General features: G+C 65.6%; 41 protein-coding genes and 2 pseudogenes (2 of these 43 running past the window's edge). 21 read left to right on the top strand and 22 right to left on the bottom strand.

What is annotated here, in order from left to right:
- From BMY06_RS05780 to BMY06_RS05760, 5 genes and pseudogenes are all read right to left on the bottom strand, one after another.
- Positions 1-343, bottom strand: partial view of an SMI1/KNR4 family protein gene (locus BMY06_RS05780; protein WP_074981980.1) — the 5' portion only. Its footprint begins 71 nt before the window's first position; the window shows 343 of its 414 coding nt (coding positions 1-343); the start codon lies at positions 341-343; the stop codon falls past the left edge of the window.
- A gap of 2 nt (positions 344-345) precedes the next feature.
- Positions 346-2,118, bottom strand: a pseudogene (locus BMY06_RS05775) (HNH endonuclease signature motif containing protein); the annotation flags it as partial.
- A 297-nt stretch (positions 2,119-2,415) separates the two neighbouring features.
- Entirely contained in the window at positions 2,416-3,426 is a 1,011-nt protein-coding gene (locus tag BMY06_RS05770) for a PoNe immunity protein domain-containing protein (protein ID WP_074981978.1), read from the bottom strand.
- Positions 3,427-3,449: 23 nt separating this feature from the next.
- Positions 3,450-5,012 (bottom strand): hypothetical protein, encoded by a 1,563-nt coding sequence (locus BMY06_RS05765; protein WP_074981977.1) that lies wholly within the window; start codon positions 5,010-5,012, stop codon positions 3,450-3,452.
- A complete protein-coding gene (locus BMY06_RS05760; RefSeq protein WP_074981976.1) occupies positions 5,009-7,861 on the bottom strand; it encodes a type VI secretion system Vgr family protein in 2,853 nt (950 codons plus the stop codon). Before BMY06_RS05760 ends, BMY06_RS05765 begins: the two co-directional genes overlap by 4 nt.
- 240 nt (positions 7,862-8,101) lie before the next feature.
- Between BMY06_RS05760 and BMY06_RS05755 the strand changes: the two genes are divergently transcribed.
- A complete protein-coding gene (locus BMY06_RS05755) occupies positions 8,102-8,842 on the top strand; it encodes a transporter substrate-binding domain-containing protein (protein ID WP_074981975.1) in 741 nt (246 codons plus the stop codon).
- Between the two features lie 21 nt (positions 8,843-8,863).
- Here BMY06_RS05755 and BMY06_RS05750 read toward each other — a convergent pair whose 3' ends face one another.
- Positions 8,864-9,592, bottom strand: coding sequence for a FadR/GntR family transcriptional regulator (locus tag BMY06_RS05750; RefSeq protein WP_065060883.1), 729 nt, complete (start codon positions 9,590-9,592; stop codon positions 8,864-8,866).
- Positions 9,593-9,826: 234 nt separating this feature from the next.
- Between BMY06_RS05750 and uxuA the strand changes: the two genes are divergently transcribed.
- Together uxuA and BMY06_RS05740 are read left to right on the top strand one after the other, a co-directional pair.
- Positions 9,827-10,867 (top strand): mannonate dehydratase, encoded by a 1,041-nt coding sequence (uxuA, locus tag BMY06_RS05745; RefSeq protein WP_173816913.1) that lies wholly within the window; start codon positions 9,827-9,829, stop codon positions 10,865-10,867.
- 73 nt (positions 10,868-10,940) lie between these two features.
- Positions 10,941-12,260 carry an MFS transporter gene (locus tag BMY06_RS05740; RefSeq protein WP_074981972.1) on the top strand — a complete coding sequence of 440 codons (1,320 nt, stop codon included), beginning with the start codon at positions 10,941-10,943 and terminating at the stop codon, positions 12,258-12,260.
- Between the two features lie 138 nt (positions 12,261-12,398).
- Here BMY06_RS05740 and BMY06_RS39510 read toward each other — a convergent pair whose 3' ends face one another.
- Entirely contained in the window at positions 12,399-12,569 is a 171-nt protein-coding gene (locus BMY06_RS39510) for a hypothetical protein (protein ID WP_156773776.1), read from the bottom strand.
- A 16-nt stretch (positions 12,570-12,585) separates the two neighbouring features.
- Here BMY06_RS39510 and BMY06_RS05735 point away from each other — a divergent pair, with 16 nt between their 5' ends.
- Both BMY06_RS05735 and BMY06_RS05730 read left to right on the top strand, forming a co-directional pair.
- Positions 12,586-12,834: a hypothetical protein gene (locus tag BMY06_RS05735; RefSeq protein ID WP_124263111.1), complete on the top strand. Its 249-nt coding sequence runs from the start codon at positions 12,586-12,588 to the stop codon at positions 12,832-12,834.
- Between the two features lie 104 nt (positions 12,835-12,938).
- Positions 12,939-15,296, top strand: a complete 2,358-nt coding sequence (locus BMY06_RS05730; RefSeq protein ID WP_074981969.1) for a diguanylate cyclase domain-containing protein — start codon at positions 12,939-12,941, stop codon at positions 15,294-15,296.
- Positions 15,297-15,381: 85 nt separating this feature from the next.
- Here the strand turns inward: BMY06_RS05730 and BMY06_RS05725 are convergent, their stop codons facing one another.
- The 7 genes from BMY06_RS05725 to bcsD form a co-directional block, all read right to left on the bottom strand.
- Complete coding sequence (locus BMY06_RS05725) at positions 15,382-20,106, bottom strand: cellulose biosynthesis protein BcsC (protein ID WP_074981967.1); 4,725 nt, start codon at positions 20,104-20,106, stop codon at positions 15,382-15,384.
- Between the two features lie 59 nt (positions 20,107-20,165).
- Positions 20,166-21,371 (bottom strand): cellulose synthase complex periplasmic endoglucanase BcsZ, encoded by a 1,206-nt coding sequence (bcsZ, locus tag BMY06_RS05720; RefSeq protein WP_080180788.1) that lies wholly within the window; start codon positions 21,369-21,371, stop codon positions 20,166-20,168.
- 1 nt (position 21,372) lies between these two features.
- Entirely contained in the window at positions 21,373-23,922 is a 2,550-nt protein-coding gene (gene bcsB, locus BMY06_RS05715) for a cellulose biosynthesis cyclic di-GMP-binding regulatory protein BcsB (RefSeq protein ID WP_074982200.1), read from the bottom strand.
- 116 nt (positions 23,923-24,038) lie between these two features.
- A complete protein-coding gene (gene bcsA / locus BMY06_RS05710; RefSeq protein WP_065060889.1) occupies positions 24,039-26,255 on the bottom strand; it encodes a UDP-forming cellulose synthase catalytic subunit in 2,217 nt (738 codons plus the stop codon).
- A complete protein-coding gene (gene bcsQ, locus BMY06_RS05705; protein WP_065060890.1) occupies positions 26,252-27,043 on the bottom strand; it encodes a cellulose biosynthesis protein BcsQ in 792 nt (263 codons plus the stop codon). The genes bcsA and bcsQ overlap by 4 nt, the downstream gene beginning before the upstream one ends.
- Positions 27,040-28,086 (bottom strand): cellulose biosynthesis protein BcsP, encoded by a 1,047-nt coding sequence (gene bcsP / locus BMY06_RS05700; RefSeq protein ID WP_074981966.1) that lies wholly within the window; start codon positions 28,084-28,086, stop codon positions 27,040-27,042. Before bcsP ends, bcsQ begins: the two co-directional genes overlap by 4 nt.
- A 191-nt stretch (positions 28,087-28,277) precedes the next feature.
- Positions 28,278-28,733 carry a cellulose biosynthesis protein BcsD gene (bcsD, locus tag BMY06_RS05695; RefSeq protein WP_065060892.1) on the bottom strand — a complete coding sequence of 152 codons (456 nt, stop codon included), beginning with the start codon at positions 28,731-28,733 and terminating at the stop codon, positions 28,278-28,280.
- 919 nt (positions 28,734-29,652) lie between these two features.
- Between bcsD and BMY06_RS05690 the strand changes: the two genes are divergently transcribed.
- On the top strand, positions 29,653-30,099 hold the full coding sequence (locus BMY06_RS05690) for a cupin domain-containing protein (protein WP_074981964.1): 447 nt from the start codon (positions 29,653-29,655) through the stop codon (positions 30,097-30,099).
- 36 nt (positions 30,100-30,135) lie between these two features.
- Here the strand turns inward: BMY06_RS05690 and BMY06_RS05685 are convergent, their stop codons facing one another.
- Positions 30,136-31,512, bottom strand: a complete 1,377-nt coding sequence (locus tag BMY06_RS05685) for a polyhydroxyalkanoate depolymerase (RefSeq protein ID WP_065061029.1) — start codon at positions 31,510-31,512, stop codon at positions 30,136-30,138.
- 396 nt (positions 31,513-31,908) lie between these two features.
- Between BMY06_RS05685 and BMY06_RS05680 the strand changes: the two genes are divergently transcribed.
- Together BMY06_RS05680 and BMY06_RS05675 are read left to right on the top strand one after the other, a co-directional pair.
- On the top strand, positions 31,909-32,580 hold the full coding sequence (locus BMY06_RS05680; protein WP_065060894.1) for a glutathione S-transferase family protein: 672 nt from the start codon (positions 31,909-31,911) through the stop codon (positions 32,578-32,580).
- Positions 32,581-32,704: 124 nt separating this feature from the next.
- Positions 32,705-34,177, top strand: coding sequence for a circularly permuted type 2 ATP-grasp protein (locus tag BMY06_RS05675; RefSeq protein ID WP_065060895.1), 1,473 nt, complete (start codon positions 32,705-32,707; stop codon positions 34,175-34,177).
- 59 nt (positions 34,178-34,236) lie between these two features.
- On the opposite strand, the gene BMY06_RS05670 is transcribed toward BMY06_RS05675, so the two are convergent.
- A complete protein-coding gene (locus BMY06_RS05670; protein WP_080180848.1) occupies positions 34,237-35,349 on the bottom strand; it encodes a zinc-binding metallopeptidase family protein in 1,113 nt (370 codons plus the stop codon).
- Between the two features lie 176 nt (positions 35,350-35,525).
- Between BMY06_RS05670 and BMY06_RS05665 the strand changes: the two genes are divergently transcribed.
- The 3 genes from BMY06_RS05665 to BMY06_RS05655 all read left to right on the top strand — a co-directional run bounded on the left by BMY06_RS05665 (position 35,526) and on the right by BMY06_RS05655 (position 42,771).
- Positions 35,526-39,056: a transglutaminase family protein gene (locus tag BMY06_RS05665; RefSeq protein ID WP_074981962.1), complete on the top strand. Its 3,531-nt coding sequence runs from the start codon at positions 35,526-35,528 to the stop codon at positions 39,054-39,056.
- Between the two features lie 110 nt (positions 39,057-39,166).
- Entirely contained in the window at positions 39,167-41,878 is a 2,712-nt protein-coding gene (locus BMY06_RS05660; RefSeq protein WP_065060897.1) for a circularly permuted type 2 ATP-grasp protein, read from the top strand.
- Entirely contained in the window at positions 41,875-42,771 is an 897-nt protein-coding gene (locus BMY06_RS05655; protein ID WP_065060898.1) for a transglutaminase family protein, read from the top strand. Before BMY06_RS05660 ends, BMY06_RS05655 begins: the two co-directional genes overlap by 4 nt.
- A gap of 43 nt (positions 42,772-42,814) precedes the next feature.
- On the opposite strand, the gene BMY06_RS05650 is transcribed toward BMY06_RS05655, so the two are convergent.
- Positions 42,815-43,102, bottom strand: a complete 288-nt coding sequence (locus tag BMY06_RS05650; RefSeq protein ID WP_065060899.1) for a PAAR domain-containing protein — start codon at positions 43,100-43,102, stop codon at positions 42,815-42,817.
- 937 nt (positions 43,103-44,039) lie between these two features.
- Between BMY06_RS05650 and BMY06_RS05645 the strand changes: the two genes are divergently transcribed.
- Genes BMY06_RS05645 through BMY06_RS05630 form a run of 4 tightly spaced genes read left to right on the top strand, consistent with a single transcriptional unit; the run spans position 44,040 to position 46,119 of the window.
- Complete coding sequence (locus tag BMY06_RS05645; protein WP_065060900.1) at positions 44,040-44,222, top strand: hypothetical protein; 183 nt, start codon at positions 44,040-44,042, stop codon at positions 44,220-44,222.
- The gene (locus BMY06_RS05640; RefSeq protein WP_065060901.1) at positions 44,219-44,464 is read left to right on the top strand and encodes a DUF6726 family protein; all 246 of its coding nucleotides are present in this window, start codon (positions 44,219-44,221) and stop codon (positions 44,462-44,464) included. The genes BMY06_RS05645 and BMY06_RS05640 overlap by 4 nt, the downstream gene beginning before the upstream one ends.
- Positions 44,465-44,478: 14 nt before the next feature.
- The gene (locus tag BMY06_RS39505; RefSeq protein WP_074981960.1) at positions 44,479-45,339 is read left to right on the top strand and encodes a hypothetical protein; all 861 of its coding nucleotides are present in this window, start codon (positions 44,479-44,481) and stop codon (positions 45,337-45,339) included.
- A 54-nt stretch (positions 45,340-45,393) separates the two neighbouring features.
- On the top strand, positions 45,394-46,119 hold the full coding sequence (locus BMY06_RS05630; RefSeq protein ID WP_080180786.1) for a flagellar basal body L-ring protein FlgH: 726 nt from the start codon (positions 45,394-45,396) through the stop codon (positions 46,117-46,119).
- Between the two features lie 143 nt (positions 46,120-46,262).
- Here BMY06_RS05630 and BMY06_RS05625 read toward each other — a convergent pair whose 3' ends face one another.
- Complete coding sequence (locus tag BMY06_RS05625) at positions 46,263-47,033, bottom strand: response regulator (protein ID WP_065060903.1); 771 nt, start codon at positions 47,031-47,033, stop codon at positions 46,263-46,265.
- A gap of 81 nt (positions 47,034-47,114) precedes the next feature.
- Positions 47,115-47,702: a hypothetical protein gene (locus BMY06_RS05620; RefSeq protein ID WP_244144270.1), complete on the bottom strand. Its 588-nt coding sequence runs from the start codon at positions 47,700-47,702 to the stop codon at positions 47,115-47,117.
- Between the two features lie 393 nt (positions 47,703-48,095).
- Between BMY06_RS05620 and BMY06_RS05615 the strand changes: the two genes are divergently transcribed.
- From BMY06_RS05615 to BMY06_RS05605, 3 genes are all read left to right on the top strand, one after another.
- Positions 48,096-48,995, top strand: coding sequence for a lysozyme inhibitor LprI family protein (locus tag BMY06_RS05615; protein WP_074981958.1), 900 nt, complete (start codon positions 48,096-48,098; stop codon positions 48,993-48,995).
- Positions 48,996-49,123: 128 nt separating this feature from the next.
- Positions 49,124-49,891, top strand: coding sequence for a response regulator (locus BMY06_RS05610; protein ID WP_074981955.1), 768 nt, complete (start codon positions 49,124-49,126; stop codon positions 49,889-49,891).
- A 12-nt stretch (positions 49,892-49,903) separates the two neighbouring features.
- Positions 49,904-51,166 (top strand): ATP-binding protein, encoded by a 1,263-nt coding sequence (locus BMY06_RS05605; RefSeq protein ID WP_065060907.1) that lies wholly within the window; start codon positions 49,904-49,906, stop codon positions 51,164-51,166.
- Between the two features lie 73 nt (positions 51,167-51,239).
- On the opposite strand, the gene BMY06_RS05600 is transcribed toward BMY06_RS05605, so the two are convergent.
- On the bottom strand, positions 51,240-52,172 hold the full coding sequence (locus BMY06_RS05600; RefSeq protein ID WP_080180785.1) for a tyrosine-protein phosphatase: 933 nt from the start codon (positions 52,170-52,172) through the stop codon (positions 51,240-51,242).
- 478 nt (positions 52,173-52,650) lie between these two features.
- Here BMY06_RS05600 and flhC point away from each other — a divergent pair.
- Positions 52,651-53,217 (top strand): annotated as a pseudogene (gene flhC / locus BMY06_RS05595) (flagellar transcriptional regulator FlhC); the annotation flags it as partial.
- 276 nt (positions 53,218-53,493) lie between these two features.
- On the opposite strand, the gene BMY06_RS05590 reads toward flhC, so the two are convergent.
- Positions 53,494-53,847, bottom strand: coding sequence for a phiTE_015 family protein (locus BMY06_RS05590; RefSeq protein ID WP_124263106.1), 354 nt, complete (start codon positions 53,845-53,847; stop codon positions 53,494-53,496).
- A gap of 162 nt (positions 53,848-54,009) precedes the next feature.
- Between BMY06_RS05590 and BMY06_RS05585 the strand changes: the two genes are divergently transcribed.
- Complete coding sequence (locus BMY06_RS05585; protein WP_065060910.1) at positions 54,010-54,543, top strand: hypothetical protein; 534 nt, start codon at positions 54,010-54,012, stop codon at positions 54,541-54,543.
- 159 nt (positions 54,544-54,702) lie between these two features.
- Positions 54,703-55,833: a hybrid sensor histidine kinase/response regulator gene (locus BMY06_RS05580; protein ID WP_065060911.1), complete on the top strand. Its 1,131-nt coding sequence runs from the start codon at positions 54,703-54,705 to the stop codon at positions 55,831-55,833.
- Positions 55,834-55,879: 46 nt separating this feature from the next.
- On the opposite strand, the gene BMY06_RS05575 is transcribed toward BMY06_RS05580, so the two are convergent.
- Positions 55,880-57,671, bottom strand: the 3' portion of a protein-coding gene (locus BMY06_RS05575; protein ID WP_074981951.1) for an ATP-binding response regulator. 866 nt of this gene lie beyond the right edge of the window; 1,792 of the gene's 2,658 nt are visible here — the last part of the coding sequence; its start codon lies beyond the right edge, outside the window — the gene reads right to left on this strand; its stop codon occupies positions 55,880-55,882.

Genomic DNA, 57,671 nt, shown 5'->3' with positions numbered 1-57,671 from the left:
CAGTAATTTGAAGCACTGCACCGCAATCATTACACGTCGTCGCGATATAAAAAATATTACTCCCTTGATCATATGCAAACGGGATAGCATCCGACAATCCGAAATCTTCGGCCAAATCCTTTTTCATCATTTCGATCGTCAGCGCACCATATTTCAGCGGAAAGAAGCCGTGAAATGGGAATACATGATCCAGACCAACGACCCTCTCCACATCTACCGGGTATCCGCCATTATGGCCAAGATAATGACGCTTGAACGCTTCCGGCAAACGAATTTTGGTGACGTGTTCGAAAGCGTCGAGGTCGTTTGCCGACAAACTCTGTTCTGTGTCTTCGTAGCGCATTCTTATCTCCTGCACGGGTGTGAGTATTTTTGACCGGTCGCGGCTTGGTACTGGCTAACCCCTCCCACATGAGGAATGCCATTATGCGCCTCTTGCTTTACGAGTTGCATTGTCCCAGTGTTGTCCTCAGGGTTGTAGTCGTCAACGTGATGCCACACGTAACCACGTGGGGTCGTTTTTTGCCCCAACGCAGCCATCGACGCATTTTGAAAATCAGTCTCGTAATCGCCGGTGTACGTGATAGCCAGGATCGGATTCGCACCATTTTTATTGTACAGCGCGTTGCTATTGGAATAGTCAAGGCCGCCGTTTTCGTTCCGCGACACGCCACTGAATCCGCGATCTGCAAGCTTCTGGAGGGGGCAAGTCGCGAGCCCCAACGGATCAATCCACTGCACCGCATTCGGCGCATACTGATAGACGTTGATTCCACCCGCCAACCCAATCGGATCCTTGCTAACAAACCGCCCAGTGGCCGGATCATAATACCGATACCGATTGTAATGCAGCCCCGTCTCTTCATCGACGAACTGCCCCTGGAACCTCAGCGGATTCTTCACTGCCTCGCCGCCGCTCACAGCAGACGCACGCTCGATCACTTCCGGCGCTTCGCCCCAGGCCTTATACGTCGCTTCCCACACCACCTCGCCGGCTTCATCCGTCATCATCAACGGCGTGCCAATCTGATCGCAGTGATAGAACATCATGCGCGCATCGACATTCGCTACCGGCACACGCTGTAACGGATCATCCTCCGGCGTATACCGATCGCCCGCACGACGCACCGGCGTCTCGATCCCGGCAACCGGCGCGGCCACATACTGCGCCATCGGCACGAAACTCCGCGCCTCGTAGACATAATGCGTGCTTCGCTCGTCGGTTGATTCGTATGCCAGCGCTTCGCCGTCCCAACCGAACACCGTCTCCACGCCGTCCACGACTTTCGCAATACGTCGCCCAAACGGATCGTAGAAATAACTCGACACGCTATGCCGCGACGGCGCATCGACACTCGCGCCACTCAAGCGGTCATACGCATCCCACTCGAACCGCCGCGTGCCAGCCGACGAACGCTTCTGCACAAGATTGCCCTGCGCGTCGTAATCGAAGTGCGTGCCCGCATATTCCCTGAGCAGATTGCCCAACACCTTCGGCACCGAAGCCGGCAGCGTGCTTTCGCTGCGCGCGGCAAACGAATAGCCGGGTGCACGATCAGGCTGCACAGGATCGACGATATTGCTCGCAGGATCGAACGCAAAGCGCTCCTTGCCGCCCGGCCCGATCGCTTCCAGCAAACGCCCCACCGGATCGTAACGATAATCCGTCACGCCCTTGCGGCTGTCCTCGATCTGCGTGAGTTCTCCCGCCGTGTCATAGCGATAGCGCCGCGCGCTCAACGGCGCAGGCGCTTTCTCGCGTTGCACCGTCTGCCTTTCGATACGTCCCGCCGGGTCATAAAGCGTGCTCTGACCAATACGGCTCGACAGCGTACGGCGAATCTCGCGATGCAAGTCGTCGCGCTCGATTTCCAGGCGCTCTTCGCCATCCACGAGCAGTCCGTGCACGTGTCCCGAGCCATACATCAGCCAGTCGATCGCATGACCATCCGGGCGCACCGTGCGCGTGCGATTCCCCAGTTCGTCATAGCTGTGATGCCAGACGTAACTGCGCGACACGCCGAACACGTCGTACGCGTGATGCTCGCGCACGAGATTGCCCACCGGATCGAAGAAACGTTGAATGCGGCTATAGCGATTGCTCGCGTCGATCAAGCGGCGCGCCAAACAGGAGCGCCTTCAGGCTGCTTACGCAAATAGCCGCATACTGAAAACTGACTTGATATATCGGTAGGCCAGGAAAGAACTTCGACAAGAAATGCCGCTGAGAAAATTGATTCCGATTTCGTATTAATTGACGGTCGATCGCCCTCCGAAGGCCCGAACATGAGGCCCGTCGGCGGATGCATGGTCGGCGAGCCAACGGGCATTGCCGTCTGACTATGTTTTCGGCAGACTCCGCTTGAGCCGGCCGCCGCTACCTTGCTCAGTGACCGCCGGGCCAACCGTTCGACGTCATGCCTTGCGCTCGAATTCCCAGACCGCTGGCTGCGGACGATGTGCGCCGCTGCGGTCTGGACCGAACACCTCGGGCATACGATCGCCTTCACGCATCATCACCCCTGGCACATTGTGCCCCTTCGCTTTCCAGATGCCGGTTTCAGGGCAGAGTTGCCCCGTGCGCACCGTCTTGGGTCCAATGTCATCAAGGGGTTGCGCGTTGCCATTCGATTCGTCAAAATCCCGCGCGAAGTCAGCGAGGTCTTTTGGATATAACGGATGATCCCGGAACGCGCTATCGTCCATCTGCAGCAAAAGTGCCACAGCGGCGGCTTCAATGGCCCAGTAGCCGACATAGGTACCCTTGCCCCCCCTTCGGGCGTCAAGATGACCATCATGCCAGGAAGCGTCCACCATTCCTGGATACCACGCGTCGAGATACTCCTGCAGATCGTTGACGGGCTCGTGGCTGGTCTCACGATACAAGCTAAAGACGAGTGGCCGATAGGGTACATCGTGATACCAGTTGTCGACGTTGATCCGTCCTTCCAGCTCATAGGCCAGCAGATCCTCATACAAGGTATCCCTGCCCCGATAGGAAGGATCGAACATGGCGACTAGCCGAGGAAGCAAATCACGCCTGTGCAGCAGATAGCAAAAGCCAATCAACTGCATCACTGTTTCATACTCGCCAATTTCTTCGAATATCAGTGGCGGCTCGGTCGCGTCATGCAAGCTCAAGCGTTGGGCAATCGCGTAGCTTTCATACGCATCCACAACCAGATCGAGCCCGCCCCGTAACACTGAAATATCCGCGCCCCCCGTGTACATGAGCAGGAAGCGCCGATATACATCGGCGGCGTAATAACGCTGAGTGATCGCTTTTCGCTCCGCCTCATCGCTACCCGTCGGAGCCGTATTTTCCGACCAGTACGCGATGCTGTCATTCAACAGACCCAAACGCCAATTGAAATAGTCCTCGTCAAGAAAGCGTTGCCGCCGCTTCGAATCGAAGTCTTCGCTCATATCAGTAATCTCATAGCACTACACTATTTTATCCGGCTCGCCTTGAGTTTAACCGCCTGGTCAACCTCGCCCTCTTTGTAGTGGTGAGTGACGGGGAGATCGTGATCCGTATGTTCATGTTCAGCGCCGGTGGCCAGGGCTTCGACGTGCTGGATAGCCGATGGAAGATAGAACGGGACATACAACAGATGTCGCGCGTATCCCGACCTGAGTATGCTTTCCACCAGACTCTGGTTCGGCACCGCAGCAGGGAGTCTTCCTTCAATCCACTGGTGACTCATCTGGACCCGAGCAATTTTCGCGCTGCCAGGTCCGGATGACGCTCCCCCGCCCTTCGCGCTCGCTCCGGTTGCCGATTGGTCGCCACTGGTTTGCTGCTTCCTCTGCGGACCACTGACGTACCCGCCTGGCTCGCGCTTTCCACTACCCATCGAAGGTTTGCCTCCTCCTGGCTTCCCTCCCCCTGCGGCCGACGGCGTCGGCACCGCGTTTTCCGCAGGTTCGAGCAGGTCTTGGGCTGGAGGACGGACCGCCTCCTTGATCGTGCCGAGCTTGCTCGCAACGCCTGGCTTGGCATTCGGGTCCTTGAGCTTCCGGGTCGTCGTTGATGACTTGATCTCAACGATAGCAAAGTCCTTGAGCTGATTGTTGGACGGCGCGGCACGCCAGACCCCATCGAGACCGTGGCCACGCGCCTTGAGGTCGAACAGCTTGTTCAGCTTGCCATAATCGTTGAGTTTCCCCATGACGCGAAGGCCCGGTTTCTCAGTCCATTTGCCGGCCAGCCCCTTGTCATGCCCCTTCCAGCCGTTACCCCAATTGAGCTTTTCATAGCAATAGTAATCACCGATGTGTTCGCCCAGGATACCGGTGATACTCGTCGTGATATCGGTGACAGCAAGCCTGGCATTCACCACTCCGCGCGAAGGCGTCGAGACCGGCCGCTCGTGTCCTGCTTTAGCCTCTTCGCCCTTTGCGCCAGGCTTCGCAGTGGTCCGGTGATCTTCCAAAGTGCTCATTGCAGACGAGTTTGGCTGCTTCCTGCGCCAATGCAGCAACTTGCGTTGAACGAACTGCGCGAGCCAATAAGGCAGGTTTGTTTCCACGAAGGCCAGCGCCTGCATGAAAGTGACCTGAACGCCGGACGGCATCTCACGATACAACCACGACTTCTGAATATGCACTCGCGCATCAATCAGATACTTCTTTACGCCGGTTGCGTCGAACAGTTTGTCGATTAGCGTTTCCGGGCTGGTCTGAATGTGCGCCTGCTGGAGAACGAGACGCAGAATATCGAAAAGTAACGGACCATATATTTCCGACCTGTGATTGACGAGGCGGAACGTGCGCTTGACGCCCGCTCCGACCACCGGAACCCAGCCAACGACCGAAAATACAAGGTCAATACCGGCCTCGATTTTCGTCATCTCGTCTGTGCTCGCTCGCGCATTCCACACAGTCCAGACGCTCTCGGTCGTGTCGTAAACGTTCTGTGCAACATAGAACAACGGCACGGCGTTCGTTGCCATAGACAAGCTGATTTCTTTGACGGCATCCTCTATTGCCTGTTGGTCGTTTTTGTTCATGACACGTCCGGACGACCAGAGAATTTGTTGAAGAGGCTATATAGGTTTTCGTCCGTAATGCCGTGGTGTCCAGCTTGATGCAGTTCCTTGAGAACGTCAGACTGCGCAATCTCCTGAGCTGCGGGAACGGACTGGGGCGTAAAAGACCGAACATCTTCACCAAAAAACACCTTCGCCGCGCCGTCCGGCACGTCCCGCAGGACGGCGTGGCCGCTTCCGTCGAGTTTGCCAGCCAAGGTCGTTCCGTCCTCGAACACCACTTTGTAGGGAGCCTGCGGTACAGGCTTGAGATTGCCGTCCGTGAGATTGAGCTCAAGCTTGTTGTGGAGATCGCCCTTCGCGAGCACGGGCAGGTCATACGGACTGCTGGTGGGGCCGTCAAGTGCGTGCTGCGCGCCCTTGATGTCGATGTCCCGCGGTGCGTGAATCTCGATGTTGCCGTCCTTTATACGAATATACGCACCGCCACAGGTCAGCAGAATTTCCTGATTCGCCGCTACCTCGATGCGCTCCGAAGCCGAAATCAGCCGTAGCGTCTTCTGCGCCGTCACCTCGATATTGTCCGACTGCGCCTGAATCTCGAACTTGCCTTTGCCCGCGAACAGTTTCATGCCCGCCGTTTGCGCAAAGAGACTCAGCTTTTCGCCGATACTCGCGAGCAGCGACTTACCCGCCGCCACATGCGTGCTTTGCTTGCTGACGAACGTGACCTGCTCTTTAGCAGCGACATGCGCCGAATCCTGCGTAGAAAGCGCAATCCCCGACGGACTCGCCATCAGCATCACCGGCTCGGTGAACGCATTCGCGCTGCCCGTTCCGCCGCCCGCGGTATTGCCGCCCGATGCGCTGCCGCTCGCGCCTTGTTGCGTCGATTGTGTCGATTGCGTCGCGCTCGCAAACGTCTTGAGCGCCTGCGTGCCGTCCTGCAGCGATTCGGCCTGATGCTTCTCGCTCGCCTGCGACTGCGCGTCGATGGTTTCCTGCGCGCTTTCCAACTGCGTTTTCGCTTCGCTCACGTCGAGCTGCTGACTCGTCGCGCTCTTCGCATAGGTGCTCACATAGAGCCCTTGCCCCGCATTCACCGCGCCGAACGCATCCGATTTCAGATCGAAGCCGCTGCCCAGATACGCGCCGCGCGAATTGGCGCTCTGTGCAATCAGATGGCCGAGCTGCAATTGCGAATTCGCGCTCGTGCTGTAAAGCTGCGCGCGATTCTGGCCCGTTGCATCGTCCATCACCATCTGGTTGTAGCCGCTGCCGCCGAATTCCTTCGACTTGTAGCCAGAGAGAATGCCGTTCGAATGCCAGTTCGGATTCGTGTCGCCGTTATAGACGCGCGCCGTCACGATCGGTCGATCGCAATCGCCGTCGAGCCAGCTCACGACCACTTCTTCGCCGATACGCGGCACGTGCACGCTGCCGTAACTGCCGCCCGAATCGGACATGGCCACGCGTATCCAGCACGACGCCGCTTCGTCGCCCGCATTCAAACGGTCCCAGTGAAAATGGACCTTGATGCGGTTTTGCGTATCGGTATAGACCTCTTCGTTTTCCGGGCCGACCACCAGCGCCGTCTGCATGTTCATCTTCGGCTTGCGATGCTCGAGCGGGCTGCGATACGGCACGGCCTTGCGCTGCGCCTCGATCTGCACGAGCAGAAAACCCGCGCTGCCGTCCGTGGCTTTCACCGCGAGCGCGTCGCTGCCGCTCGCATTCGCGGCCTTGATCGCCGCCAGTTCGCCTTGCAGGCTGTGCGGGAACGTTTGCGTCTGCGTGGCCGAAACGGGCAGATTGTTGTCGATGAACCAGCGCGCCTCGATCACGGCAAATTGCCGGTCCTGCTGGCTGTCCGTGTCGTGCACCGGATGGCCGTCGAGTTCGAACCAGCGCCCCGCGTCGAGATTGCGCACGGCGCCCGCGCCTTCGAATCGCTTCGAGCGCGACTCCCACTCTTCCATGCGCGTTTCGCTGAGCGTGTCGCCGCGCGACTGATCGCCGTAGGTGTACGCGCCCGTATATTCGTAGACTTCAGCCTGCTGCGGAAGATCGCCTTGATTCGCGTGCGTGGGCACCGAGGTGCCCTTCGGATTCGCGACCGTGCCCGGCGATTTGTAGTCGAACGTGCGCGTCGTGAGCGTCACGCTTTGCAAAGTGCGCGTGCCGCTCCATTGCACCAGCGCATTGGTTTCGCTATTCACGCCCGATCGGTAAAAATTAACCGATTGCGGATTTAAAGCGGGCAATGCGTCGATATTATCGGTAATTACGACCGCGTGCGATTTCCCATCGGCGGCCTGTTCGAAATAACTGAAGAGGCCTTCGGATTCCATAATCCGCTGGCAGAAATTCCAGTCGCTCTCGTATTGCACGCAAAACGAACGCGTGGGCAAGACATGTTGAATGGCGAACCGGAAAGCGCCGCGCGCCTGAGGATGCGCATTGAATACGTCGGTGAGGATGGCGTCGGCGGTTTTATCCTGCCAGATGCGGGCGTCCGAGCGATAGCGCAGGAAGTGCTGCCAGGAGGCGAATTCGAGCTGATAGCTCGTCAAACCGCCGTCCGCGCCCAGCCGGCGGGCCGTGTGGACGTAGCCGTGATGCGGCAGATAGGTCTGATCGGCCTGTTGCAGCCACAACGTCACGGGCTGCGCGATCAGCTGCTTCAACTCGACGTTTTCGTTCGTGGAAACGACATCGAGTGTAAAGCCGTAATCGCGGCCCATACGCGCGTGACCCACCGCACGTTGCGGTAGAAGCACATTATCGCCGAGTGGGGTATCAAGCTTGATTAGCCGATCGGTTTGCGCCACGCCCCCGGTAATGGCTGCAATGAGATCCTGCGCCCCCATTCCTGTCCTTTTCTGGTCGCCATTTAAACGCTCAGCATTATCTTACAAAATTTTCCGGGAAATACATTCAGCCCTTTAGTATTTTTGCTTTTAACGTCATTGATGCGTATTGAATCGAGTGTATTTGCCGATCCGCGTACTTGGTTCTGTCACAACCACTTCCTGCTCTTTCGCGACAAAAGCCGCCGCACTGAAATATCGCCTGCGTAGAATGTCCGCTCTCCTTCCCGCGAGTGCGTCATGAAAGTCACGATCGCGTATATCGAAGAACCGCCGTTCGGTTGGACCGATGTCGCCAGCGGCCACGCCACGGGCGCCGATATCGAACTCGCCGAATGCGTGCTCACGGCGATCGGCATCACGCAGATCGCGTATCGGGCGACCACCTTCAGCGCGTTATTGCCCGGCGTGCAGGCGGGCGACTGGGACATGAATGTGCCGCTTTTCGTCACGCCGCAACGTGCGCATACGGTGGCGTTCAGCACGCCGGTCTGGGCGATCGGCGACGGGTTTTTGCTACGCGCGGGCAATCCGAAATCGCTCGTGAATTACGCAGCCGTCGCGCGACGCGACGATGCGCGGCTCGGCATCATCGCGGGACAGGTGCAGCACGATTCGGCGCTTGCGGCTGGCGTGCGCGATCGGCAGATCACCTTATTCGATCAACAGTCCGAAGCAATTTCCGCACTGCGCGAAGGACGTATCGACGCTTATGCGAGCACCGCGCTCGGCAATCGCATCCTTGCGTCGCGTATCGGCGATGCGAATCTCGAAGCGGTGGATCACGCCAACGCAAGCGCAAGCGCCGGCACGAACACAAAATGCGCGCCGCTCGGCGCATTCTCGTTCAACCGCAATAACACGCCGTTGCTCGCCGCGGTGAACGCGCAGTTACGCGCGTATCTCGGCAGCGACGATCATCGCGCGCGCATGGCGGCGTATGGCTTGTCGAGCCAGGAAATCGACCCGGTACTGGCCTGAGCGTTTCCTGCCCGATACGCCTTAACGCCACGCCTGCGTAAACTCGCCAATCACCCGCGTCAGATGCGCCTGCATCGCCGCGCGCGCGCCGGCGGCATCGCGCGTCATGATCGCCGTGAAGATGCGCTGATGCTCCTCCTGCGACGCCGCGCGCAAGGCCGTGGTGTGAAAGTGCTCTTCGATCTTGCGCCATAGCGGATCGGCGCGCGAACTGTCCCACATCGCCGCCACCATGTGCCGAAGCACGGCATTGCCCGACGCCTCGGCGATCGCCAGATGGAAATCGCGGTCCGCCGCTTCGTTCGCGGCCTTGTCGTCCATGTTCTCGCGCATCGCGCGCAACGCGGCGAACAGCCGGTCGAGATCGGCGTCCTTGCGCTCGGTGGCGGCCAGCGCCGCGATCTCCGCTTCGATCAGCGCACGCGCGCGCAGCGTCTCGATCGGTCCGGGTCCGCGCGGCAATTCGAACGCCGCCGGCAGCGGCGCGACCTGCTCCGCCACGTAGATGCCCGAGCCCACGCGCACTTCCACCGCGCCGCGCACTTCCAGCGCGATGATCGCCTCGCGCACCTGCGTGCGGCTCACGCCGAAGCGTTCCGCCAGCGTGCGCTCGGAGGGCAGGCGCGCGCCGGGCCCGAAATCGCCCGCGGCAATGAGTTCGTAGATCTGTTTCGCCAGGCCGACATAGGACCGGTCGGCCGCTTCGGCGTCTGCCACGCGAGACGCGGGCGTGAGGGAGACGTCGGTCATCCAGTGTTCTCGAAAAACCGCTGGCCGCCCGTCGCGGCCACGCTGGCCGAAATGGTACACCACTTTGCACGGCCATCGGCTCGCGCGCCGGAATCTGCGACGCGGCGCGGCGTCGGCTGGCGCGCCGCAGTGGTAAACCACTATCCCGCCTCATTGGTTGACCAATTATATTTCTGGTGAACCAAGGCAGACGGACCACGCGTTCGCCGTCGCCGCATCCCGCAGGAGTCCGCTTTGAAAATGTCGTTCCGTTGGTATGGCGAGTCCGATCCGGTCCCGCTCCAGTACATCCGCCAGATTCCGGGCGTGACGCAGATCGTGTCGGCCATTTACGACGAGCCGGTCGGCGAGGTCTGGCCGCCGCACAAGATCGCCGCGCTCAAGGCGACGATCGAAGCCGCGGGCCTGCGTTTCGAGGTGGTCGAGTCGGTGCCCGTGCACGAGGACATCAAGCTCGGCAAACCCGGCCGCGACCGCCTGATCGCCAACTATCAGCAGACCATCCGCCATCTGGCTGCGGCCGGCGTGCAGGTGATCTGCTACAACTTCATGCCGGTGTTCGACTGGACCCGCACCGAACTGGCGAAGACGCTCGAAGACGGTTCGACCTGTCTCGCGTTCAGCACCGCGGAAGTGGAGCGCATCGATCCGAGCCAGGGCATTTCGCTGCCGGGCTGGGACGCGAGTTATCGCCCGGAGCAATTGCAGGCGCTGCTCGCGGACTATCGCGAGATCGACGAAGCGCGGCTGTGGGAGCACCTCGAATACTTTCTCAAGGCGATCGTGCCCGTGGCCGCCGAATGCGGCATCAAGATGGCGATCCATCCCGACGATCCGCCGCGCCCGATCTTCGGTCTGCCGCGCATCGTGAAGAATCGCGACGACCTCGCGCGCATCGTGAAGATCGTCGATCACCCGGCCAACGGCCTGACGCTCTGCTCCGGTTCGCTCGGCGCGGGCCCGCAGAACAACGTCGAAGCGCTGGTGCGCGAGTTCGGCGCGATGGGCCGCATTCACTTCGCGCACATCCGCAACGTGAAGATCACGCCCGAGGGCGATTTTGAGGAATCCGCGCATCTGTCGAGCTGCGGCTCGCTCGACATCGCGGCCATCGTGAAGGCGTATCACGACACCGGCTTCACGGGCTACGTGCGCCCCGACCACGGCCGCATGATCTGGGGCGAAACCGGCAAACCCGGCTACGGCCTCTACGATCGCGCGCTCGGCGCCGTGTATCTGAACGGGCTCTGGGAAGCGATGGACAAGGCGCCCTGACGCCGCACGAACAACAACGCCGCGCCCACGCAGGCGCGGCCGCCAGCCACGACCAACGAAGCGGAGACCTTCGATGCCAAGAATCCGATGGGCGATGATCCTCATGTGTTTCCTCGCCAACGTCATCAACTTCGTCGATCGCGCCAATCTCGCGATCGCGGCGCCCAGCATCCGCACGGACCTCGGGCTCGACGCCGTCGGCATGGGCCTCGTGCTGAGCGCGTTTTTCTGGACCTACGCGTTCCTGCAATTGCCCGCGGGCTGGTTCATCGACAAGGTCGGCGTGCGGCTCGCGCTCGCCTTCGCGGTGGGCTGGTGGTCGGTGTTCACGGTGGCGACGGGCGCCGCACGCGGGCTCGCGCAGCTCGTCGGCATGCGCCTGATGCTGGGCGTGGGCGAAGCCGCCGCGATTCCGTCGTTTGCGAAGGTCGCGTTCAACTGGTTTCCGCGTCGCGAACGCGGGCTCGCGAGCAGCATCTTCGATAGCGGCTCGCGCGTGGGCTCGGCGCTGTCGCTGCCGTTCGTCGCGTGGCTGATCTCCGCCGTGGGCTGGCGCGGTTCGTTCGCGGTCACGGGCGCGCTCGGCGTGGTCTGGGCGCTCGCGTGGTGGTTCATCTATCGCGACCCGGAGCGTTTTCGCGGCATCGCGCCCGCGCAGGTCGCCGCCTTGCTGGCCGAACGCGGCGTCCCCAACGCACCGGATGCACCGGATGCGCCGGACGCGCCGCGCGTGCGCTGGGTCGACCTGTTCCGCTACCGCACGGTGTGGGGCATGATGATCGGCCTGTTCTGCCTGAATTTCGCGATCTACTTCTTCATCACCTGGTTTCCGAGCTATCTGCTGCAATCGCGCGGTTTTTCGCTCGCGTCGCTGGGCACGCTCGGCATGCTGCCCGCGCTGCTCGCGATTCCCGGCGGCTGGCTGGGCGGCTGGGTCTCCGACACGCTGTTCAAACGCGGCTGGAGCGCCACCGCCGCGCGCAAGACCTGTCTCGTGGGCGGCATGATCGCGTCGTCGGCGATTGCGTTTTCGGCGCTCGTGCAGGACGTGTGGCTCTGTCTCGGGCTGTTCGCGCTCTCGTATGCGGCGCTGTCGTTCGCAGGCGCGAATGTCTGGACGCTCGTCGGCGAAGTCGCGCCCACGCCCGCGCATGTGGCCTCGCTCGGCGGCATCCAGAACTTCGCGGGCAATCTCGCGGGCATCTTCATCACCACGTTCACCGGCGTGATGCTGACGATCACCAGGGGCTCGTTCGTGGTGCCGCTCGTCGCGGCGGGCGTGCTGTGCCTCGTGGGCGCGCTGTCGTATCTCTTTCTGGTGGGCAAGGTCGAGCCGCTGCCGCCGCTCGCGCCGGCGCGCAACCGTCACGCGTTGAGCCGCGTGGCGCATTGAAGCGCGTCGCAGTCGTACGCGCCGACACACCTCGTTGCGCTCGCCTGTTTGCTTCGCGAGCGCAAGCCATCGTCCTATTTGTCTAAAGAATTCCCGCGCGATGCCGATATTCCATGCGGTTCGCCGTGCAAGCGCCGGTCAGAAAAGCGCGCGCGGCGTGGATTCCGCATGACGGTGGTGTGCATTGGACACAACAAAAAAACGGGTAATCGGGAGCTTGCTGTCGCTGGGGATATCGACGGGGACGTCGGCGGCATGCGCCATCAATACGCAGAGCGCGCTTTTCGCGCCCGCTGCGGCATCGGCCATTGCCACGCAAACTGACGTGGCTGACAAATTGGCGCCTGCCGCGCCGATCACGCCAATCCCGCCGCCAGCGCCGATCACGCCGACGCCCGGCCATTTCGCCTCGTTATCCGCCGACGGCGTGCGCCGCACGCTCGCCGCACTGGACACGCGCCCCGCCGCGCGGCCGCCCGACTATGGCATGCTCTGGACCGATACGATCGACGACGCCGACCGCCGCGCCGTCGCCGTGATCCACCGCACCACGATCGAACGCGCACCGCAATGATGTCGGCGGGCCACGCCGCCCGCGAGCTTTCCCTCACGTTCCATTAACGGGCGCCCGCTATACTGGGCGCCACATTCGTCTGACAAGTCGCCGGAGCGCGCGCCATGTGGTCATCCGTATTTCCCTCGCCGGTTGCACCCATCGAACGGAAGCGCTTCCATCTGCGCTCGCTTGAGCTTCAGCGGCCGCTCTCGTTCGTGACGATGGCGCTGTCGATCGGCACTTACGCGTTGTTCGCCGTCGCGCGGCTGCTGCTCGTCGATGTGCGCTATCCGTTCTGGGTCACCGTGCTCGCGGCCATCGGTCTCGTGCTGCTCGTGCTCGCGATTCCGCGCACGCGCACGACCGCCGAGTTCGGTTTCATCGGCGTGGCCTATGTGGTCATCATGCAGTGCGCGGCCAATACGCTCGTGCGCGGCACCGGCGCGCCGCTCGCGTGGATGCTGCCCGCCGTGGTGGCGATCACGCTGTGCGCCGCGCCGCTGTGGCTCACGCCGCGCCATTTCGTGGTCGGCAACGTGCTCTATTACGTCGCGACGCTGCCGTTCGTGCTCACGCTCTCGCCCGAGCAACTCGCGATCTTCGGCGTCTGGGTGACGATCTCGCTGAGCACCGCCGTGGTGTTTCATTTCGGCTTCTATCACTTCCGCTTTCGTCACTTCCGGCTCGAAGAAGAACTGACGACGCTCGCGGCCACCGACCCGCTCACGGGCGTGCAGAACCGCCGCGCGTTTCTCGACGCGGCGGCGCAGACCATCGAGCAGCGCACGGCCGACAGCCCGCCCGTCGCCCTCCTCTTCGTCGACATCGACCAGTTCAAGTCGATCAACGATCAGTTCGGCCACGGCGCGGGCGACAAGGCGCTCATGAACGTCGCGCAGACGATCGTCGCGCTCGCGCCCGCCGGCACGCTGATCGCGCGCATCGGCGGCGAGGAGTTCGTCGCGCTGATGCCGGAACAGGCCGACTGCCCGATTGAACGCTTCGCAGAATCGCTACGTGCCGAGATCGCCCGCCTGCCGCGACCGGAAGGTTTCGTGACCGCGAGCATCGGCGTGGCGCGGCTCGCGCACGGCGACACCGTCGCCTCGCTGCTCGAACGCGCCGACGAAGCGCTGTTCCGCGCCAAGCAGGCCGGCCGCAATCAGGTCGCGTTCGAGCGCGGCGTGCTGCGCGTGCCGGTGCGCAACACCGCGAGCGACGCGCCCGCGCCGCTGCGCGCGCGCGACCTTGCGAGCCATGCGATGCCGCATCTGCGCTGGCGCAACGTCACGCTGGTCTCGCATTTTCAGCCGCTCTGGAGCCTGCCGCGCGAGCAGTTGATCGGCGTGGAAGCGCTGCTGCGCGGCGAGGACGACGACCATCAGCTGGTCGCGCCCGTCGTGCTGTTCGGCGGCCTCACGCCCGACGAGCTGATGGCGCTCGACGTGCTCGCGCACCAATGCCATCTGCGCAGTGTCGGCGCGCAGTTGCCCGAGGGCGCGCGCCTGTTCCTGAACGTGCTGCCGTCCACCTTCGTGCGGCCCGGCTACGAACTGGAACTCGCGAGCCTCGTGCACGACGCGGGCCTCGACACCGGCGACATCGTGCTCGAACTGCTCGAAACCGACGACGCCGATCCGAACGAACTCTCGCTCGCCGCGAACCGCTATCGCGATTGCGGTTTCCTGATCGCCGTCGACGACTTCGGCGCGCGCTATTCGAACCTCGACCGCCTGCTGCGCATCCAGCCCGATCTTGTGAAGCTCGACGGCGAATTGATCCGCGCGCGCAACCGGCGCTCGGGCCGTCCGCTGCTGCGCGACCTCGTCACGTTGCTGCATCAGGCGGACATCGTCGTCGTGGTCGAAGGCGTGGAAACCACCGAAGAACTGGTGCTCGCCGTGGAAGCCAAGGTGGATATCGCGCAGGGTTATCTGCTCGGACGGCCGAGCGCGTCGCTCGCGCCCGGCGGCGCGGCGCCCACGCGTATCGATCATGCGTTCGACGTAGTCGCGCTCGCGCGCTCGACGCGCATGGGCCAGTTCGATTCGACGATCCGCCCGTATCTCGACGCGCTCACCGACGCGGGCAGGCAGGTCGAATCGGGCGTGCCGTATCCGGTTTCGCTGGCCGCGCTGCTCGCGCGTCCGCTGTGTCTGCGTGTGTTCGCGCTCGGTCCGACCGGCCGCGCGACGCTGTTCGAAGCGCGCGGTGCCGCCGATGCGCCGCCCGTCAATCATCTCTATGGCGACAAGCGCACGAGCGCGGTCGTGAGCGGACGCTGGGACCATCGCGCGTTCTTCTGGAAGGCCGTGCGCCAGCGCGGCAGCGCCGTCTACTCGGGGCCGATGCTGTCGCCGATCACGAGCAATCTGTGCATCATCGTGTCGATCGCGCTGCGTGTGAACGACATGCAGGTGCTGCTCGCCGTCGAACTCGACTGGGCCACGCCGGGTTTGCCGTGGCCCGAGGCGGCTTGAAGCGGCTTGAACGCGCGCTGAAATAAAACGGCCCGATGCGTGGTGCGCATCGGGCCGTTATTCTGGAGCCGACGAACCGTCCGCGTCAGTCCGATGTCGCGAGGAACGGCGACGAGAACGCGCGCGGCGGGAACGGTTGCGAGCCCGACTGCGGCGAGAAGCTGTAGCGCAGATACACGGCGGCGAGCCACTCGCGATACTGATACGCGTTGCCGAGCGAAGCCATCGCGCCGACCGCGAGCTGCGGCCCGAGCTGATACTCGCCGCTCGCGTAGACCGAGTACGCGAAGCCGGTCTTGCTCTGCCCCGGATAGGTCGCGTCCGGGTCGAGCGTGGCGGCGGCGGAGCTCACGCTGTTCATGTTGCTCCTGGCCGCGCCTTGCAGGCCTGCATCGAGCGGGAAGTACGGCACCGCATCCTCGCGATAATGCTGCACGCCGATCGAGCCCTTCAGATCGAACGAGAACGGCCCGTTGCGGCCCGCGTATTCGACCGGCAGGTTCAGGATCACGTACTGCTGCGGACTGAAGTAGCCGCCCTGACCGTAGGTGTAGTACGACTGGTTCTTGTCGAACATCATCCACGTGGTGTTCACGCCCACCGTGAAGGTCTGGTCGGCGTCCTTGTAGACGCGCGTGTAGAAACCGCCGCCCGCCTTGCCGCCGACGTTGTCTTCCACATGGTGGCCGTTGTAGAACATGGCCTCGCCGTTCACGTAGAGGCCGTTCGTGCCGTCGTCCCACGACAGCGCGGCGCGGCCGCCCGATTTCATCACGCCGCCCCATTCGAGGTTCGCGCCCGCGTCGCGCGCGCCCGCGTAGGACAAGAGACTGTCGGTGACCGCGCGGCGCGTGATGGCGAGCGAGTACGAGACCTTGTCGGTGATGCCGCCGTCGTATTCCGCGCCCGCCGTCACGTTCTGATAGCGGAAACCGACCGGCGTCGCGCCGATGTCGGCCTTCACCGACTTCGTTTCATAGCCGATCGAGAGACCCACGCCGCTCGCCGTCTGCGAGCCGAAGCCGCTGCTGCCGGCCTTGCTGCCGCTGAGGCCCGAGCCGAAGCGCGCGAGCGTCGGCAGGTCGGTGGCGGCCGTGCCGGCGTCGAGCGTCACGGGCGTCGCCGTCACGACGATATGCCCATTGCCCGTCTTGATGCGGCCTTCGATCGGCGCTTCGATATCGGTGAGATTCGAGAGGCCGTCCTCGCCCGTGCGGTTGCGGAAGATCACGCCGCCCGAGATCGTGCTCGACTGCTCGCGGTTGATCTGCGCGAGTTCGTCGGCGACACCAAGCGTCTGCGAATTCGCGATCTGTTGCGGCGTGGGCGTGGCATTCGCGGCAGCGGCGGCAGGCGGCGCATACGGCTGCGCGTAGCCCGCGGGCGGCTGCGGAATGTAGGCCGGCGCGCCGTATTGCTGCTGCGCGTACGGCGGTTGCGGCATGTAGCCGCCTTGCTGCGGGTAGCCTTGCTGCGGATAACCGCCTTGCGCGTACGGCTGCGGCGCGTAACCCTGTTGCGGATACGGCTGCTGCGGATACCCACCCTGCGCGTAACCCTGCTGCGGATATTGCGGGTAGCCGCCCTGCGGATACCCACCCTGCGGATACGGCTGCGCGTAGCCCTGCTGCTGGGCGTACGCGGCGCGGTTATTCGCCTGCTTGTTCTTCGACGTGCGCTTCGACGTACGCGACGACGGCACAGCGGGCTGCGCATAACCGCCTTGCGCGGCCTGAGCGGCGGGCGACATCGGCCAGGGCGTCGCGGCATACGGCTGCTGCGGATAACCCTGCGGATACGCCTGTTGCTGCGGATAGCCGCCCTGCGGATACGCCTGCTGCTGCGGATAGCCACCCTGCGGATACCCGCCCGGCGCGTATTGCGCATACGGCTGCAACGGCTGCGCCGTCGCGGGGCCGCCCGACGCGCTGGAGCCGGACGTATCCGGCCCATAGCCGTCCGTCGATCCGGCGGGCGCCTGGTAGCCCGAGGTGGAGCCGGCGGGCGGCGCCACATAAGGTGCAACATACGGCGCGGGCTGCGCCGGAGGCAGGGAAATAGGCACGGTCGGTACAGGAGACGAAAGTTTGGACCACGACGGCGAACTCGGCGCGGGCGTCGCAAAAGCGCTCGCGCCGCTCGTCGCGCCCGCCGTGTTCGCGTCGCTGGCGGCATCGACCGCCGTCTTGCCCTCGAAGGGATTGGTGCCCGGCAGCGGATTCGCGCCCAGCGGACGGCTGAGCGCTTCCCAGCCGCGCGGCACGTTGGCGGCGCGTCCGGTCGCGGCCGGCCGCGCGCCGACAGGCGTCGTGCTCGCGACGAGCGACTGCTTGAGATACTGCGCGGCGAGCGTGAGCTTGCCCTGCGCGCGATACATGCGGCCCACGGCGGCCAGCGTTTCGGGATCGTCGGGCGCGCTGCGCAAGGCCGTATCGGCGAGTTGCCCGGCGTAGTGCCAGGACTTCGCGCCCGCCGCCGCGTAGAGCGCCGCCAGTTGCAGGCCGTGATCGTCGGGGCGGCGCGCCAGCGCGATGCGATAGCACTTGAGCGCGTTGGCCGGATCGCCCGCCGACGAATAGAGCCGCGCGAGCGACGCCTGCAAGTCGGGGTTGTCGGGCATCGCCGCGAGCCACGGCGCGATCACCGAATACGCACCGGCGAGATCGCCGCTCGTGCGCACGGCGTCCGCGCGGCGCACCACGATCGCGAGATTGAGGTTGTCGAAGTCGGTGCGCTGGTCGGGCGTGAGCTGCATCGTCTGCAGGCGCTGCATGACCTGGCCGAGCATCTCGTCCTGATGGCTCGCGAGCAGAATGCCCGCGTACTGCAGTTGCAGGCCCGCATCGCCGGGCGCCGCCGACATCGCGCCTTGCACGAGCCACAGCGCGCGGTCGGGCGCGCCCGCGGCGACATAACCGCCCGCCAGTTCGCCGATCAGCGCCGGATTCGCCTGCGCGACCGGCTCCGCGCCGCTCAGCAGCGCGAGCGCCTGCTGACGCTGCCCGCGCTTCGCCATCTGCGTCGCGAGATCGACTTGCTGACCGAGCCACAGCCGATGCTGCAACTCGGCCATCGCCGTCGTGCGCTTGTCGGCGGGAATGCGGTCGAGCATCTGCAGGCCGTTGCCGTAGTCGCGCGTCTGCTCGGCGAGCAGCGCGCTCGCATAGAGCGCGTCGACCATGTCGGGATGCGCGGCGATCAAGCCGTCCATCATGCTGCGCGCGGTGCCCACCGCGCCCTGGCGCACGTAGATGCGCGCGAGGTCGAGACGCAGCCACGGATCGTCAGGATTGCTGACGAGCGCGCTTTCGAACAGGCTGCGCGCGCGGCCCAGATCGCCCTGCGCTTCGGCGGCGCGCGCCTGGGCCGCTTCGGCCGTGCCGCGCAGACGGTCGAGACCGCCCGCCTTGCTCTGCTGTTCGGTCGTGAGCTGGTTCGCGAACTGCAGCGCTTCGTCGCCGCGCCCTTGCGCCGCGAGCGCGCCGACGAGCCCGCGAATCGCGTCGGGGTTGTCGGCCTGACGGCGCAGCGCCATGCGATACGCCTGCTCCGCGCCCTGCGGATCGTGATTGGCCAGCAGCAGCTCGCCGAGCATCACCTGGGCCGTCACATCCGAAGGATTGAGCGCAATCGCGCGCTCGAACAGCGACTTCGCTTTCGCAACTTCGCCGTTGCTCTGCGCGCCCAGCGCCTCGCTGGTGTAGGTCCAGTACGAGGCGCTTGCGAGCGCCTCGCGCCAGCGCGCCGGATTGCCCGCGCGCGACGCGCGTTCGAGGTAATTGCGCGCCTCGGGAAAGTGTTCCTGCTTCAGTTCGACCACGCCCATGCCGCCGAGCGCGTCGGCGTCGTTGGGCGAGTTCGCGAGAATCGCCGAAAAACGTGCGCGCGCCGTCGCCAGATCGTTGCGGTCGAGCGCGGCGAAACCGTCGGCGACCGCGCGGCCGCGCGCATCGTTCGCCTGATCCTGAGCGGCGCGCTCGCGCGTGGCCTGATCCTGCACGACCATGCTTTCGTAGCGCGCCTTCACGGCGGGATCGTCGGGCGAGAGCTTCAGATAGGCATCGAAACTCGGCTGATCCGAGGGCCGCGCCGCGAGCCACAACAGCGCCTGACGCCAGCTCTGACGCGCCTGCGGTCCGACCTTGCTGTCGTTGGCGAGCACCTGCAGACGCGCGATGCCGTCGCGGCGCGTGGTGTCGCGATACGTGAGGTGCTGCGCGTAGGCGAGCGCATAGCGCGGATCGTCGGGATTGTCGCGCGCGAGCTGGTCGAGGCCCTTGCGCGCCTCGTCCCAGCCGTTGGGCGTGGCCGCGAGCGCCTGGTAATACTCGAGCCGCAGTTGCGGCGTGGCGGGCACGCCGTTGAGCGCCTTCTGATACTGCTCGACCGCCGACGCGCTCTTGCCCATCTGCGCGAGACGCCGCGCGTCGTTCACGGTCTGGTCGCGCGGGCTCGATTGCCCGAGGCGGCGGCCCAGATCGTCGATGCCGGGATAGTTCGGCGCGACCTGGCGCAGTTGTTCGAGATAGGACTCGGCGCGGCCGCCGTCCTTGCGGTCGGCCATCACCATGCCCATGCCGAGCAGCGCGTCGGGCTGCTTTGCGTCGAGGCGCAGCACCTTTTCCCACGCCTGCTCCGCGAGGTCGCCGCGGCCATGCGCCTGCCAGTACTTGCCCTGATCGATGAGCGCCTTGAGCGCGTCGTCGGCGGCGCGCGCGAGCGGCGCGTGCGAGAACGCAACCACGCCCGCCAGCGCGAGCGTGAGCGCCAAAGCGCCGAGCGGCTTGCGCGGGGTGGGCTTCTTCTGCATCGGTTCTGTCGTTTTACTTGTCTTCGGCAACGCGCCGCGTGAGCGGATCGAGCGCGAGGTTATCGGCATGCGCCCTCCCACGCGGGCACGAGCCGCCCGTTCGCGTCGAAGCGATAGCGGCCTTCCACCGCGCCCGCGCCGAACAGGCCGAGCACGCGGTCGTAGTACACCGGTTCGCGGCCCGGCGTCGCGCCGTCGAGCGCGGCAAGACGCGAGCGGGCGAGCGCGAGGCTTTTCGTGTCGCCGAGCGCCGCGAAATACGGCGCGAGCGCGCCCCAGTAGCTGAGCGGCCCTTCGCCGCTGCCGACGCCCGTTGCGGCCGCCACCTTCTCGGGCGGCACGCCGGTTTGCGCGACGCGATCGGCCATGCCGCGCACGGCGTTCAGCCAGGGCTTCGCGAGCGGGTCGGCGGCATTCGCGAGACCGGCCCAGAGATAGACGCGAATGGCGTCGTAGCTGCCGACGTCGCCCGTTTTCGGATCGACGACGAACTGCCCCGCGTGCCACGCCGCCCAGTCGGGCGCGAAGCCGCGCGGCGCGGTGCCGGAAACGAGCTTGTAGCCGTTCTGCGCGAGCGCGCTCCACGGGCCGCCCTTGAGCGCGCTCGCGAGACCGCGCAGCACGGGCAGCGGCGAATAGCTCGGATTCAGGCGCGTGACGTCGCCGTTGACGAAACCTTGCGGCCCCGGCAGCAGCATCGGGCCGAGGCCCGCGAAATCGCTCACTTCGCGTTTGGCGATCTGCGCCGCGAGCGCGGTGCCGAGCGCCGTGTATTCGGGCGCGCGCCACAGGCGTCCCGCTTCGAGCAGGTCGTAGGCGATCCACACGTCGGAATCGGAAGCCGGATTCGGATCGATCACGCCCCAGCTGCCGTCCGGTTTATGGCCCCACTGCCACGCGGGCAGACGCACGTTGTCGGCGTCGAACTGGCCGCCCGCGAGATTGGCGCGCAACCAGCCGAGCATGCGGTCGAAGCCCGCGCGGTCGTTGGCGACGAGCGCGAAGAACATGCCGTAGGACTGGCCTTCCGAAGTGGTCTGCTGGACCGGCGTGGTGGCGTCGAGCACGCGTCCGTCGGCTTGCACCGTGCGCGTCATGAAGGCGCGATACGCCGGCCAGTCGCCGCACGCCGGCGCCGGGGCAGACTGCGCGCGGGCCGGGCCCGCCGCCGTGGCGCACAGCAGCGCGACGGCCAGCGCCGACGCCGCCAGCGGCGAACGCGCGCGGCGCGCGGTGCCTCGTGGGCTCGGTTGGGTCGGCATCATGTCAGTCCTTGAGGCGGCGCGCGGCGATGCCGCGCAGCACGCGATAGAACAGCGCCGCGATCACGATCGCCGCGAGCACGCCCGCGAGCAGCAGCAACAGCGGATGCGACGACAGCACCCAGCGCGCGTATTCGAGCGGCGAGAGCTTGCCGACGTAGTAGGTGTCGCCGTTCGACGTCACCGTGACCGAGCGGCCGTGCACGACGGCCATCGCGCCCTGAAGCTGCGGCAGCACGTCGGCGTCGAGCAGCGCCGAGGTCATGTCGGCTTCGGACTCGCCCGGCGAGCTGATCAACGCGACCACGCTGCGGCCCGACTTGAGCGGCGACTCGAAACCCGCGATCAGCGCGCTGCCGCCGTTGCTCACAAGCGAGAGGTCGGCGCGCGCGGGCGTGCGTTCCGCACCGTGCGAGCCGTGCCACCAGTCCTCGACCTTGAAGCCGATGTCCGAGAGCGTGAAGGTGCTGGTGTCGCCATCGCTCGAAAACGGCATCGACTTCGCCCAGCGTTGCAGCAGCGGCTGACGGCCGGGGCCGCCGAGCAGCAGCAGGTCTTTATCCGCGAGACGGTCGATGTCGCCGGGACCGGCCACCGTCACGCCCGTGACCGGATAACCCGTCGACTCGCCCATGCGGCCCATCGCCAGCAGGAACAGGCTGTAGTCGCCCGAGGTGGGATCGTCGGGCAGGATCGCGGCCGTCTGCGAGAGGTCGGCCATGCGCGTGAACGGGAAGCCGCTGTTCGCGAACGCGGCCAGATCGGGCAGCGCCATGTAGTGCGGGAATGACGACAGGTCGATGGTCGAATCGGGATCGATCGAGCCTTCCACGTTCGGCATCAGGCGGCCCGAGCATTCGCCCGTGTTCGGGATGTCGTAGAAGTAATGCAGGCGCAGTTGCGAGCGCGGCGTGAGCAGCAGCGGCGGCACGTAGACGATGCGGCGCGTCACGCCCGTGGTGTACGCCTGCGCGCCGAAGCGGCCGAGGAAATGGCCGAGGCTGAAGCGCGACGGATCGACGGCCGGAATTTCCAGCGCCTGCACGAAGCTGTTGTTGACGCTGATGTTCAGCGACGAGCGGTCCGGACGCGGACGCACCGTGTAGCGATAACGCAGGTCGAGCGGCGCGCCCTTCGTGTTCCACATGAACATGTCGGGCGGCACGTGCAGATTGATCGCGATCGCACCGGCGTCGTAGCCGGTCACGGACAGCGCGCGCTCGTCGGCCAGTTCGCCGAAGCGCACCGGACGATTCGACGGCAGCCAGTTCGGCGCGTCGTACGGCGTGCGCGGCTTGAGCGTCACCAGTTGGCCGATCGTCACGCTGGTGCCGGAGAGCGTGTTCTGGCCGAGCGCGAGCGCGCTGGCCGCGGTCTTCAGTTCCTCGCCGTTGCGGCCGAGCACGAGCAGCAGTTCGCCGCGCGCGGGCGCGGCGCGTTCGGCCACCGCGATGGTCGGGCCGCTGATGGCGGGCAGCGTCACGCCGTCGAGATGCGAGTCGGCGAGCGCGAACACCACCGCGTTGCCCGAGAGCGGCGCGTTGCCCACTTGCGCCGGGAAGACCGCGCCGCGATAACCCGCCAGCGAGCCGAACCACGAAGCCAGCGTGCCCGCGGCTTCGAGCGTGGCCGCGTCGGGCTTCGCCGCGAACACCATCGGCAATTCGAGCCGGCGCACGTCGCGGCGGTCGAAGAACGGCTGCGGCAGCGCGCCCAGATCGGGCTTCGTCGGCAGCGAGGCGTAGGTCAGATCGAGCGAACTCGCGTTGCTGACCGTGGCCCAGAGCGCGGAATTCGCGGGATCTTCGCAGCTGCGCGTGTAATGGCCGATCAGCTGCACGTTCAGGTGATTGAACTCGGTGATGAAGCGCGGATCGAGCGGCACGTCGCGCGCGACGGTGGTGCCGCCCTGCGATTGCGGCACCGGCAGCGTCGCGGCCACTTCGCCGTTGATCAGCACCTTGAGCTGCGAAAGCTCGGGCAGCAACGCGGGCGAATAGCTGTAGATCAGATGCAGCGTGGCGCCGGTCACGACTTCGTCGTTACGCACCGAGAACGGCACGCCGTTCTGGCCGTCGGTGCCGCGCAGTTGCAGCGGATCGAGCGCGCCGAGGTCGGCGAACGTGAGCGTCTGGCGACGGCCGCCGGGCACCAGCGTGCCGGGATTCGCGGTCGTCGGCGGACGCATGCCCAGCAGCTTCTGCTGCTCGGGCGGCAGCGGCGGCGACGGCAAGGCGAACGCGGGCTGCGCGCCCGCTTGCGGATCGAAAGTCTGCGCGGGACCGGGCGGCGGCGCGGAACCGACCGAGGTCGCGCCGTCGGCGGCGCTGTGGTTCGCGCCCGGCAGTGGCGGCGGCGCGTCGCTCGGCGTGGAGGATTTCGCGGCGGCGTTCGTGGCATTCGCTGCGTTCGTGGCATTCGCCGCGGTATTGGCCGATGCCGCCATCGCCATCGGCGCGAACGTCATGAACGGCGCGGCGCACAGCTGCACGGCGAGACCGCAGACGAGCGCGCGCGCGAGGCGCGGCAAACGCTGCGCGCCGGTTGCCGGCATCGCGTCGAAGTCCTGCGCGCGCTGTGCATCGATGCGAGGCGCCGCGAGACGCGCGCTCCCCTGCTCGCCCGAACGCGCGGGCGGGCGTGACAAACCGCTCCCTTTCTTCATGTGTCTTAGCTGTCTTGTTGTCCGGTCCGCTTGCCGCCGCGCTTTCCCCAGGCGCGCAAGTCCGCGTATAGATGCTGGAAGAGGCCGCCGATACCGCCGAGGCCCGCTCCGAGCACGTTCGAGAGCGCGCGCAGCGGGGCGTCGGCCTGACGGCCCTCGGCCCAGCCGGTCCACGCATCGGCGCGCGAAAAGGTCGTCTTCACGAAATCGAATTCCTGCGCCTTCGTCATTTCGAGGAACTGCAGGCCGGCGCGCCCCGGCGCCGAAAAGCTCACGGTCGCGCGAAACGCGTATTCCTCGTCGCCGCGAAACAGCGACACCGTCACCGTTTCATGCAGCGGAATCGCAATGTTCTGCGGCAGCGCCACGCCCACGCCGCCCTCGGAGTAATCGAGCGTCTCGCACGCGAGCGTGCGGCCCGTGCCGAAACGCAGCATCACCGGCATCTTCATGGCCACGCGGTGCACCGCGCGCACCTGCTTGTGCTCGTTGGCGGCGGCCACGCTCGCGCCGAGAATCAGCATGTTGTAGGCCGTCCACGCGAGGTTCAGCAGCGTCGTGTTGACCACGCTCTTCACGTGCCAGTACGCGTGGATATGCCAGAGCCCGACCAGGAAGCCGATCAGGTTCAGCATCAGCAGAATCAGGTACGGGCGCGAGATCGCCCAGTCGAAATAGTTCTCGGCGATCTTGCCGCCCTTCGCCGTCACGTTGAACTTGCCGAGCTTCGGGTTGATCAGCGCGAGCAGCGTGGGCGCGGTGATGTACGACGCGAGCACCGACTCGTAGACCTCCGCCCAGAACGAATGGCGGAACTGGCTCTGCATGCGCGAGTTCGTGACGTTCGCATGGAACATGTGCGGCAGCGCGAACAGCGCGATGGTCGCCGCCGACGCCTGGATCACGTGCGCGCCGAAGAACAGGAACGAGAGCGGCGCGGTGAGGAACACGAGACGCGGGATGCCGTAGAAGAAGTGCATCATCGCGTTCAGATAGCACAGGCGCTGGCCGAACGAGAGGCCCTTGCCCATCAGCGGATTGTCGACGCGGAAAATCTGCGTCATGCCGCGCGCCCAGCGAATGCGCTGGCCGATGTGGCCCGAGAGGCTTTCGGTCGCGAGACCGGCGGCCTGCGGAATCGCCAGATACGCCGTGGTGTAGCCGAGCCGATGCAGCTTGAGCGCGGTATGCGCGTCCTCGGTCACGGTTTCCACGGCAATGCCGCCGATCTCTTCGACCATCGAGCGGCGCAGCAGCGCGCACGAGCCGCAGAAGAACGTGGCGTTCCAGAGATCGTTGCCGTCCTGCACGAGGCCGTAGAACAGCTCGCCTTCGTTCGGCACCTTGCGGAACGTGCCGAGATTGCGTTCGAACGGATCGGCGGAAAAGAAGTGGTGCGGCGTTTGCAGCATCGACAGCTTCTTGTCGCGCAGAAACCAGCCGAGGCAGACCTGCAGAAACGAGCGCGTGGGAATGTGGTCGCAGTCGAAGATCGCGAAGTATTCGCCGTCGGTGATCTTGAGCGCTTCGTTGATGTTGCCCGCCTTGGCGTGGCGGTTGTGCGCGCGGATCGTCCAGTTCACGCCCACTTCCTCGCAGAAGGCCTTGAAGTCGGGACGGCGGCCGTCGTCGAGCACGTGGATCGAAAGCTTGTCGGACGGATAGTCGAGCGCGAGCGCCGCGTAGATCGTGGGCTTCACGACCGAGAGCGGTTCGTTGTAGGTCGGAATGAAGATGTCGACGGTCGGCCAGTCGGCGCGCGAGGCGGGCAGCGGCACCGGCTTGCGCTTGAGCGGCCAGGCGGTCTGGAAGTAGCCGAGCATCAGCACGAGCGCGGCGTAGACTTCGGCGGACACCAGCAGCAGGCCCCAGACGGCGTCGAGCGGACGCGTCCAGTACGTGGTTTCCGTGAGACGCCAGTACATGTAGCGGCCCGAGGCGATCACGGAGAGCATGATCATCACGAGCGTGGCGTAATGACCCGCGAAACGCCGGAAGAACAGCGCGCAGACGAAGCAGCAGATCGCGAAGATCAGTTGCTCGCGGTCGGGCAGCGGCACCGTGAAGACGAAAAACAGCGCGCACAGCGAGAACACCGTGAGGAGCGCCATCACCGGCAGGCTGCCCCAGAAGCGCGCGTCGGCGAAACGCTCGAGGCGCGACGTGCCCTTGCCGCCGTCTTCCTGCGCGCCCGCGCCGGGACCCGACTCGATCGTGCTCATGCCACGCTCCTGCGCGACGGCGCGCGATCCGACTCCAGCGCGTTCAACAGCCATGCGCCGAACGCGCGCATGTCGGCGGCGGCCTGGCACAGCGGGTCGTAGCGCACGACCGTGGTGTTGCAGGCGAGCGATTCGCTCACGCCTTCGTCGTCGTGCACGACGCCCGGAAACATGTGGTCGCCGAGCATGTCGCGCAGCACGCGCAACACGTCCTTGTTGAGCTGGCGCGACTGATCGACCTGATTCACCACATAGCCCTCGCCGCGAAACTCGGGGCGCGGCGCGGCGTAGGCGTCGATCATGCGTTGCATCTGCGGGATCGCGGCGTACGACGCGGCGTCCGCGAGCACCACGTTGACCGCGAAATGCGCGGCGGTGAGCGCGGCGCGCGTGTACGCGGACGAGCCCGGCGGCGTGTCGATCACGACGATGTCCGGTGCGTCGAGGCGCAGCGACTCCAGACCGCGCAGCAGCCATTGCGGGTTTTCGTCGAGATGGCGCTCGAACAAATGCTGTTCTTCTTCGATCAGCGCGCCGAACGCGAGCACCACCACGCCGTCGCTGCCGTCGACCATCGCGCTCTGCCAGGGCGCGCCCGTGAGCGCCGCGCGCGACAGGCCGTCGACGCTGTCGAGCGGCACGCCGAAATACAGGCGCAGCGAGTTCTGCGGGTCGAGATCCACCGCCACCACATGGCGGCCCTGCGCCGCGAGCACCGAGGCGAGATTCGCCGCGACGGTCGTCTTGCCGACGCCGCCTTTCGCCGACACCACACTCACCACTTTCATGGCCCGCTCACTCCCTTGAGAAACCACGGACGGCGCGGCGCGGCTTCACTGCTGCCATCACGGTTGCCGGTGTTGCTGTTTTTACCGATGTTGCCGACGTTGCCGCCCCGCAGCCGGTCGAACAGATGGTTCAGGCGTGCGGGCGCGGCGTCGGGCGCCGGTGCGTGCGGACGCGCGCCACCCTCGCCCGCACCCACGCGGCCGAAGAGTTTCTTCAGCGGCGTGGCGTCGACGGCGGTGGTCGCATCGATCGCATCGATCGCACCCCGCGCGGCGAGAGCACGCGGCGTGCCTGAGACGCGCGAGGCATCGGCTTGAATGGCGGGCGACGGGTTGAGCATTGGCGCTGCGGCTTGCACCGGCGCCGGCTTTTGCATCGACGCGAAAGCCGGCGCGCCCGCTGCGCCCAGCGCCGACGCCGGTTGCGCAAAGCGCGGCGCGAGCGGAGGCAAAGCGCGCACCGCTTCCGTCGACGCTTCGTTCGCCGCCGCATTCGTTGCGCTTACGTTCGTTGCGCTTACATCAGACGTATTCGCGGCGGACCCAGACGGCGTCACGTCGCCGGTCGCGGGAATCGCGAAAGCGAGCGGCGCGGCATCGGCTTGCGCATCGGCGGCCGATACAGTTTGCGAGTTCGGGTCGGCTTTCGCATCGCCTTTCGCTTCGTCCTGTGCACCGCGCAAGGCGGGCGTCGGCGAAAAACGGAATGCACTGCTCGTGGGCGCAGCGGGCTTTTCCTTGCGGATGACCGGCGGCACGTCGCGGCGCGGCGAGCGCGTGAACAGCGGCGCCGACTGGCGCAGCGTCGCCTGGGTGTCGTCGCGCTGGGCGCGCGGCAACTTCACGCGCAGTTCGGGCGCCTGCGGTGCGCCGGGCTTCGCTTCCGCCGCCGACAGATCGACCTCACGCGGATCGATCATGCCGAGCAACGGCCAGCGGCCGCGCGCATCGCGGGCCTCGTTTTCCATACGGATTTCCCGATAACTGCTCGCGTCTCCGCCGAACCGGTCGAAGAGCGCTTTGACATCGCGCGAGGTGCTCATGAGACGACTCACTGGCCGTGGCCAAAATCAAGGACTGACAAAACGGTACGAGCTCATTGCACAAGCTCGGTAAAAGCTGCCGATCACAACCGGCAACCCGAAACGCGCGCCGCACGTTCATCGCGCGGCGACGCGCGCCGGAGCAACGCGCGGGCGACAGGTGTCTATAACGGCACGCGCGGCGCCCGACTTCAGGCTGTTGCGCGCGCGAGACGGAATTCGACGACGAAACCTTCGTCGGGCACGTCCGCCTGCGCCACCACCAGTTCGGCCGCGCCCATGGCGTCGAGCCAGGCCTGGTAGCAGCCTTGCAGGAAGGCGGGCGTCCAGGCGAGCGCCGCGCCGCCGAACGCCGCGAGCGGCGCGCCGTAATGGATGATGCGCAGGTAGTCGCCTTCGTCGGCGAGTTCCACGTAGCCCCACTGAATGCCCGACCAGTGCGCATTCAACGCATCGGCGAGGTCGTCGGTGGACTCGCACGGCGGCAACGCATGGCTTTCGGCGAAACGCGCGCCGACGCGGAACATCAGTTGACGCAGTTCGTCAGGGCTCAGCTGGGACTCGAATTCCGCGGCGAGGGCCCGCAACAGGCCGCGCCACTGGGGGGAAAGATGTTGCTCAAGCAGAAAATCGACGACGGTCGGCATGGGCAGGCTGGTCCAGTTCAGGTCGGAAACGCAAAGGTTTTGCACACTTCGCAACACGGCGTTCGTGGCTCGCACGTGACGTGCCACAGGCCCCCGCCTGACTACCGCGCGCATTGAAAGCTATTTGAAATATCGAGCGCAGTCTGATAAGCAATCGCAACATTTCAGACTAAGCCTTGAAATGTTTCATACAAAATCAGCACCGCCTTCTCGGAAGCCGAAGTATAACGCACGCATATATTGTTAATCCGACGATATTTCTGCCAAACGCTTGATAGCTCCCCTTTTAGAGACAGCCGGCGTTACCGATTCTTTCATCCGACTGTCACTTTTTTGTAATACGAAAATGCCGCACGATCGTTCGCCGGAACGGCTGTCGGACGGGCGTGTGGCGCGGATCCGGGGTGCGGCATCGCGCCGCGCCGCCGGACCATTCGCCGCTCGCGGAATGCTCTTATGTGAGCACGATTCATCTCGATGGCGGGAATAGTGGCGCGTAATGACGAATCGTTATTCATCTCGTCGAATAATTCGCGACGGACAGACGGTATTCAAAACGAATGAGAACGCCGCCCGCATGCCGCCTCGCGCAGAAAGATTGCGTAAGAGGCAGACGATAGATTGAGTAAGAAGCAGTCTCGATAAGTCAGGGAACCGCTTTTTTGCGATGCAGGACGCATTTTGAGACGACTTCGTCGCGTGCGCGTCTTGCCCGCCGGTCTTAATGCATCGACGCCCCGCATTTGGGATTTTATTTATTGAAAAAAGGAAAGTCCGCACTGAATTGGCGCGTAAAGTCCAGCGATTTAATTAATCGAATTGCTTTCTGCGCCTTTAATGTGGAAATGACGCGTTCTAAGCATGCTGGAACAGAGCATACTTGATTGTCGGCGCGCGTTTTTTCATCGGGAGACCTGTCATGCAAACCGGATTCGCCACGGGCTTTTCGCACGTCAAACCGCAGGACACGGATTTCAAGGGCGGCGGCCTGCGCGACTTCTTCGTCTATCGCGACCTCGGCATTACCGAGGCCACGCACGGCAAAGTGGTCGCGCAGCTCGTCAGGGCCAACGAAGCGCCCGAAGCCGGCACGGGCTGGCATCGCCACGAGGCGGACTTCCATATCGTCATCATGCTCAAGGGCTGGGCGCGCTTCATGTATGGCGATCGCGAAACGCTGGTCGAGGCGGGCGATTGCGTGCATCAGGCGCCGGGCATCGCGCATTTCCTGTTCGATTATTCGCCCGACATGGAGTACCTGGAGATCGTGAGCCCCGCCGACTTCAAGTCGATCGACGTGGACGCGCCCTGCGAGGTGCCCGCGCCCACGCCGTGGCGGGAGGACGCGGCACCAGCGGCGCCGTGACGCGGCGGCGCGCCGTCGCGCCGCTTGTATCGACGTCTAGGCCTGCGCGGCGCGCGCGATGACGGCTTCCGCGTGCGCTTCGGCGGCGAGCAGCGCGCCCAGCGTGACCTGACCCGCGTCCGCGGTGGCCGACGTCGTCGAAGCCGCGCCGATGCGCCGCGCGCGCGGCTCGTGATCGTGGATCGTCGCGCGCACCAGCGGGTAGATCTGCGTGTCCCAGCGGCGTCCGTTGAACACGCCGTAATGCCCCGCGCCGGTCTGCACGTGATGCGTCTTCATATAAGGACGCAGGCCGGAGCACAACTCCTGCGCGGCCACCGTCTGACCGACGGCGCAGATATCGTCTTTTTCGCCTTCGATCGTGAGCAATGCGGTGCGCCGGATCGCATGCGGTTCGACGAGGCGCTCGCCCACCTTCAGCTTGCCGAGCGGCAGCGCGTACTGCTGGAACACCGCGCTGACCGTCTCCAGATAGAACTCGGCCGTCAGGTCCGTGGTGGCGAAATATTCGCGATAGAACACGCGGACCGCGTCGGCTTTCGCGGGGTCGCCCTTCGCGCGCTCGTGGCGCATCTCCTCGAACGAGGCCAGATGTCGCTCCAGATTCATCGACATGAACGCGCTCAACTGCACGAAGCCCGGATAGACGCGCCGCTGCGCGCCGGGAAAACCGCCCGGCACGGCGCTGATCAGATTGCGCTCGAACCACTCGATCGGCTTGCTGTTGGCGAGGTCGTTGACCTTGGTCGGATTCACGCGGCAGTCGATCGGCCCCGCCATCAGCGTCATGCTCGCGGGCTGCGCGGGATCGTTGTCGGCGGCCATCAGCGAGACGGCGGCGAGCGCGGCCACGGTCGGCTGGCAGATCGCGACCAGATGCGCGTCCGGCCCGATGCGGCGGATGAACGCCATCACGTGCTCGACGTATTCGTCGAAACCGAAACGCCCCGCCGACAGCGGCACGTCGCGCGGATTGTGCCAGTCGGTGATGTAGACGTCGTGATCGGCGAGCATGGTGCGCACGGTGCCGCGCAGCAGCGTCGCGAAGTGGCCCGACATCGGCGCGACCAGCAGCACGCGCGGCTGCGGCGCGGGCGTGTCCTTGCGAAAGTGCAGCAGCGAGCCGAACGGCGTGCGCTTGACAACCTCCTCCGTCACCGGCGTGCGCACGCCGTCCACCTGCACGGCGTCGATGCCGAACGGCGGCCGCGCGTGCGTGAGCCCGGCCATTTCGATCTGTTCCCAGCAGGCGTCGAGATAACGCGCGTCGATGCCGGTCGCGAAGGTGGGCCACGCGGTGGGCCACGCAGCGGACCACTCAGCGAGCGCCGCGCGCGCGAACGAGGCGGCGGCGCGCCACGGGCGCGTGAAATCCGCGAACGCCTGATAGGCCGGATAGGCAAGCAGGTTCATGGGCGCAAGCTCCTGATCGGGGATGAGCGGCAATGGGCGCAAGAGAGGCAATAGCTATGCCACTCGCGGTTCGGCAGGCTCGTGCGCGCTCATTGGCACGGTGCTTGCAATTTTTCGGTGACGGCTCGACGGACAAACGGCGCAAGGACGACGAACACACGGGCGAAGGATTCGCGCATGCGCGGCGCGTCACAGCGCGGCGCGGCTTCACGGCATTGTTACGTTCGTGTGATATCCGTACGACCGGCCCGTGACTGCGCGTGAGCGCACGTGAAGGCGCGCACCGCGAAGCCGTGCGCTTTCAGGCGCGGCGTCCCTTCGCGGTGCATCGCGCCCGAACGCTGTGCGCCGCGCTACAGATTGGTGTGATGCGGGTGTGATGCCCGAGGAGGCCGCATGGCTAGTCAGACAAGTCAGACGAATACGACCTTGACGATCAGCAGCCGCAATTATTCGTCGTGGTCGATGCGCGGCTGGCTGCTCGCGAAACTCGCGGGTCTCGAATTCGAAACGCTCGCCGTGCCGATCGACGACGCCGCCGCGCGCGCCGAACTGCTGCTGCTCTCGCCGTCGATTCTCGTGCCCTGCCTGCGCCACGACGGCAACGAGATCTGGGACACGCTCGCCATCTGCGAATACCTCAACGAAATCCGCCCGCAGGCGCATCTGCTGCCCGCCGACCGCAAGGCGCGCGCGCACTGCCGCTCGGTGTGCGGCGAAATGCACTCGGGCTTCGGCGCGCTGCGCTCCGCGCTGCCGATGAACCTGCGCGGCCACTTTCCGTCGTTCCGCATCTGGTCGCGCGCGCACGACGACATCGAACGCATCGTGACGATCTGGCGCGACTGTCTCCAGCGCTACGGCGGCCCCTGGCTGTTCGGCGAGATCGGCGCCGCCGACGCCATGTACGCCCCCGTCGTCACGCGTCTGCTCACCTACGACGTGCCGATCGACCCCGACATCGGCGAGTACTGCATGCGCGTGCTCAAACAACCGTATGTAGCCGAATGGATCGCCGCCGCGAAGGCGGAAACGGAGGACATCGACGAGCTCGACATGGAGTTCTGAGCGGCGCGCCTTGCCATGCTCGCGTCGGCATGGAAGTTGCATCGGGCGTTCTGGCCCGAAACGGAAGCACGCGACCGCAAGAACCGTATTTAGAACGAACCAGCAGCGGACGGAAGAACTATCTATGACGCAAGCCTTCTTCAACGAGATGTTCGAGCAAGGGCAATTCGACGTTCGGGGCGTGGCCGCCACGGCGTTCGCTCAGGTGGGCGAACCGCGCGCGCATTACCGCGAATTCTTCGCGTGGATGCGCGGCCAGAGCGAGCAGCAGATGCACAAGAAGCGCGCGGAAGCCGACACGATCTTCCGGCGCGTGGGCATCACCTTCGCCGTCTATGGCGAGAAGGACGTCACCGGCGCGGGCACCGAGCGCACGATTCCCTTCGACGTGATTCCGCGCATTTTCCAGCGCGACGAATGGAACAAGCTGGAGCGCGGCCTGCGCCAGCGCGTGAATGCGCTGAACCGCTTTATCCACGACATCTATCACGATCAGGAGATCGTCAAGCGCGGCATCGTGCCCGCCGACCAGATCCTGAACAACGCGCAATATCGCCCGGAAATGCAGGGCGTGAACGTCGCGCGCGACATCTACGCGCATATCGCGGGCATCGACATCGTGCGCGCCGACGAGGGCGAGTTCTACGTGCTCGAAGACAATCTGCGCGTGCCGTCGGGCGTCTCGTACATGCTCGAAAACCGCAAGATGATGATGCGGCTCTTTCCGGATCTGTTCGTGCGCAACCGCATCGCGCCCGTCGCGCATTATCCCGACCTGCTGCTCGACACGCTGCGCGCCGCCGCGCCCTCGGGCGCCGACAATCCCACCGTGGTCGTGCTCACGCCGGGCATGTACAACTCGGCGTATTTCGAGCACGCGTTCCTCGCGCAGCAGATGGGCTGCGAGCTGGTCGAAGGTCAGGACCTGTTCGTCGACAACGACTATCTGTACATGCGCACGACGCAGGGGCCGCAGCGCATCGACGTGATCTACCGCCGCGTGGACGACGACTTTCTCGACCCGCTCGTCTTCCGTCCCGATTCCACGCTCGGCGCGGCGGGCCTGATGAACGTCTACCGCAAGGGCAACGTCACGCTGTGCAACGCGGTGGGCACGGGCGTCGCCGACGACAAGTCGATCTACCCCTACGTGCCCGACATGGTGCGCTTCTATCTGGGCGAAGAACCGCTGCTCAACAACGTGCCGACGTGGATGTGCCGCAAGCCCGACGATCTCCAGTACGTGCTCGATCATCTGGCCGATCTCGTCGTGAAGGAAACGCACGGCGCGGGCGGCTACGGCATGCTGATCGGCCCGGCGTCGACGAAAGCCGAAATCGAGGCGTTCCGCGCGGCGCTGCTCGCGAATCCCGACAAATACATCGCGCAGCCGACGCTCTCGCTCTCGACCTGCCCGACGTGGGTGGAAGCGGGCATCGCGCCGCGCCATATCGATCTGCGTCCGTTCGTGCTCTCGGGCAAGGAAGTGCGCATGGTGCCGGGCGGCCTCACGCGCGTGGCGCTGCGCGAGGGCTCGCTCGTCGTCAATTCCTCGCAGGGCGGCGGCACCAAGGACACGTGGGTGCTCGAACGCTGATCCGCGAACTGTGCAATCGCGCAATCGCGCAACCGGTCAGGAAACCGGATCAAACGGTCTCATGCCGGTTGCGACGCAGCCGAGCCCGAAGCCGCAGCCGCAGCCGCAGCCGAAATCACGCGATGAACGAACCGCAATTTGTCGATGACCGGCGGGGCCAGCGCGAACGGATAGCCGTCCGGCATGCCGAGGCTGCGGTTCAGGCTGTTCAGCACGTAGGTGAGCGGAAACCAGCGCGCCATCAGGTTATCGAAGCTCGCTTCGTCGACGGGCGTCTGGTCGAGCAGCACCGGTTCGTCGCGGCGCTCGGGCAGCAGCGCGAGCCCGCAGGCAGTGGCCGTGTCGAGCGTATCGACGATATGCAGGTAATGCGCCCACGTTTCCGCCCAATCCTCCCACGGATGCACGGACGCGTAGGCGCTCACGTAGCGCTCGGCCCAATCGGGCGCGGGAGCGTTGGCGTAATGCGCGGCGAGCGCGTCGGCGTAATTGGCGCGCTCGTCGCCGAACAGCGTGCGAAACGGCTCGATGCGGCGCGTCTCCATCACAAGGCGGTCGAAATAGTAATGGCCGACTTCGTGGCGGAAATGGCCGAGCAGCGTGCGATACGGTTCGTGCAGCGAGACACGCGTGCGTTCGCGATGAGCGTCGTCGGCTTCAGCGATGTTCATCGTAATGAGACCGTGATCGTGGCCGGTGAGCACGCGCTGGCCGTCGCCGGTGTCTTCGAGAAACTCGAATTGCAGGCCGTGTTCGGGATCTTCCGCGCGTGTGGCGAGCGGCAGGCCGAGCGCGGTCAGCGTGGCGAGCAGACGCCGCTTGGCGGTTTCGAGCCGATACCAGTAGACGCGGTTGTCGGGCCGCGAGAGATCGGGAATCGTGCGCGTGAACTGGCAGGCGCGGCAGAGCGTGTCGGGCGAATCGGCGGCGATCATGCCGTTGCAGATATTTTCGACCGCGTAGTTGTGACATTGGCGGAACAGCGCGGCCGCTTGCACGCCCTCCGCCGCCGCGGCCTGGCGCCGGATGCGCCACAAGCCGTCGCCCGCCGCTTCGAACGCGTGCATCTCGCCGCTTTGCGGCACGTAGCCGAGCCGCGCGTCGCAGCGTTCGCAGCGCTCGTTCTCGAAAAACACCAGTTGATTGCAGTGATCGCAGTGAAAGGTTTTCATCGCCGCCGTCCCGGGGTGAGTGTGCCGCGCGAGGCGCATGCCGCGCGCGCGCAGCCTCGCGAAGCACGCGGCGTGCCGCGCGCCGCTGTCACATCGCGCACTCGTTGTCCCGGCATCATAGCCACGCGCCGCGCGCGCGCCCTGTTTCATCGTCCACGTCGATCGAGGAGTCGGATGTGTCCATCCGTGTCGCGTTAAACCATGTCACGCAGTACCGCTACGACCGGCTCGTGCATCTCGCGCCCCACATCGTGCGGCTGCGCCCCGCGCCGCACTGCCGCACGCCCATCGTCTCGTATTCGATGCGCGTGGAGCCCGCCGATCACTTCGTGAACTGGCAGCAGGACCCGTTTTCCAACTACCAGGCGCGGCTGGCCTTTCCGGAGCCGATGCGCGAGTTCCGCGTGACCATCGATCTGGTCGCGGAAATGGCCGTCTACAACCCGTTCGACTTCTTCCTCGAACCGGGCGCCGAGCACTTTCCGTTCGCCTACACGCCCGAGCTGGCCGCCGAACTCGCGCCCTATCTCGTGCGCAGCGAGCCGACGCCGCGTTTCGCCGCCTTCATCGAGTCGATCGACCGCACGCCGTCCGCCGAGACCCGCACGATCGACTTTCTGGTCGGGCTCAATCAGCGCCTGCAAAGCGAGATCGGCTATTTGATCCGCATGGAGCCGGGCGTGCAGACACCCGAGGAAACGCTGGAGAAGGGTTCGGGTTCGTGCCGCGACACCGGCTGGCTGCTGGTGCAGACGCTGCGCCAGCTCGGGCTCGCGGCGCGTTTCGTGTCGGGTTATCTGCTGCAATTGAAGCCCGATGTGAAGGCGATCGACGGCCCGGTCGGCGCCGAATACGACTTCACCGACCTGCACGCGTGGTGCGAGGTCTATCTGCCGGGCGCGGGCTGGATCGGCTTCGATCCGACTTCGGGCCTGCTCGCGGGCGAAGGCCATATTCCGGTCGCCTGCACGCCGGAACCGGGCAGCGCCGCGCCCATTTCCGGCGCGCTCGACGACTGCGAAGTCGAATTCGAGCATTCGATGACGATCGAGCGCGTGCTGGAAACGCCGCGCGTCACCAAGCCCTACACCGACGAGCAATGGGCGGCGATGCAGGCGATGGGCGCGCAGGTGGACGCCGCGCTGACCGGCCAGGACGTGCGCCTGACGATGGGCGGCGAGCCGACCTTCGTGGCCGAGCGCGACCGCGATGCACCGGAATGGAACACCGACGCGCTCGGCCCGACCAAACGCCGCTACGCCATCGCGCTGATGGACAAACTGCGCGCGCAGTACGGCGCGCGCGGCTTTCTGCACATCGGCCAGGGCAAGTGGTATCCGGGCGAGCAGTTGCCGCGGTGGGCGCTCTCGCTGTTCTGGCGCGCGGACGGCCAGCCGTGCTGGCACGATCCGTCCTTGTTCGCCGACGAACGCACGCCCACGCATCACACGGCCGCCGACGCGCAGCGCTTCATCGCGCATCTCGCGGGCAAGCTGGGCGTCGAGCCGAAATACGTGCAGCCCGGCTACGAGGACACCTGGTATTACCTGTGGCGCGAGCGCCGCCTGCCCGTGAACGTCGATCCGTTCGAATCGCGTCTCGACGACGAACTCGAACGCCTGCGCCTGCGCCGCGTGTTCGACGCGGGGCTCGACGCCGTGACCGGCTACGTGCTGCCGCTGGTGCGCGAGCGCGCGTCGTCCGCGCTGCCGGCGCTACAGTCGCCGCGCTGGGTCAGCGGTCCGTGGTTCTTCCGCGACGAGCGCATGTATCTGATGCCGGGCGACTCGCCGATGGGCTATCGCCTGCCGCTCGACTCGCTGCCGTGGGTGGCGGCGGCCGATTATCCGTGGCAGCACACGCACGATCCGTTCGCGCCCGCCGAGCCGCTGCGCAGCGCCGCCGAATTGCGCATGCAGTATCGCGAAGGTTTCGAGCTGGGCGCGCAGGCATATGGCGATGCAGGCGGCGCGCTGGGTGCTGATGCTTCCGCTGACGGCAGTGGCGATGATGAAAGCCCGCGCGGCCTCGCCGACGACCGGGCCGCCCACGCCAACTTCACCGATCGCTACCCGCAACGCGGCGAATCCGCCGCCTGGATCCGCCGCACGGCGCTGTGCGTCGAAGCCCGTGACCCGGCGCGCGCCGCCGGTCCGAAAGCCGAAGCCGACGCGTTCGGCAGCGGACAAGGCCAGTTGCACGTCTTCATGCCGCCGCTCACCGAACTCGACGACTATCTCGACCTGCTCGCCGCCGTCGAAGCCACCGCCGGCGACCTCGCGCTGCCCGTCGTCGTCGAAGGCTATCCGCCGCCGCGCGACGCGCGCCTGAAAATGCTCCAGGTCACGCCCGACCCCGGCGTGATCGAGGTGAACATCCACCCGTCGTCGAACTGGGAAGAACTGGTCGAGCGCACCGAATTCCTCTACCGCGCCGCGCACGAAACCGCGCTCTCGTCCGAGAAGTTCATGCTCGACGGCCGCCACACCGGCACCGGCGGCGGCAATCACCTCGTGCTCGGCGGCGCCACGCCCGCCGACAGCCCGTTCCTGCGCCGTCCCGACCTGCTCGCGAGCCTGATCGCGTACTGGCACAACCATCCGTCGCTGTCGTATCTGTTTTCGGGCCTCTTTATCGGGCCGACGAGCCAGGCGCCGCGCGTCGACGAAGCGCGCAACGACCAGGTCTACGAGCTCGAAATCGCCTTCGCGGAGATCCAGCGGCAGGTCGATCTGCTGCGCGGTTTCGGGGACGCCAGCATGAATGGCGGAAGCGGCGCGCCCGTGCCGCCCTGGCTGATCGATCGCGCGCTGCGCAACATCCTGATCGACGTGACCGGCAACACGCACCGCGCCGAGTTCTGCATCGACAAGCTCTATTCGCCCGACGGCCCCACCGGCCGCCTTGGCCTGCTGGAACTGCGCGGTTTCGAAATGCCGCCGCACGCGCGCATGAGCCTCGCGCAGCAACTGCTGCTGCGCGCGCTGGTGGCGCGCTTCTGGCGCACGCCGTACACGCAGCGCCTGACGCGCTGGGGCACCGAGCTGCACGACCGCTTCATGCTCTCGACTTTCGTGCAGATGGATTTCGACGACGTGCTGGCCGAGCTGCGCGACGCGGGCTTCGCGCTCGACGCCGGCTGGTTCGCGCCGCACTTCGAATTCCGCTTCCCGGTGGTGGGCGAATTGCAGACGAGCGGCATCGCGCTCACGCTGCGCAACGCGCTCGAACCGTGGCACGTAATGGGCGAGGAAGGCGCGCCGGGTGGCACGGTGCGTTACGTGGATTCGTCGGTGGAACGTCTGGAAGTGCGCGTGCTGGGCCTGAACGAAAGCCGCCATCTCGTGACCGTCAATGGCCACGCGCTGCCGCTCCAGCCGACCGGACGCGTCAGCGAAAGCGTGGCGGGCGTGCGCTTTCGCGCGTGGCGCCAGGCGGCGTCGCTGCATCCGACCATCGGCGTGCATGCGCCGCTCACGATCGATATCGTCGATACGTGGAGCGGCCGCGCCATCGGCGGATGCCAGTATCATGTTGCGCATCCGGGCGGCCGCAATTATCAGACGTTTCCGGTCAACGCGTACGAGGCGGAGAGCCGGCGGCGCGCGCGCTTCTTCACGACCGGGCACACGCCCGGGCCGTTCGAGGCCGCGCCGCCCTCGCGCAGCCTTGAGTTTCCGTTTACGCTGGATCTGCGGCGTGGCTGATTTCTGCCGATAACACGGTTGACTGACACGCCAACCCAAGCCCCAACCGAAGACGCGCCCCGCTTGCCGGGGCGCGTCGCCATTAGCGCCCAGGCGCAGCAGCGACGATCTTGCCGACTCAATCCACCCTGCCGTTCGATTCCGCCGCCGACGAAGCCCTCGCGCTAGCGCCGCTGCGCTCGCTTCCCGTGCGCGAGGGCCACTGGGACGAACTGCGCGCGCCGGACGGCGCCTTGCGCGAACCGTGGCGCCAGTTTTTCGCGCTGCTCGGCAAGGCGGGCGCGGCGGGGCTCGACGGCGCGGCGGCCTCGGTCGCGCGCCAGGTGCGCGAAAACGACATCACCTATAACGTCTACGCCGATCGCGGCGGCCCGCGTCCGTGGTCGCTCGACCTGCTGCCGCTGTTGATCGACGAAGACGAATGGGCGCTGATCGAGCGCGGCGTGGCGCAGCGCGCGCGGCTGCTCAACGAGATCGTCGCCGATATCTACGGGCCGCAGACGCTGCTCGCGCGCGGCCTGCTGCCGGGCGCGCTGGTGTTCGGCCACCCCGGCTATCTGCGCGCGGTGAAAGGCTACACGCCGCCGGATCGGCAGTATCTGCAGATCGTCGCGCTCGACCTCGCGCGCGCGCCCGACGGCCAGTGGACCGTGGTCTCGCATCGCACCGAGGCGCCGTCCGGGCTCGGCTATCTGCTCGAAAACCGCCTGATCGTGTCCAGCCTGTTCGCCGAGCCGTTTCGCGCGATGCGCGTGCACCGGCTCGCGCCCTCGTATTCGCAACTGATCGCCACGCTCGCGGACGCCGCGCGCGCGATCATGCGCGCCGACGAGCACAGCGCGCGCGGCGGCTCGCCGCATATCGTGCTGCTGACGCCTGGGCCGTTCAGCGAGACCTATTTCGAGCATGTGTTTCTCGCGCGCTATCTCGGCCTCACGCTGGTCGAGGGCAAGGACCTCACGGTGCGCGACGACATGCTCTACCTGAAGACGCTCGGCGGCCTGGAGCGCGTGCATGCCGTGCTGCGCCGTCTCGACGATACGTTCTGCGACCCGGTCGAACTGCGCGCCGACTCAACCATCGGCGTGCCCGGACTGCTCCAGGTGATGCGTGCGGGCAACGTGATGGTCTCGAACGTGCCGGGCGCGGGCTTCGTGGAGTCGCCCGCGCTGCACGGCTTCATGCCCGGCATCGCGCAGGCGCTGCTCGGCGAGCCGCTCGTGCTGCCCGGCGTGCCGACGTGGTGGTGCGGCGAGGACGCGGCGTGGCGCGACGCGCTCACGCAATTGCCCGAAGCGCTGCTGGTGCCGACCTGGCCCGGCGGCGCGCACGCCAGGGACAGCAAGCGCGCCACGCCGCCGGGCCTCGCGGCAGGCCCGCAATTGCTCGCCGACTGGCGCGCGCGCATCGAGCAACTGCCCGACGCCTTCACGGTCCAGCAGCCGTTGAACTACAGCTACACGCCGCGCTACGACAACGCCGCCGACCAGGACCGCGCCGACGCCTCCGGCGGCGCGCCCATGCTTGGCGCGCGGCCCGCGGTGCTGCGCGTCTACGCCATCGCCGACCAGACATGCGGCTGGCGCGTGCTGCCGGGCGGCTTCACGCGCCTCGCGGCCGAACATCAGGAATCCGTATCGATGCAGGTGGGCGGCAGCAGCGTCGATACCTGGGTGCTGTCGAGCCAGCCCGGCACGGCGTTTTCGCTGCTGCCGACTCCGATGAAGCCCTCCGATCTGCGCCGCGAGCATCGCCGCGTGTCGAGCCGCGCCGCCGAAAACCTCTTCTGGGCAGGCCGATACGGCGAGCGCGCCGAAAACGCCGTGCGCCTGTGCCGCCTGATTCTCGGCTCGCTCGAAGGCAGCGACGCCGAGGAACTGTTCGGCACCTTCACCGAACTGGCCGCCGCGAGCGGCCTGGTGACGGGCGCGGGCGCGACGACTCCGGCGAACACCGAGGAACCCCTCGCCGGTCGCCGCCGCGGCCTCGACGGCTTCGAGCGCGAGCTGGTCGCCAATCTGCACGAAAGCGCGCGCGCCCCCAGCATCGGCCAGATGCTCGCGAGCCAGGCCTACGCGTGCGGCGAAATACGCGGGCGTCTGTCGAGCGATCACTGGCGCACCGTGCTCGCCGCGCGCAACGACTTCCGCGACGCGCTGCAGGCGCTCTCGCTCGCCCCCGCGCCCGCGCGCCAGGGCGTGCTGCTCGAATTCCGCCAGCCCACGCCGTACGACCGCATGGCGCTGATCCGCGCGCTCGACGCGCTCGCCACGCAACTGAGCGCGATCAGCGGCTGCCAGGGCGACCGCATGACGCGCGACGAGGCCTGGCGTCTGCTGTTCGCGGGCCGCCATATCGAGCGCGTGGCGGCGATGGCGGGCGTGCTGCGCATCGCGGCGCACGAACGCACGCTCGCCACGCCCGCCGGTTTCGACGTGCTGCTGCAACTGTTCGACAGCACGCTGACCTATCGCACGCTGTATCCGGGACGACTCGAAGTGCCCGCGCTGCTCGACCTGATCGTCACCGATCCGACCAATCCGCGCGGCCTCTACGGCGTGTACGACCGCCTGCGCACGCGTCTCGACGAAATCGCCCAGGCGGCGGGCGGCCCGCGCCGCGAGCCGTTCGCCGCGCAGCTCGCGCCCGTCGACGCGCTGCCCGATCTCGAAGCGATTTGCGACCCCGGCGAGGACGGCCGCTATCCCGCGCTCACCGCGCTGTGCGACGCGCTCGCCGCACGCATGGCGGCCGCCTCGAACGAAATCAGCGCGCGCTGGTTCAGCCACGCGATGCCGCTCGCCGCGCAGGTGTGGTCATGAGCGGCACGCGCCTGTCCGTCACGCATCGCACGACCTATCGCTATTCGACGCTGGTCGAAACGGCGCAGCATCTCGCGACCATCCGTCCGCTCGAACTGCCGTGGCAGCGCGTGCTCGAACACCGCGAGCGCATCGAGCCCGCGCCCTCGTATCAGACGAGCCGACGCGACGCATTCGGCAACGACGTGCTGTATTTTTCGTTCGACGCCCCGCACGACTATCTGCAGATGACGATGGAAACGAGCGTGCTGCTCGCGCCGCGCTACGACGCGCTCGACGCCGACGCCACGCCCGCGTGGGAAGACGTGGCGAACGCGCTGCGCTACACGGCGGGCGGCGCGTTTCATGCGGAGTCGGAGTTTTGCTGTGCGTCGCCGAATATCGCGCTTTCGCCCGCGTTACGCGCGTATGCGCTGGAGAGTTTCACGCCGGGCGCGCCGGTGCTGGCGGCGGCCATCGACCTGATGCACCGCATTCATCGCGATTTCGACTATCGTCCGGCGGCGACGGCCTTCGACACACCGGCCGCGCGCGCCTTCGAACTGCGTCACGGCGTGTGTCAGGATTTCGCGCAGGTGATGATCGGCGGGCTGCGCTCGCTGGGTCTCGCGGCGCGCTATGTGAGCGGTTATCTGCGCAACGATCCGCCCGAGGGCGCGACGCCGATGATCGGCGCGGATGCCTCGCATGCGTGGGTGTCGCTGCACGTGCCGCAAGCGGGCTGGATCGATCTCGATCCGACCAACGACGTGCTCGCCGATCAGGGCCACGTGACGCTCGCGGTCGGACGCGATTACAGCGACGTGTCGCTGCTGCGCGGGGTCATTCTGGGCGGCGGCGCGCATCGCGTCGACGTGGCCGTCGACGTGCGGGCCGAACCGGACGGCGTATAAGCGCGGTCGGCGTAATCAGCTCAAGCAGCACGAAAACGGAGGCTTAGCTGCCGGCCAGCGTGCCCGTATCCATCGACGCCACGAGCTTCGGCTGCGGCTGGCACTCGCACTGGCAGAGGTCGTTTTCGAGCGCGACCACCTTGCCCATCACGGTCATCGTGTGCGGACCGCCATCGGAGACGATCACACCCTGCTTCGAGCAGGTCTGGCACATCACCGGCGCGCCGATATAGGCGAGCGGACGTCCGTGATACGACGATCCTTCGATACCGTCCATCACGACGCCGTTGTGGTCGGTCTTGTCGTCTTTGAGGATGAATTTACGGGTCATCTCCAGGGCCTCGGGAATGGGGTTCCGGCGTTGCGCCGATGGGACGGGAAATATACCAGCGTTTTCCTTTCGCTTCCTTTCCGGGCGCCGCGCTCGGGCGCAATGTGGACGCAATACGTTGGAACGCGTGCGCGAAACCGCTCGTGGCGGGCATGGCGGGCCTGGAGAAACAGGTCCGAGTGACGAGCGCCACGCGTGCGTGAGATGCGGGATTTCGAAGGAAAACGCCCATTACAAACCTTCCTCGCAGGTAAGACATAACAAGGAAAATCGCGAGAAATTTCATTCACGCGGACTGCAATGCCGCGCTTCACATCAACAGAAAACCTTTTCCGGACGACAAAGCCCGGCCAATGCATCCGCTCGCGCGACCTCGCGATTCGCGCCGAAACCCCTTGATTGACAGGCTTTCCAGTCGATCAACACGCACTGGAAAAGCACCGCTTCACGCAACGTCCAAAGACCTTTCGCGCACAACTTTCCAGCACCGCAACACGCCAAATCCGAAATCATTACCGTGAAAGGCCGCTTTCAGCGACTTTTCACGCGTCAGTCTCGTCGCGAAAAACGCTCGCCTCGCGCTTCGTTCCACCCGCATTCGCGCGCCCGCGCCGCCTCGCGCAACGCCAGATCCGACAAGGCTTGCATCGAACACTACACCGTCTCGCGCCCGCCCTCGTCCAGCCGATTTCAACCCGCGTTTTTCGCGCTCGCCCGCGCCCGTTTTCCTTCCGCTTCTTGCGCATTTGTATACGACCGGAAGGACTCGTAAGGCTTGAATCAAAGGCCCCATTGATTATTGCTTCACGCAACAGACGTAGACGCGAAGATGCTATCGCCGCTCGTCGACTACTTCCCCTATCGGCGTAACGCGGGGGCGCGCACCCCTCTACGTGCGCCCCCTCCTTTTTGTGTCAATCCGCCCAGGAGGCCCATCATGACCAGCCCTATCGGCTCCAGCAGCGTCGGCCACTCGTCGCCCTTGACGACGTTCGACCCTAACCGCAACAAGAACTCCGGCAGCGCAGGCTCCGCCGGCAACCATTCCGCCCAACCGGAAACCGTGCATCCCGGCACGCCGGTCGGTCCGCTCGGCCACAACATCAATACCACCGCATGACGAATTCGCTGTCGCAAGAGGCGCCGCTGAAGGCAAAGCGCGCACATCACCTGTCGCGTGCGGCATTGCATGGGCTGCGCGCCGCTGCGGTGATTGCACTCGCCTGCCTCACCCTGCCGCTCGAAGGTTGTGCGGTAGCGGCATTACCTTGCCGGCTCGTCTCGGCGACGGTGAAGATCGTGCCGGTGGTTGGGCATCCCGCAGCCGTGCCGTTCGACGCGTGCGCGGCGGCTATTGACTGATCGAGGTCCACTCGATGAAACGGGCGTCTCTGACTGCTTTCCTGACCTGCGCTGCCGCTGCAGCGCTTGCCGGCACGCTGGCCGCACCGGCGAGCGCCGACACGAGCTTCGAAGGGCGCATCACGCCGCTCCCGACGCCCGTCGTCAGTGCACCTGTCGTTGCGCCTGCCAGCGCGCCTGCCATCGTGCAGGCGAACGCCGCATCCGCGCCTGCGCCCGCGCCGCAAAAGACGGCCAGCGCACAGGCGCCGCGCAACAAGGTCAAGAAGCGTCGTCCGACGCCCGTCACCGCGGCGGCGCGTTCGCGCGCCGTCGCCCTGGACGACACGCCGTTCTCGTTTCGCGGCATTGCGCTCGGCGTCACGCTGACTGAATTGCGCGAGGCCAACACGGTCCGCGCCACGCCGCACGAAAGCGCGCTGGTTTGCGAAACCGACGTGGCCGGCGGCGACATCGGCATGCCGTTCAAGAGCTATGCGAGCCTGACGATCGCGTGCCGCTGGGCGCATCGCACGCCGCAAGGCTGGACGCCTTCGCATGCCGTCGTGGATGGCGTGCCGGCGAGCGATCACGTGCTGCGTTTCGCGCACGAATCCGCGGGCGAGCCGCTACGTCTCTATGAAATGTCGTTTGTCGTCGATGCCGCGACCGCATTCGACCTGCGCGATCTGCTGGCCTCGCGTTACGGCGCGCCGCGCATGGCCGGCGATCCGTCGCTGCCGCTGCTCGAATGGGACAACGCGTCGAGCACGATCACGATCTGTCTGATGCCGAACGGCGGTCACGCCACCCTGACTTACCTGCTTAAACCCGCGAGTCCGCGCGCGAAGGGCATCGAACGCGCGCTCAAGATCAGCCAGTTCGACGAAGGCTGATCGCCTCGCACGCCCACTGACCCGACGACGCCTTCACGCGAGCGCTTCTTACTTATGCTTTCCAATCAATCGCACTCCTTACCTTCCTGCAAGCACTTCGCGCGCCTTTCTTTTGCGCTGCCGCGTGTGCTGCTGTGCGCATCGGCATTCGCTGCGTTCTCGGGGTGCGCGACCTCGCCCGAATCGATCGTCAACACGCCGATGACGCCGCCGCTCGCCGAACCGCCGCTGAACGTCAACACGGGCGGCTCAATCTATCAGCAAGGCACCGCCATCGCGTTGTATGAAACGCCGCGCGCGCAGCGTATCGGCGACGTGCTCACGATCCGCCTCTCCGAAACTTACAACGGCGCCGACACCGCGGCCGCTTCCGCGAAACGCGACAGCACCATCACCGCGACCGCCGCCGATCAATCGACGGGCGCGGCGGCACGTCTCGCGCGTCTGTTCAATATCGGTTCGGCGTCGACGACGTTCAACGGCACGGGCAGCCACACGCTGTCGAGCGACATGACGGGCACGCTGGCCGTGACGGTCATCAGCAAGACGCCGACGGGCAATCTCGTGGTGTCGGGCGAAAAGATCATTGCGATGAGCGGCGAGCATCAGCGTCTGCGTCTCTCGGGCATCGTCAATCCGAACGACGTGGAGTCGGACAACTACGTCGATTCGAGCAAGATCGCCAACGCGCGTATCGAACAGGTGGGCCACGGCATGCTCAACGACGCGACCACGGTCGGCTGGCTGCAGCGCATGTTCCTGAGCGTGCTCACGTTCTGATGTTGCCTTGATGCTGCATTCCGATGCTTGCCTGAAGCATCGGGCAAGCAAAAACGGCGCGCCTCGATGGCGCGCCGTTTTTATTTCATCGCGAAGGTTCAGTCAGGCCGACATCGCTCGCCGACTGAACTGAACCGCGCCGCTCACTCTTCCTGCGCGGCGTCGGGCATGTCACCCGCGTATTCGCTGTAGCGCTCGGCGAAACCGACTTCGCCGTCCGGCACGAACACGTAGCCGTGTCCCCAGACCGTCTGCAGATAACGCGGCTCGGACGGATCGGTTTCGATCAGCCGGCGCAAACGCCAGATCGCCACGTCGAGACTGCGATTGCGATAACGCCCCGCTTCGCCGTAGACGATTTCGATGATGCGTTCGCGCGACAGAATCGTCATCGCGTGATTGACGAACAGCTTCAGGAACGCGAATTCGCTCGAACGCAGCGGAATGCGTTCTTCGTCGCGATACAGCTCGCGCGAGCGGAAATCGAGTTCGTACGGGCCGAAGCGGAACGAGGCGCGACTTTCCGGCGCACCCGTCGAGTTCGACACGCTGCGGCGGCGCATGACCGTACGGATACGCGCGGCCAGCTCGCCTGGATCGAAGGGCTTGCCCACGTAATCGTCGGCGCCGAATTCGAGGCCGAGCACGCGGTCGATCACCTCGTTGCGCGCGGTGAGCAGGATCACAGGCAGGTCGTCGCCGCTTTCGCGCAGCGCGCGCAAGGCGCTGATGCCATCCAGCTCCGGCATCATGATGTCGAGCACCACGACCTGCGGCCGTTCGGTGCGCAACTGCTGCTGCAAGGCGCGCGCGGACGGCAGCTTCGTCACGGTGAAGCCGCGCATTTGCAGATATTCGGCGGTAACGTCGCGCACGACGGGATCGTCGTCGACGAGAAAAATATTATTTGCCATGCACAAATCGTAAGGGACGCAAACGGACCGGCATAGGCCCGCCGCCTTTCCATTCCTTTCCTGAATATGCGGCGTGAAAGACTACAGGCCGCGCGAAGCGGACTCGAACGTCGAACCCAGTTGCGTCTGATCCACCACCATGCTGTCCAGCAGGCCCTTGAGCTTCACCGCCGCGCTGGAAAAGCGGTCGGTGCCGAGCCCGCGCACTTCGTAACGCGCTGTCACCGCAATATGGTTATGCAAGAAGATCGTCAGATTGATGGTGGACAGATACGCGCGGCTGTCGTCGCTGAACGTCGGCTTGCCGTATTCGATCGATGCGTTGTAAACCAGCCGCCCCTCGCACGTAACCGGCTCGGTACCGGGGCTGTAGACGTCCGAAGTCACGCCGCGCTGCGCCAGCACGAGTTGCAGCGACGGCACGAAATCGGCCGACGTCACCATCGGATTGTTCTCGATGCAGATCGACGCGATATTCACCGGTCGCCCGGTCACGAATCTCGGCGACGAGTAATTCGCCGCGACCGCATAACCCGCCTGGATCACGGAGCCCGTAGCATCGGCGGCGGTGATCAGCGTCCAGGCGCAGCCATTGAGCGCGAGCACAGCGCCGAGCGCGGCGGCAAGGCGGGCCGCGCGGCGGACGTTGGAGCGAAAAGGATGGGGCATGGGAACGATGACATGACGCGTCGATGGGCTGCGCGCGCGATGCGGAGGGATGCAGGCGGCAGGGCTCGTCATGCATCATCAAGGTAAAGCGCACCACACGATGGGCGGGACATCGGCCATTGTTGACAAGCGCTTTCCAGTTCTTCGCAAATCTCACGCGAAGTAAGGACCGGAAAGCATGCTGCACGGGTTCAGGCCGTCGAAACACCCGCACAACTTACCGCACGCGTAATGGATGAAATGTTTCGTAAGCGGTGGACGCAATCGACCCGTTGAGCGCCGCTTTGCGCCAGAGGCGCTGAGCTATTGTTCTCATCGCGGCGCCTCGCGCCGTGGCGACGCCGGACTAGCCGCCCGTCGTCCCCCGCTATTTCATACAACATCGTGCCTGCCATGAATCGAGAACAGAAAATCCGTCGCGCTCACTCCCTTCGCCGCGGCCTGAACGTCGCTGCGCTCGCGCTCTTCGCGTCGCTCGCCGGTTCGCCGTTCGCTCAGGCGGCGAGCTTTCACTGCCCGCACAACGCCTCGGCGTCCGAGCGCCTCGTGTGCAACGATCCGACGCTGTCCGCGCTCGACGACAAACTCGCCGCGCTCTATCACAGCGCGCTCGACGCGACGCCCGACACGACGGCGCTCGAAGCCGACCGCGTGAGCCAGTGGCAATGGCGCCAGCACAACTGCAAGGACAAGGCTTGCGTGACGGACTGGTATAACCGCCGCATCGCCGAACTTCAGGGCGATCTGCAACACGGCAAGCAAGCCAGCGTGCAACGCGTGAAGGACGGCGTGGTCGATCAGCACCTCGCGCCTTCCGCACAGGACGCCGTGCTGGAAATGAAGGGCATCGACGCTGCGCCGAAGGGCCAGAGCGACAAGCCGGCCCCGACGGCCGACGGCTCGAAGGCCGCGCCGAAGACGGGCGCGAAGCTCGCCGGCGCGCACACCGACGCCTCGCTGCATCTGGAAAAAATGCCGAGCGGCGTTGCTGCCGACGCGCGCCAGAAGCATCTCGCCGATGCACATACGCACGCCATCCCGGCTGACGAAGTCGCGCCGGCGAAGTCGGCCAAGCCGGCCGCCACGGCGGAAACCTCGGCCAAGGCCGCCAGCATGGCGGGTTCGGGCACGGCCTTCGCGAAGGCCGCGGGCATTGCCTCGCTCGACGCACCGTCTGCCGCGAAGCCGGCCGCTGCTGCCGCGCATTCGTCGGAAGAAAAATCCGCTGCCGCGACCGATTCGACGCAAGCCGCTCAAGCGCCGGTGCAGGAAAGCGCACTCGCCGCGAAGTAAGACAGGGCGCTCGCGGCGAATGGGATACGCAAGCCCGCGCCGCGAAAACCCACCCCAGGTAAGCCCGAGTAAGAAATAGAAAGAACGCCGCTATTCTGTAAGCCGTCGATAAGCATTAAAATTTCACGATGAGTCCACACGTTCTCATCGTCGACGACGATCCGGTCGTGCGCGATCTTCTCTCCCGCTTCCTGCGGGCCAACGGCTTCGAAGCCTCGGTCCTGCACGATGGCACGCATCTCGGTCAGCGTCTCGAACGCGAGCGGCCTGCTGTCGTCGTGCTGGACGTCATGATGCCCGGCACCGACGGCCTGCGCGCCCTCGCCGCCCTGCGTGCGAAAGGCGACGACATTCCGGTGATCTTCGCGTCCGCACGCGGCGCGGTCGCCGACCGCATCGCGGGCCTCACGCTCGGTGCGGACGATTACGTCGCCAAGCCGTTCGATCCGCAGGAACTGTTGCTGCGCATCCAGACCGTGCTGCGCCGTCGTGGCGCGGTACCCGCTGGTGCGCCGGAAGCACGCGAACGCTGCCGCTTTGGCCCCTTCGAGCTCGATTTCACGACGCGCACGCTGTTGCGCGACGGCGAGCGCGTGGCGCTGCGCGACGGCGAATTCGCCTTGCTGAAGGTCTTCACACGACACCCTTACCGCGTGCTCTCGCGCGTGCTCATTCACGATCTGCTGCATGCCGACGGCCTCGAATTCCACGAGCGCAGTCTCGACGTGCCGATCTGGCGCCTGCGCCGCGTGATCGAAGACGATCCCTCGCAACCGCGTTTCGTGCAAACGGTACGCGGCAAGGGCTATGTGTTCGTGCCGCTGCGCGAAGGCGAAGCCGCCGACACCGACGCCCACGGCGCCGAGGATGCCCAGGATCCCGACGGCGGCGCATGATCGCGTGAATGCATGAACAATCCGTTGAATACGCTGTTCGGGCGCATGGCGCTGATGTCGGCGCTCGTGCTGTTCGCGATTCAGGCGTGCTGGTTCGTCGTGTTCGCGCCGCAGCCGCGCCGCCATGAAGTCGAGGGCTTCGAGCGCGGCCTGCTGCTGATGCTGCACGCCGCCACCGGCGCGGCGCCCAACGAGCTCGAACTCGCACCCGCGTTGCGCGTGCATCTCGTGCCCACCTGGAACATGCCCGCCGACGTGAAGCTCGAGGTGCCGAAGCGCGAGCCGCTCGCGGACCTGCGCCGGCAACTGCTGCGCGACCTGCCCGCCGGCACCGAAATTCTCGCCGACACGCGCAATCGCGCGACGCTCTGGGTGCGCTTTCCCGGCCATCCCACGTGGATCGTCGCGCCGATCGACCTGCCGCCGCCGCCCAATCTGGTGCCGCAATTCGCGTCGATGCTCGCGGTCTCGCTGCTGCTCGCGCTGCTCGCCGTGTGGCAGATGCAGCGCCCGCTGTCGATCGTCGCGCAGACCGCGCGCGCGTTCGGCTCGGGCAATCGTCCGCCGCCCGTCGACGAACTCGGTCCGCGCGAACTGCGCGAACTGATCGGCTCGTTCAACGGCATGATGAAACAGCTCAACGAAGCCGACGACGATCAGGCCATCATGCTCGCGGGCGTGGCGCACGATCTGAAGTCGCCGCTCACGCGCCTGAAGCTGCGCGCGAGCATGCTGGGGTCCGAGCGCGAGCGCGAACAGTTCACGCGCGAAGTCGATTCGCTCAACGACATCGTGCAGCAGTTTCTGGAATTCGCGCGGCAACGGCCGGAATCCGGTCCCGAAGTGGACGTGGATTCGCTGTTGCGCGAGCAGTTTTCATCCGATACGGCGGAGGAGGAAGACACGCTGTTCCGTCTCGATCTGCGCGCCGGTGCGGGCTTTCGCATGCCGCGCACGCTGCTCGACCGGCTGGTGTCGAATCTCGTCGACAATGCGCTCGAACACGGCGAACCGCCGGTGGAAATCGGCACGCGCCGCGAAGGGTCGAACTGGATTATCGAAGTCCGCGATCACGGTCCCGGCATTCCCGCCGAACGCGTGGCCGCGGCGCTCAAGCCGTTCGTGCGGCTGGACGAAGCGCGCGGCGGCGAAGGGCATTGCGGACTCGGTCTCGCGATCGTCACGCGTCTCGTGCGCAATCAGGGCGGACGCTGCGAAGTGTCGAACCATCCCGAAGGCGGTCTGCGCATCAAGATCGCGTTTCCAACCGCCTGAGTTTGTCGGCCCGGAAGGTGTGACGGGCGCTCGCGGGCGCCCGTTCCTTTTTATGTCTGGCGAAGCGCGCCGCTTACACCACGAGGCGGCCGCGCAGCAGATCCACCGTCGTCGAAGACAGCCCGAGACCGGCGTTGAGATAGCGGTTCAGATCGCCGAACCCTTTTTGCAGCGCATCGAACGCGCTTTGCAGATAGCTGGCCTGCACGGGCGGTGCGAGATTGTCCTCGTCGACGCCCGTCGAGCGCCACGCGTTCGTCAGCAGAAAATCCTTCACGACGATTTCCAGCGGCACGTTCGCGATCAGCAGCAGCAGCGCGCCCGCCCAACCCGCCACGTCCACGCCCTTTCCGCCCACCACGACGACCGGCCCGCCGGCCTGCGCGATCTGCTCGAGCAGCGCGCCGTACGCCATGCATTGCGTGTGACCCATGACGAATTCGCGCCAGTGCGCCTGCATGGCCGAATCGAGTTCCGGACCCGACATCCCGGCGAACGACGGCGGCGCATGCGTGCCGAGCACGTTCAGCGAAACGTAGCTCGCGGTGCTCAGCGGCGTATCCGGCAAAGCGTCGGCTTCCACCGGCGTGCGCAGATCGTAGATGCCCGCTAGCCCGATGCCTTCGAGCGTGGCCGTGTCGGCCGTATTCGCGGTCAGCACGTCGGAGCGATAGAGGATGGCGCGGCGAAAATGCGCGCCGTCGCTCGTCGAGTAGCCTGGCGCCGCGCCGCCCACGTCGCGGAAGTTCGCCACCGAATTCATTACCGGCGTGGGCGCGTCCTGCGGCCCGTCTCCGCCGGTGTAATCGCCGCCGCACGCGCTCAGCAGCGTGGTGCCGCAACCGCTCAGCGCCAGCACGCTCATCGTGCCCTTGAGCAGCCGGCGGCGCGGCGGACTGGCAGGCCCGGCCCCGCGCCGGCACGCGAAGTCGCCGGACAAGGGCGCGGGCACGCCCTTGCGCGCTTCCTTGCGCGAAGAAGAACTGGCGGAGAAACGAAGAATCATCGGTTAGCAGCTAAGGTATGAGGCTCGCGCGCGTGGGCGGGGCCAGCCTCTGCAACGGCGGGGCGTCGCATGCATTCGGAAAAACGAAGTTTACCGGCAGATGACCCCGAAAAGGTTACGACGCAAGACTCGGTAATAATTCGTAGGAAACCGCAGCGACTATAAATGCGCCGTCGCACGCATGCGGCGGCGTCATAAATCGCCATAAAAAACGGGGGGCGATCTGTTCTTTTCACCCGATTCTTTCCAGAACTTACCAATTCCTATAATCGTGAAAGCAAAATAAGAAGCGGCGCCCATTCCTGTGGCGGTTTCGCCCGAAAATGCCCGTCACGGCCCGTAATTCCTTATTAAATCCTGTAAATTCTTTCTAAATATTATTCTTGACGCTCGTTTGCGCGCTCCTATAATCGCCCGTGAATTCAGGCATTTAGGCCTGATTGTCGCGGCAGTAGTCACTGCCCAGGAGTTCTAAGTCATGTACAAAGGCAGTGTGACCGAGGAAGCGCGCGAGGTTTTGCGCGCAATCGAGCTGATCCAGCTTGGTGCTCGCATGCCGGTGCTCGAAAAGGAACTGACGCTCTCGAGAAATCGTCTGATTCGCCTTTATCGCGAACTCAAGAGCGCTTCGCCGCCCAAAGGCATGCTTCCGTTTTCGGCCGACTGGTATTTCACGTGGTTACCGAATATTCACGCTTCGCTTTTTTACAACATCTTCCTGTTCCTGAAAGACGAAGCGAAATGCAGCCGGCTCGATGCGCTCACACGCGCGTACCGCCTCTATATCGAGCACTGCGAATGCGCTGAAACCGAACGCGTGCTGAGCTTCACGCGCGCGTGGACGCTGCTGCGCTTCTTCGAGGGCGGTCTGCTCGCGCTCACGCGCTGCACGGTCTGCTCGGGCCGCTTCGTGCGCCACGCGCGCGATGCGATGAAACCGGCAACCTGCTGCATCTGCGCGCCGCCTTCGCGCGCCGGCGTCACGCGCGCGATGCTCGCCAGCCGCGAACTCGCGCAAGGCGCGGCAGATACGGCCGATTCGAGCGATACGCCGGATACGCCGACTTCGTCGAGCAAACGCAGGGGCACGTCACCGCTGAGCGAGATTTCCGAAGCGATGCGCGATACGCTCGCCGAAGTGAAACGCGCGGTCGATCCGAAGCGCAACGCGGCGGCGGGATCGTCGGGCAACGCAGCGGGCAAGCCGACCAGCCACCCCTTCCTGCCCAGGTCGATTCCCGTCTAGCGTCTGGCCCCGGCACTGCCGGCCGCATTCGCGAAACGGACCACGCAAAAGCGCGCCCCGGCGCGCTTTGCCGCTTTACAGATCTTCTTTTTCCGTCGCCGCCAGCAACGCGCGAATATCGCTCGCGCACAGCCGGCACACTGCTTTGCCATCCTGACTAATGTGCTGCGCCTGGCGGCTCTCGCACAACTGCGCGGCCACTTCGATCGCATGCTCGTGCGCCGCCTGCCAGATTTCCCAGGCAATCTGCGCGCCGCTCTGGGCATATTCGTCGTTGGGGGCGCGTTCGAGCGCGTCGGGCTGTTGTGCATGGGCACGCACGTAATGCGCGCGGTACAGCGCCTCGAACACCATGCGCCGCGAAGGCCGCGTCACACGGGGCTCCCCGTCGGGGTTGCCGTTGTTCCGCTGCGCGAGGGCTTCGTCCACATTCGCCTCAAGGAGTGCTGTTTCATGCAAACGACATTGTGACAGGCCAAGCTGGACAAGGGGTCTCGGAATACCGCGAATTTCTTCGCGTTATTCGTGGACCGCACCAGGCGGACAACGTGGGATTATGGTTGCCGTGTAAAAAAATAGAAGGAACCGACCATGCAACTCGGGGGTACGACGTCGTTTTCCGGCGGGGGCGCCACGACGCAGAGGTTCAACGACGGCGCGGATGACGCGGCGGCCGCGCAAGCGGCTCAAGCCGCGCAGGCGACGCCCGACGTGAAGGCCTCCGCGTCGACCGGCAGCACGGACGATGCGGTCACGTCGCAGGACGACGCCGTGCGGATCTCGCCGCGCGGCTATGCCGCAGCGGCCAACGACGACAGCATCGCGGACGACGGCAACGACATCAACGTGGACGACAGCGGCGACAGCGCCACGGCGGACGCCAGCGCGGACGGCGCCGACGGCTCGGAGACCGGCATCGACAGCACGGACGGCGCACAAACCGACGGCTCCACGGACGGCAGCGGCGACACCGCGCCGAACGCGCAGCCCGTCAAATCGCTCGTCTACGGCGCGTTCGGCCTCGAACGCCCGGACCAGGCGCCCGATCCGAACCAGGCTTACAGCACCGGCCGATGGATCGCGGCGGCCATTACGGTCGGCGGCATCGTCTCGCTTTTCATCTGACGCGAGGATCCGGCGCAAGTCGCGTCACGTTTTGAGTCGCGGCTCGAATTGCGACCCGTTACGCATAAGACGAATGAAAGGCGCTGCGTCGGGTCACCCGGCTCGACTACAATCGCATTTCCACAAGAATCAACGCCCGATTCATTTGCCGGGAATGCGATGACCAGCGCCGCCCTCCACTCCACCTTCTCCATTCTCTTCGTCGACGACGACGAGATTTCGCGCGTGCACTTCGCGCGCGCCATGCATGGCCTCTATCCGGTGCACGTCGCGCGCGGCGCGGAGGAAGCCATGAGCGTGCTCGCGCAGCATGGCGCGGAGATCGCGGTGCTGGTGACCGACTTCCGCATGCCCGAGCGCGACGGCGACCAGTTGCTGGAGGAAGTCGCGCAGAAATATCCGCAGATCGTGCGCATTCTGGTGACGGCATATGCCGACAAGGACATGCTGCTGAACACGGTCAACACGGGCAATGTGTTCCGCATCCTCGAAAAGCCGCTGCGCATGGAGGCGGTGCGCGACGTGCTGCAACAGGCGGTGGCGCGCTATACCGAACGCGAAACGCGTCAGCAGCGGCTGCTGGCAATGGATGAAACACTGGCGTTTCTCGCGCATGAACTGAACACGCCGCTGGCGACCATCGCGCTGTTCGCGCGCACCATCGAAAACGACGTGTCGGGCGAATTCGACCCCGACTCGCAAACCCGCATCGCGAGCGCGGCATCGTCGATGCTCAACAACACGCAGTATTGCCTCTCGCTGATCTCGTCGTTCTGGGCCACGCTGCACAAGAACAGCGGATCGCCCTCGCTCTCGCGCGACGGCACGCGCGAAGTGAGCGCCACGCGCCTGATCGCCACGCTGCTCGACACCTATCCGTTCGCCGCCGCCCAGCGCGACTGGATCACCGTGGACGTGCAGCAGGACTTCGTCGTGCGCGCGATGCCCAATTGCGTCGCGCTCGTACTTTCCTCGCTGCTGTCGAACGCGTTGCGCGCGCTCACGAACGCCACCGAGCCCGCGCTGCATATCGAAGTGCTCAGGAACAGCGAGCATGAGATTCGCGTGCGCGACAACGGCACGGGCATCGCGCCCGACGTCAAGGCGCGTCTGCTGCAGGACCCCGTCACCACGCACGCCGAAGACGGCGGTCACGGCATGGGCATGATCTTCTGCAATCGCATCATGCGTTCGTTCGGCGGCAGCCTGCGCATCGACTCCGACTGGGGCGCGGGCACCACCGTCACGATGGGTTTCGGCAACCCGCACAAGCCCAGCGAAATCCACTGATTGCCGCGTCGCGATCGCCGTTCTCTGTATTCGCGCGGCCGAAGCGTCACTCGTCGTTCAACGCATCGCGATACCCGTTCGCCGACGACGACGCCACGAAATAGCGCTGCAACGCATCCGCCGACCGGTTGCCGAGTGTCGTGACCTGCGCGAGCCAGTCGGCTTCCGTGGGCCACTGTCCGTCGAGCACACGCGGATAAAGCTGCCGCACGTACACGTGCAGCGCCTTCGCGCCGATATTCCCGCTGATGCCCAGCAGCAGATGCAGCGTGAAATGCGCCGCCTTCACATCGCCGGCCTGCGCGCTGTCGGCCAGTTGACCGATCAAGGTGCGGATCTGCGCGATGCCTTTGAGGAAGGTCTGATCGAGCATGTCGAGCGACGCCAGTTCTTCCAGATGGGCGTCGTCGAGCAGTTCGGTATCGATCGCAACGGACGGCGGCGTGGCCGGGGTCGATGCGCGGCCGGATGCGTTATCCGCTGCACGGCTCGCTGCATGGCCCACCGCGTTGCTCGACGCAAGACGCGCACGCGCAACCGGCGTGCGCGGCATATCCGCGTGTTCGTGCGCACTCGCGGCGGGCGTCTGCGCGAACTGCCGCGCGAGACACGCATAGAGCGCGCCCACGCGCACCGGCTTGATCATCACTTCGTTCATGCCCGCGTCGAGACACGCGCGCAACGCTTCCATATCGGACTGGCCCGTCAACGCCACGATGGGCGCCTTCGCGTACGCGTCGTTGCGCGCGCGGATGGTCGCCGCCGTTTCCACGCCGCCCATGCCCGGCATGTTCATGTCGATCACCAGCGCGTCGATCGCGAGGCCCTGGTTGAGCCGCTCCAGCACGCCCAGCCCGTTCTCCGCTTCGAGCACGCTCGCGCCGCAGCGTTCGAGATAACTCTTCGCGACCATGCGGCTATAGGTGTCGTCGTCGGCGACGAGAATCGTCTTGCCCGCGAAGCCGTCGAAGCGCCGGTTGCGGCGGCTGCGATCGACGTTCTCCATCAGCGTTTGCAGCGCGCTGATCAGCTCGACCATGCTGATGGATTTACCGATCGTCTCGTCCATGCCCGCGCCCTGCGCCAGCACCCGCGCGACGCTATGCGGCTCCGACGTATAGCCCACGATCAGCGCATTCCAGTTCGCATGCGCGCGGTCGGCGCGAATGCGCTCGGTGGTCGTATAGCCGTCGAGGCCCGGCATGTTGATGTCCATGAGGATCAGGTCGAACGGCGCGGCGTCCTGCAGCAGCGCGAGCGCCTTCACGCCGCTCTCCGCCTCGCTCACCTGCGCGCTCACGCCGGACAGCGCCTGACTCACGCGCGCGCGCTGGCCCGCGTCGTCGTCGACGAGCAGGATGTGCTTGTGCGCGAAGAACTGCGTGGCGCGCGCGAGCACCTGCTGACGATGCGTCGCGACTTCGGCCTCCGACACCACCGGGAATTCCAGCGTGAACTGCGTGAACTTGCCGACTTCCGAACGGCAGCCGATGCTGCCGCCGAACGAGCGCATGGCGCGCTGACAATACGCGAGGCCGAGGCCCGTGCCGGCCAGGTTGCCGTGCGTGCGGAACGGCACGAACAGATGCGACATGATCTCGGGCGCGATGCCCGGCCCCGTGTCGTGCACGATGACCTTTTGCCGTTCGACGGTCAGCGTCAGCGTGGCCGACGGATTCGCCGCCATGTGATGCAACGCGTTGCGGATCAGGTTGAACAGCGTGAACAGGTAAACCGTTTCATCGACCTTGAACGTGAAGTCCTCCAGCACCACGAGCCGCACTTTGCTGCGCTCCTTGCGGTCGCTGAAACCATATTCGTCGAGCGCCTTGCGCGTG

Origin of the sequence: Paraburkholderia tropica (assembly GCF_900109265.1) — a bacterium.
GTDB lineage: Bacteria > Pseudomonadota > Gammaproteobacteria > Burkholderiales > Burkholderiaceae > Paraburkholderia > Paraburkholderia tropica.
Note: the sequence above shows the minus strand (reverse complement) of the source record. Positions and strands in the feature narration are given on the sequence as shown.

Coding starts and splice junctions, on each gene's coding strand:
- bcsZ (WP_080180788.1), bottom strand. CDS start 21,371: ATGATGCCGACCCAACCGAGCCCACGAGGCACCGCGCGCCGCGCGCGT.
- BMY06_RS05605 (WP_065060907.1), top strand. CDS start 49,904: ATGAACAATCCGTTGAATACGCTGTTCGGGCGCATGGCGCTGATGTCG.
- BMY06_RS05670 (WP_080180848.1), bottom strand. CDS start 35,349: ATGAAAACCTTTCACTGCGATCACTGCAATCAACTGGTGTTTTTCGAG.
- BMY06_RS05650 (WP_065060899.1), bottom strand. CDS start 43,102: ATGACCCGTAAATTCATCCTCAAAGACGACAAGACCGACCACAACGGC.
- bcsB (WP_074982200.1), bottom strand. CDS start 23,922: ATGCCGGCAACCGGCGCGCAGCGTTTGCCGCGCCTCGCGCGCGCGCTC.
- BMY06_RS05690 (WP_074981964.1), top strand. CDS start 29,653: ATGCAAACCGGATTCGCCACGGGCTTTTCGCACGTCAAACCGCAGGAC.
- BMY06_RS39505 (WP_074981960.1), top strand. CDS start 44,479: ATGAAACGGGCGTCTCTGACTGCTTTCCTGACCTGCGCTGCCGCTGCA.
- BMY06_RS05770 (WP_074981978.1), bottom strand. CDS start 3,426: ATGAGCGAAGACTTCGATTCGAAGCGGCGGCAACGCTTTCTTGACGAG.
- BMY06_RS05725 (WP_074981967.1), bottom strand. CDS start 20,106: ATGCAGAAGAAGCCCACCCCGCGCAAGCCGCTCGGCGCTTTGGCGCTC.
- BMY06_RS05750 (WP_065060883.1), bottom strand. CDS start 9,592: ATGACCGACGTCTCCCTCACGCCCGCGTCTCGCGTGGCAGACGCCGAA.
- BMY06_RS05730 (WP_074981969.1), top strand. CDS start 12,939: ATGTGGTCATCCGTATTTCCCTCGCCGGTTGCACCCATCGAACGGAAG.
- BMY06_RS05740 (WP_074981972.1), top strand. CDS start 10,941: ATGCCAAGAATCCGATGGGCGATGATCCTCATGTGTTTCCTCGCCAAC.
- BMY06_RS05755 (WP_074981975.1), top strand. CDS start 8,102: ATGAAAGTCACGATCGCGTATATCGAAGAACCGCCGTTCGGTTGGACC.
- BMY06_RS05640 (WP_065060901.1), top strand. CDS start 44,219: ATGACGAATTCGCTGTCGCAAGAGGCGCCGCTGAAGGCAAAGCGCGCA.
- bcsP (WP_074981966.1), bottom strand. CDS start 28,086: ATGAGCACCTCGCGCGATGTCAAAGCGCTCTTCGACCGGTTCGGCGGA.
- BMY06_RS05580 (WP_065060911.1), top strand. CDS start 54,703: ATGACCAGCGCCGCCCTCCACTCCACCTTCTCCATTCTCTTCGTCGAC.
- bcsA (WP_065060889.1), bottom strand. CDS start 26,255: ATGAGCACGATCGAGTCGGGTCCCGGCGCGGGCGCGCAGGAAGACGGC.
- BMY06_RS05765 (WP_074981977.1), bottom strand. CDS start 5,012: ATGAACAAAAACGACCAACAGGCAATAGAGGATGCCGTCAAAGAAATC.
- BMY06_RS39510 (WP_156773776.1), bottom strand. CDS start 12,569: ATGGCCGATGCCGCAGCGGGCGCGAAAAGCGCGCTCTGCGTATTGATG.
- bcsD (WP_065060892.1), bottom strand. CDS start 28,733: ATGCCGACCGTCGTCGATTTTCTGCTTGAGCAACATCTTTCCCCCCAG.
- BMY06_RS05675 (WP_065060895.1), top strand. CDS start 32,705: ATGACGCAAGCCTTCTTCAACGAGATGTTCGAGCAAGGGCAATTCGAC.
- bcsQ (WP_065060890.1), bottom strand. CDS start 27,043: ATGAAAGTGGTGAGTGTGGTGTCGGCGAAAGGCGGCGTCGGCAAGACG.
- BMY06_RS05630 (WP_080180786.1), top strand. CDS start 45,394: ATGCTTTCCAATCAATCGCACTCCTTACCTTCCTGCAAGCACTTCGCG.
- BMY06_RS05615 (WP_074981958.1), top strand. CDS start 48,096: ATGAATCGAGAACAGAAAATCCGTCGCGCTCACTCCCTTCGCCGCGGC.
- BMY06_RS05645 (WP_065060900.1), top strand. CDS start 44,040: ATGACCAGCCCTATCGGCTCCAGCAGCGTCGGCCACTCGTCGCCCTTG.
- BMY06_RS05600 (WP_080180785.1), bottom strand. CDS start 52,172: ATGATTCTTCGTTTCTCCGCCAGTTCTTCTTCGCGCAAGGAAGCGCGC.
- BMY06_RS05655 (WP_065060898.1), top strand. CDS start 41,875: ATGAGCGGCACGCGCCTGTCCGTCACGCATCGCACGACCTATCGCTAT.
- BMY06_RS05625 (WP_065060903.1), bottom strand. CDS start 47,033: ATGGCAAATAATATTTTTCTCGTCGACGACGATCCCGTCGTGCGCGAC.
- BMY06_RS05610 (WP_074981955.1), top strand. CDS start 49,124: ATGAGTCCACACGTTCTCATCGTCGACGACGATCCGGTCGTGCGCGAT.
- BMY06_RS05680 (WP_065060894.1), top strand. CDS start 31,909: ATGGCTAGTCAGACAAGTCAGACGAATACGACCTTGACGATCAGCAGC.
- BMY06_RS05685 (WP_065061029.1), bottom strand. CDS start 31,512: ATGAACCTGCTTGCCTATCCGGCCTATCAGGCGTTCGCGGATTTCACG.
- BMY06_RS05585 (WP_065060910.1), top strand. CDS start 54,010: ATGCAACTCGGGGGTACGACGTCGTTTTCCGGCGGGGGCGCCACGACG.
- BMY06_RS05760 (WP_074981976.1), bottom strand. CDS start 7,861: ATGGGGGCGCAGGATCTCATTGCAGCCATTACCGGGGGCGTGGCGCAA.
- BMY06_RS05620 (WP_244144270.1), bottom strand. CDS start 47,702: ATGCCCCATCCTTTTCGCTCCAACGTCCGCCGCGCGGCCCGCCTTGCC.